The sequence below is a fragment of the Imhoffiella purpurea genome (genome assembly GCF_000585215.1).
In the GTDB taxonomy this organism is placed as follows: Bacteria; Pseudomonadota; Gammaproteobacteria; order Chromatiales; family Chromatiaceae; genus Imhoffiella; species Imhoffiella purpurea.
In genome coordinates, this window is the sequence record NZ_AONC01000004.1 from 112,842 (window position 1) to 155,276 (window position 42,435).

Below are 42,435 nucleotides of genomic sequence, written 5' to 3' on the forward strand. Positions count from 1 at the left end.
ACCGGGAGCTGGCGATCAATCCGGGCCAGGTCTACGGCTCGGTGCCCGGGACGCCGACCAAGGATCCCACCTTCAATCTGGATGCGCTCTGGATCGATCCGTCGGATCGCGAATCGGCCCAGGCCGCCGGCTACACGGTGGTGGATACGGCCACCGTGATCGCGACCCATCTGTCCCAGGTCTTCCGCGAGAACGCGCACCGCCTGATCGGTCACGAGGAGGTCCAGCATCTGCTCGATCAGCTGGCGCGGCGCTCGCCCAAGCTGGTCGAGAATCTGCTTTCCTCCAAGGCGCTCTCCCTGGGCGTGGTGCTCAAGGTCCTGCAGAACCTCCTGGCCGAGCAGGTGGCGATTCGGGATCTGCGTACGATCGCCGAGATTTTGGCGGAGCGCGCGCTGAAGAGCCAGGATCCCGCCACTTTGACCGCCGCCGTGCGGGTCGCCCTGTCGCGCTCGATCGTTCAGGATCTCGTCGGCCCCGAGGACGAGCTGCCCTTGATCGCGCTCGACCCCGCGTTGGAGCAATTGTTGCATAAATCTCTGCAAGGCAGCCAAGGCGAGACCATCGGCATCGAGCCCGGTCTCGCCGAGCGGGTTCAGCGACTGGTGATGGATGCGGCTCGGCGCCAGGAGGCGGAGGGGGCGCCGGCCGTGCTGGTCGTGGCCCCGGAGATCCGATCCTGGATCGCCAGCTGGCTACGGGGGGCGGTGCGGAATCTGGTCGTGCTGGCATTCACCGAGATTCCCGACAACCGGCGGATACGGGTCGTGGCCACCGTCGGCAAGAGCGAGCCGGCACAGGCGCGGGCATGACCCAACGAACAGGAGCAGAGAGATGAGTGTACGGCGATACAGGGCGCGCGACATGCGCGATGCGATGCGTCAGGTGCGCGAGCATCAGGGGCCGGATGCGGTCATTCTGTCGAGCCGTCGCGGCGATGACGGGATGCTCGAGGTGGTGGTCTCGCTCGACGCCGCGCCCGCTGCCGGTGTCTCGTCATTCGCCCAGGACGCGGTCGACATCGGCCCCGTGGATCCTCAGCTGGCGGCCATGCGGCGTGAGATCTGCGATCTGCGCACCCTGTTGATGCAGCAAAGTGCCTTGTCTGAGCGCGATCAATGGGCTGCGCGTCATCCATTGGCGGCTCAGTGCATCGAGCGTCTGACGCAGGGCGGCTTCTCGGAGAAGCTCGCCCGCAGTCTCGCCGGGGGCGTCCAGGAGGACGGTTCTCTGGACATGGCCTGGTCGAGGCTGCGCTCGCGTCTATCGGCCTCGATCGCCACAAGCCATCCCACCGTTCTCGAGCAGGGTGGTATGCTCGCTCTCGTGGGTTCGACGGGGGTCGGCAAGACGACGACTCTCAATCGGCTTGCGCTGCGCCAGATTCGCCGGATGGGCCCCGACTCGGTGACCCTGGTGACGCTCGACAGACAGCGTATCGGCGCCTATAAGCAATTGCAGGCATTCGGACAGATGGCCGGCATTCCGGTGATGCTGCTCGAAAGCGAGCGGGATCTGACCGCCTTGACCGATCGGGCGGGCGAGGGGAAGCTGGTCCTGATCGACACCCAGGGTCAGGCGGCGCGCGATGCGGCGGAGCGGCGACTCTTCGCCCAGGTGCGCAACGAGGTCGATCTGGAGACCTGGCTGGTCGTGGCCGCCACCCATCAGTCGGCCGTCCTGAGACAGGTTCTGGAGTCCTTCCAGGTCTGCGATCCGGCCGCCCTGGTCTTGACGAAGGTGGACGAAGCGGAACAATTGGGCGAAACCCTGTCGGTGCTCCTGGAGCAGCATATCGGTCTGGTCTTCTATTCGGACGGCCAGCGGCTCGACGAAGATTTTCACAAAGCGGACACCATGTATCTCACGCGCCTCGCATTGCAGGAGCCCGCCCATTCGGCTCCGCCCCAGCAGCCCCGGCAACCCCAGGAGGCCATGCTGCTCAATCCCATTTCGGTCGACAGAGTGCCGGCTGCCTCACAGACTCGGAACGTGCGAGAGGATATGGTGCTCGAGTCGGTCCTGCCTTTCGGGAAGGCCCTTCATGCAGCCTACTAGAGCTCGGCAGCTCAAGAGCATCGCGATCGCCAGCGGCAAGGGGGGGGTCGGGAAGACCAATGTCGCCGTCAATCTCGCCGTCGGTCTGGCCCAGATGGGGCGACACGTCATGCTTTTCGATGCCGATCTTGGTTTAGCCAATGCGGATCTTATCTTAGGGCTGCGGCCGACGAAGACGCTGCACGATCTGGTCGCGGGCCGGGCCGATTCCCTCGAGGAGATTCTGGTCGAGGGGCCGCACGGCCTGATGCTGGTGCCCTCGGCCTCCGGTATCGGCTCCATGGCCAATCTGACGCCGGCCGAGCACACCGGCTTGATTCGTGCGTTCAGCAGCTATCAGAGGCCGCTCGACGTGCTGATCGTGGATACGGCCGCCGGGGTGCAGGAGTCGGTGACCACATTCTGCCGTGCCGTTCAGCATGTCTTCGTGGTCGTGTGCGACGAGCCTGCCTCCTTGACCGATGCCTATGCGCTGATCAAGGTGCTGCATCAGGAGCACGGTTTGAGACGCTTCCGGGTGATCTGCAACATGCTCCAGTCGCCGGAGTCCGGACGCAGGCTGATGCACAAGCTGACGGCGGTCTGTCATCAGTACCTGCCCGATGTGATGCTGGAGGCCGCCATCAGTATTCCGATGGACGACAATTTGCGGCGGGCGGTGTCGAGGCGGGAGCCCGTCGTGAGTCTGTTTCCCGGCAGTCCGTCGGGACGCGCCTTCGTGGAGCTGGCGCGCCAGATGGATCGTTGGACGGTTGCCGAGACCGATATGGGTGGGATCGGCTTTTTCGTTGAACGGATGTTGCAAAGTGCCTGATGGCCCTCAATCGCTTGCGATCAGTATATCCAGATGTCGTCAATCAGTCGGAACAGCTGGTTGCGGCCAATATCGACCTGGTGCGGCGCATCGCCCATCACCTGGCGGCGCGTCTGCCGCCCTCGGTTCAGGTCGAGGATCTGGTCCAGTCCGGCATGGTAGGCTTGATCGAGGCGGCGAGACAGTTTCAGCCCGGACAGGGCGCGACCTTCGCGACCTATGCGGGGATTCGCATTCGCGGCGCCATGATCGACGAATTGCGGCGCGCCGACTGGACACCACGCTCCGTGCACCGCAATACTCGGCGTATCTCGGAGGCGATCCAGCGGATCGAAGGTCGGGAGGGACGCGCGGCGAGCGACCGTGAAATCGCCCAGACATTGGAGGTTTCGCTCGACGAATATCATATGATGCTGCAGGATTCGGCCAGTTCTCAGATTCTGGGGCTGGAGGATCTGTTCGGACAGGATGCCGATCCGGACCGGATGCTGCCCGGAGGGGGCGCGGCGCCGCTGGAGCATTTGGAGCAGGACCAGTTCCGCGATGCCTTGGCCAAGGCCTTGTCGGGATTGCCCGACAAGGAACGCCTGGTCCTCGCGCTCTATTATGATGAAGAATTGAATTTGCGAGAGATCGGTGGCGTCATGGGCATCACCGAATCGCGTGTGAGCCAGATTCGCAGCCAGGCTCTGCACCGGCTGCGCGTCCGTTTGCAGGAATGGATACAGGAGGCTGGCTCGTGAACATCAACCCGACCAATGCCATTGGGAGCTTTGTGTGGACAAAGGCATGAAAATCCTCATCGTGGACGACTTCTCCACGATGAGACGTATCATCAAGAATCTGCTGCGCGAACTGGGATTCAATAACACCACCGAGGCGGATGACGGGAGTACCGCGCTTCCGATGCTGAAGGGTGGCAACTTCGATTTCCTCGTGACCGACTGGAACATGCCGAACATGGAAGGTATCGAGCTGTTGCGCCAGGTGCGGGCGGATCCCGCGCTCAAGTCCCTTCCCGTGCTCATGGTCACGGCCGAGGCCAAGCGCGATCAGATCGTCGAGGCCGCCCAGGCCGGCGTCAACGGCTATATCGTCAAGCCCTTCACGGCCGAGACGCTCAAGGAGAAGATCGACAAGATCTTCGAGCGTCTCGAGGCGGGGTGATCCAGCGGGTGTCCGCGCGGTTTCTTCCGTGGCGCCCGCTCGGTTCGTGGACTGCGGATGTTCACGATCGGTGCGACCTTGGGACATCCGCATTTCCGGTCAAGATTGGCCAAGGGTCACTTCAAGTTAAAGAGTTCGCCCGGGAACGATAGATGGACAATGACGACACGAGCATCAAGGCGCAGCTGGATCTCGCGCGCCAACTGGTTGCGCATCTGGAGGCGGGTGAGGGGGACCAGGCGACAGCGGTCATTCGGCAGCTGCGGATTCCCTACGAGCGCGAACTGTTCGACGAGCTGGGCAAGCTGACGCGGGATCTGCACGAGGCTCTGAACAGCTTTCGGGGAGACTCGCGTCTCGTCGAGCTGACGCGCGACGAGATACCGGATGCGAAGGAACGGCTGAACTACGTCGTTTCCATGACCGAGCAGGCGACCCACCGGACCCTGAACGCCATCGACGAGGCGATGCCGATGGCGGAGACGCTCCATGCGCGCTCGATCGAATTGACCGGGCGATGGAGCCGTTTCCGCAATCGCGAACTGTCCGTCGACGAATTCAGGGATCTGGCTCGCGATATCGACGAGCATTTCGCGCTGGCCGGTACCGAAACCGATCGTCTGCGCTCGCTCATCTCCGAGATCATGATGGCGCAGGATTTCCAGGACCTCACCGGACAGATCATTCGGCGCGTGATTCGGCTCGTGCATGAGGTCGAGGAGAACCTGGTCGGTCTGATCCGCCTCTCGAGCGCCAGGATGGAGCCTGTGCGGCAGCTGCCGATGGCTGCGGAAGGCGAGAAGGAGGCCGCCGAGACCAAGGGACACGGACCCATCGTTCCCAACACCCAAGATGCGGCGGATGATGTCGTCAGTGGCCAGGACGATGTTGACGCACTGCTTTCCAGTCTGGGCTTCTAGCCCGCCGACCTCTTTGGTGAACACGCATGGCAATCGATCCGAATGACGAGATTCTCCAAGATTTCCTGGTCGAGGCTGGAGAGTTGTTGGAGGCGCTCAACGAGCAGTTGATCGACCTCGAACAGAACCCGGAGGATCGGGATCTGCTCAACGCGGTCTTCCGCAGCTTCCATACCATCAAGGGCGGGGCGGGGTTTCTCAATCTCAATGCCCTGGTAGAGGTCTGCCATCACGCCGAGGACGTCTTCAATCTGCTGCGCAACAACGAGCGCAAGATCGATGCCTTCCTGATGGACACGGTCCTGCGGGTGTTGGATGTGCTCAACGTCATGTTCGGCGATCTCAAGATGGGCAAGGAGCCCGAGCCTGCGCCGCCACCGCTCGTCGCCGCTCTCGCGGGGCTTGCCTCCCCCGATGGGGCTTCTGGCGCTCCTGAGGCCGCTCCTCCTCCGCCGCCACCACCCAAACTCGAGCCGGCGTCCGCTCCGGCTCCAGCGCCTCGGGATGCCGCGGACGACTCCGACGAGATCACCGAGGACGAATTCGAGGCATTGCTGGATGCCTTGCCGCGCGATGGCAGCGCGTCGCCGCCTGCTGCGAAGGCCGAGACCGCGCCGCCGCAATCGGCGGGTTCCGATGCCTCCTCCGATCTCATTACGGAGGACGAGTTCGAGTCGCTTCTCGATCAGCTGCATGGCGGTGGCGCGTCCGTCGCTCCAGCCGCTGCGCCCGCGCCCAAGGCCGAGACGGCCGCGCCCGCCTCCCGAGACTCGCGGGCGGCGCCGGCACCGGCCAAGGCCCCATCCGCGGCCGATTCACCATCCACTGGGGTTTCCGCGCCGGACAAGGATAGCTCCGCAGCCGCCGCGAGGAATGCCCGTGCCCCAGTCGGAGAGACCTCGGTCCGGGTCGACACCCAGCGGCTCGACGAAATCATGAATCTGGTCGGCGAGCTGGTGCTGGTCCGCAATCGCATGAGCATGCTGCGGACCCGAACCGAGGACGATGAACTCGGCAAGGCGATCGGCGCGCTGGCCCTGGTGACCGCCGACCTGCAGGCCGCGGTGATGAAGACGCGGATGCAGCCGATCAAGAAGGTCTTCAGCCGGTTCCCGCGCGTCGTGCGCGATCTGGCCCGCAGCCTGGGCAAGGAGATCGAGCTCGAAACCTTCGGCGAAGACACGGACCTCGACAAGAATCTCGTCGAGGCGTTGGCCGATCCGCTCGTCCACCTCATTCGCAACGCCGTCGACCATGGCGTCGAGATGCCCGACGTGCGCGAGGCCAACGGCAAGCCGCGCAAGGGGACCGTGGTTCTGGGCGCGGCCCAGGAGGGCGATCACATCTCGCTGTTGATCCAGGACGACGGGCGCGGCATGGATCCGGAGAAGCTGCGCGCCAAGGCGGTGGAGAAGGGGCTGCTGGACCCCGCCCTGGTCGAGCGCATGACGGATCGCGAATCCTTCAGTCTCATCTTCATGGCCGGATTTTCCACCAAGGAAGAGATTTCGGACGTTTCCGGGCGCGGTGTCGGCATGGATGTGGTCAAGACGCGCATCGCCCAGCTCAACGGCTCGGTCGAGATCGATTCGGTGCTGGGCGAAGGCACCAAACTCCATGTCAAGCTGCCGCTGACCCTGGCCATCCTTCCCGCGCTCATGGTCATCCTCGACGGCCGGCGCTTCGCGATTCCGTTGGCCTCCGTTTCCGAGATCCTGGACCTGGACCTCACCCGGACCCATTTCGTCGACGACCAGGAGGCGATCATGGTGCGCAGCCATGCCTTGCCTCTCTACTATGTCTCGCGCTGGCTGCATCCCTACAAGCTGATCGAGCCCAGGACGGACGCCCATGTCGTGGTGGTGCACGTGGCTCAGCGCAAGGTCGGCCTGGTGGTGGACGGTCTCGTCGGTCAGGAAGAGGTGGTCATCAAGCCGCTCGGTCTCGGTCTGCAGGGGGTTCCCGGACTGGCTGGGGCGACCATCACCGGCGATGGCGGCATCGCATTGATCATCGATGTACCCGAGCTTCTGGCGCTCATGGGGCGTCCCGGCTATGGCGGACGCGCCGCGCGCGCGGAGCCCGCCATGGCGGAGGCGGAGGACTGACCGATGGCATTGCGTGTCGTCGTGGTCGATGATTCCGGTTTCTTTCGGCGGCGCATCGTCGAGATTCTCAACGCCGATATCGGTATCGAGGTGGTCGGCACCGCCTCGAACGGCCGGGAGGCCATCGAGGTCGTCAGGAAACTCGACCCGGATGTCGTGACCATGGATATCGAGATGCCGGTGATGGATGGCATCTCCGCCGTGCGTCGCATCATGGCCGAGTCGCCGCGGCCCATCCTCATGTTCTCGACCCTGACGACCGAGGGGGCCAAGGCCACCTTGGATGCGCTGGACGCCGGTGCGACGGACTTTCTGCCCAAGCGCTTCAGCGAGATGGCGAAGGACGAGGATTCCGCCAAGATCCTGCTCAGGCGCCGGGTTCGGGCCTTGGGACGCAGCCGAATGCGGGCCGGGACGCACCAGCACGCGGAACCACGCGATCGGACGGCCTTCGCTGAACCCGCTCCGGCTGCGAGACCCCTGCTCCAGCCGCGTCCCGCGGCGGGGGCCATTCCGCTGAATTCGCTGCGCGCGCTGCTCATCGGAACCTCCACGGGGGGGCCGGTGGCCTTGCAGGAGGTGCTCAAAGGACTTCCCAGCTCCTTTCCCTTGCCGATCCTGCTGGTTCAGCACATGCCCGCAAGCTTCACCCCCGCGTTCGCCGAGCGGCTCAATGGTCTGTGCCAGATCGAGGTCAGGGAGGCCGCATCCGGTGATGTGCTCAAGCCGGGCTGCGCGCTGCTCGCGCCCGGCGGGCTCCAGATGATCCTGGAGGGCGGCGGCCAGACCCGGATTCGAATCCAGGAGAGTCCGCCCGGCACCATCTACAAGCCCAGCGTGGACATCACCTTCAACTCGGCGGTCACCGCGCTCAAGTCCCAGGTGCTGGCCATCGTGCTCACCGGCATGGGGGCGGACGGCCGCGAGGGCGCACGCGCGCTGAAGGGGCAGGGGGCGCACGTCTGGGCCCAGGATGCGGCTTCCTCCGTGGTGTTCGGCATGCCCGCCGCCATCATCGAGGCCGGACTCGCCGATCAGGTTTATTCGCTCAAGGACTTCGGACCGGCTCTGGTAAAGGTTTTCTGCTGACATGGATATCCTCAGCATGGTGGGGATCCTCCTGGGTCTCGTCGCCATCCTGGGGGGGGCCGTCGCCAAGGGAAGCAGTCTCGGTGCGCTCTGGAATCTGGCCGCATTCCTCATCGTGGTCATCGGAACCCTCGGGGCCACGCTCATTCAGGCGCGCGTTCCCGTGTTCATCCATGCCCTGCGCATCTTTCCCTGGGTGTTCGTTCCGCCGAACCTGGATGCGAAGGACATGATCGACAAGATCGTGGGCTGGTCGGCACTCTCGAGGAAGGAAGGGCTGCTCGGGCTCGAGAATGCCTCGGAGGTGGAACCCGATCCCTTTCTCCGCAAGGGGCTGCAGCTGCTCGTCGATGGTGTCGAGCCCCAAGCGCTGCGCCAGATACTCGAGTCCGATCTCGACAACCGGGAGTCTTTCGATCTGCAAGGCGCCAAGGTCTACGAGAGCATGGGGATCTATTCGCCGACGCTCGGCATCATCGGGGCCGTCATGGGACTGATGGCGGTGATGCAGAATCTGGCGGATCCGAGCAAGCTCGGGCACGGGATCGCGGCGGCCTTCGTCGCGACCATCTATGGGGTCGGCATGGCCAATCTCTTCTTCTTGCCCGTGTCCAATAAGCTCAAGGGAATCGTACAGGCGCGTGTAAACTATCAGGTCATGTTGCTCGAAGGCTTGATCTCGATCGCCGAGGGCGAGAACCCGCGCAACATCGAAAACAAGCTCAGCGGTTTCATTCAGGGTTGAGGCTTGGTCTCATGGCGCGACGCCGCAAGGTCGAGGAGCATGCGAATCACGAGGCATGGGCGATTCCCTATGGCGACCTCGTCACCCTGCTCATGGCCTTTTTCGTCGTCATGTACGCGATTTCGGTCGTGGATGCGGGCAAGTACCGTGTCCTGTCGAATTCGTTGGTCGAGGCGTTCGGATCCCAGGTTCCGGTCGATCCGATCCAGATCGGAGAGCCCAGCCTGGAGTTGAATCTGTTGACGGACGATGTCCGGCGCTCGCTCGCGCCGTTCGAGATCAAGGATACCGCAGGCGAATCGCGGCAGAGCGAGAGGTCCGAGCTGGAGCCGCTATCGCCGACCGATGTGGCCATCGAGGGCGTGCTCGACGGGGTCAGCGAAGAAGGGCGCGAGGAGATGCTGCGCGAGATCGCCGAGATGTCCGAAGAGATCGAGAATGCCTTGGGCAGGCTCAACGAGGAAGGCGATATCCAGGTCAAGCGCAAGCCCTACTGGCTCGAGATCACCATCAACACGAACCTCTTGTTCGGCAGCGGATCCGCGACGCTGGAGCCCGCCGCGCGTCCGGTGCTTCAGGACGTCGCCCGGATCCTGTCGAAGCGTGACGCCCGCATCCATGTCGAGGGCCATACCGACGACCGGCCGATCAGCAATTCGATCTATCCTTCGAATTGGGAGCTCTCCTCCGGTCGGGCGGCCACTGTCGTCAATCTGTTCGCTCAGAATGGGGTGGATCCCCGGCGGATGGTGGCGATCGGCTATGCAGAATATCAGCCCCTGGCCGATAACGATACGGAAGAAGGTCGATCGCAGAATCGCCGAGTCGAGGTGATCGTGCTGCCTGGACCTTCCCCGCATCGCGATGGGACGTCCGAGCCCGAACGGCTCAGGCGCGATTACGAGGAGGGGATCGGCGAACTTCGCTGAGCGTCACTATATTGGGCCAGGAGCATGGGGTATCGTCGTCCGACGAAACCCGATCATCAAGCGCTTTCGCTTAGACCCGTGAGGAAGCAATGACTACATCAGATTCTCAGACCAAGAACCAGGGACCTTCTTCCGCCTTCGTGACCTTCAGTCTCGCCGAAGAGACCTATGCCATCGACGTGCTTCAGGTGCAGGAGGTGCTGAAGATCACCGACATCGCGCCCGTGCCCGGCGTTCCCGATTACATCCTGGGTATCATCAATCTGCGGGGCGACGTGGTGACGGTGATCGACGCCCGGCGTCGCATGGCTCTGCCGGATCGGGAGCCCGATGACGCCTCGCGTATCGTCATCATCGACGTGGACAACCAGAACGTCGGAATCCTGGTCGATTCGGTCGCCGAGGTGGTTCAGATCTCGCCCGACGCCGTGGATCCGGCCCCGGCCGTGGGCAACGACCAGACGAGCCGGTTCATCCTCGGCGTGACCAGCACGGAGGAGGGTCTCACCATTCTGATCGATCTGAACAAGCTGCTCTCCGACGACGAATGGGCGACCATTCGAAATATCTGAGATCGAGTTGATGAATCGGCCTGGATCATATCTGGAGGCGTTCGCGGCGAATCGACGATCAGGCCACAGGAGAATCCCATGAGCGAGCCCATCAAGCCGTTGCCGCCGGTCTCCGCCCAGAACCCCTCGCGTTCGTCGGCCGACGAACAGGACCGAAGCTACGCCAAATCGACCTATTGGCTGAGTTCCACGAACAGGTTCGTCGAACGACGCTCTGGAGAGAGGCGCTCGGGCGAGCGCAGAGGATCCGAAAGACGCCGAGATGAGCGTCGGTCGGACGACCGACGTACCGGTAACCGTCTGTCCGATGAGCGTCGCTCCCTGGATCGTCGCGCCTTGGATCGTCGGGGTACGGACCGTCGCTCGGGCGAGCGGCGGGGTTCCAGCATGGGTGGTCAGCCCCGGCTCGTACGAAACAACCCGCCCAAGCCGGGTGAAGGGGCGAATACGCCATGGAAGCGTCGCCGTCGTGGCATCATCGATGACTTCGCTTGAGCGTTCGGCAGGGGAATCTGTGCCTGATCGAGCGGTGGATGGGGCTGGACCGTCATGATGGAAATTCCGTTCTGGTTCCCGTTCGCGACGGCCGGCTTGGCCCTCTTGCTCGCGATCCTCGGGCTTGTGATCCTCGTGCGCATGCATCTGGCCCAGAAGCGGCTGCGGTCCGAGTTCCTCGAACTGAAGCGCGATCAGCAGCGTCAGAGTACGGCGATTCTCGCCTTGCATGGTGCCATGAAGACCATCTCGGAAGACGTGATCGCCCATGGGCAGGCGCAGTCCTCGGTCAGGCGGACGCTCGATCGGTTGGCGGATCTGCAGAGCCAGATGCAACTGCGTGAAGTGGATGAGGGGCTGTATCCGCAGGCGATCCGGCTCATTCAGAGCGGTCGTGGCCGTGAAGAGGTCCGGAGGCTGTGCTCGCTGACCGAATCCGAGGCCGATCTGCTGTTCAGTCTGCATGGGCCTGGAACGACTCTCGAGCCAGGTGCGCGGACGGTTTCGGGAAGGGGCTAGGTCTCTTGGGCGTCGGCTCAATCCTGGTGCGAGTCCTCGAGGCCGGGTCGGCGCGGATCGATGCCTTCCAGCGCGAAGATGAAGGCGAGCACCTCGGCGACGGCGACATAGAGTTCCTTGGGGATTTCGTCGCCGACCGGGATTTGGGCCAGCGCCTCGGCAAGAGCCGGGTCCGATTCGAGCGGGATGTCATGGGCCTCGGCGATCTGGAGGATCTGTTCGGCCGTGGCGCCCATCCCCGTGGCCGTGACCTGCGGGGCGCCTTGCCCGTCCCAGCGCAGTGCGACCGCCTTGGATGCCGTGAACAGGCTCGGTTTCTCGTTCATGCGTGATCGTCGAGCAGAGGCGATTCCGATTCTCGGAGCGGATCCGCGTTCCTTTCCGGGCGATAGCTGGCATTCAGGCTTCCGACATCGAGATCCCTCGCATCCAACTGTCGGCGTAACTGTTCGAGGTGTTTTTGCAGGATCTTCGATCCCTGGAGGCTCTCGCTGCTGAGGGAGGCGTTCAGCCGACCCGATCTCAGATGCAGATGGATGCCGACGGGTCCAAGTTTGCGCAGGTCGAGCCGAAGCTTCATGTCCCAACCAGGCTCCCGATCCCCGGCCTTACCCTTCTTGCGTCGGATATCCGCCTCGATCGCCATGACCCTGTCTTCCGTGCGCAAGGGGAGTTCGAGTACCCAACGCGGTTCTTGTGGGTCTCGATCCAGGGATTGCAGCTGCTGCGTGATCACCTGCTTGACCATTCCGTCCACATCGCGGGACAGGCTGCGTGTCAGATTTTCGTCGAATGCCTGTCTCGTTCTGGCGTGCTCCGTTCCCGCGTCGGCGGGCGGGCGATCCAAGGTGGTTTCCATCCTGTTAGCCGGCATGCCTTTGTGACTGCTCTCAGCCGGATTGGCTCCGAGCATGTCTGAGCGTCCCGGCGTCGCCGTGCGGATCGGGTCGCCCTCCCTGCTCGGTGATCGATCCTGGGTGCCTTTGGATTCGAGCGCGATCTGAGGCTCCGGGGTCGGTTTGCGCCCGATTTCCGGCTCGGTCGAGGCTGTCGGTTGGCCGGGTTGGGAATGTGCGGCTCCAGACGGATCCCGAACTTGGGTCTGTTGGCCGATCGCTTGCCCGATCCTTCCGCTCGGTTCGCGCAGCAGGGGGGCGAGCGGTTTGTCTTCGACAGGACGCCGGGCTTGCGCGGGTGCTTCCTTCTCGGTTTCGGGCAGGCTCCGGGCCGGGGCGTTTTCATGGCCTCTGGGAGGCGTTTGGCCGCTTCGGGTCTCCGTCAGCACCTCCAAGGCGCGTTTCGTGTCGATCGATCCCGTTACGGGCGGCATCTGGCGCTCTGGGTCGGTGTTTCGCTGGACTCGCGGATCGGGCAGGCATTCCATCTGGTTCGCAGGAGTCTTCTGGGCGCGAGGCATCGAGGTCGGCGCTCCATTCTCCTGCACGGTCGTTCCGCTGAGCCTACGCACGAGGATGGCGAGTGGCTTCTCTTCGAATGGACGCTGAGCTTTTGCGGTCGCTCCTGCCTCGGTGCTGGGTAAGTGCGGGGTCGTCGCGGTCTCTCGGCCTCGGTGGGGGGAGTCGCTTCGGTTCTCAGCCGGCATGATGCCTTTCGTGTCGATCGATCCGGGTCGGAGTGGCATCTGGCGGTCTGGCTCGGTGTCTCGCCGGTCTGGCTGATCGGGCAAGCCGCCCATCTGGTTCGAGAATGTCTGCCGAGTGGCGGGAAGCGAAGGCTGGGCGCCGTTCTGGGGCGGGACATCGCGTCCGGTATTGGCTGCAGCGTTGCGGGCCGGCCCGGGCTGAGGGAGCGGGTTCCGGGCTCCGGCCAGCTCCGGTGCCTGCTGGGTCTTTCCGGGTACCGGACGATTCGGGGTCTCTCGCGTATCGGAGGTGGTCGGGGCGAGATTCGAACGCCGTAGATGATCGGCGACCAGGAGCAGGCGCGCCTTGAGGTCCCGTCCGAGGTTTTCGCCATATCCGGGTTCCAATGCCGTTCTCGCCAGGGTGGCCTCCAGCCAGATTCCGGTACCTGTCAATGCCTTGCTCAGCCGATCGGGATCGATCAGGTCGGCAGGGCGAGCCAGGACTTCGAGAATGGGTTGGAGAAGCCGCATCGATGCGGTCGGTGGGCCGGCCGCAACCTGTTGGCCTGGCGCAAGCGTTCGAGGCTGACTCTGCGGCTGCTGGGTCAGCCAGGTCTCCAGTGTCGAGGCGAGCGGCTTCGACTGAGGCAGATGCCTTCGCAGTTGCGCGTCCCGCCATTGAGCTGTGCCGGCGGCCGGTTCGAGCATCGTTGCCCGCCCGCTGGCCGGGTTGGGCTGCAGCTTCAGCACGAGCGAGGGCGTGACACTGACCACGTCGGCCACCAGTCTGTTCGGGCCCGTTCGAGCGGCGGCATCCGGCGCCCCATGACCGGACGGATTGGGGGCGAGGATCCGTGCCCGAATCGGCTTGGACCAGTCGCCATGGGTTTCCGCCGTGCGGACCCGTATGTCCGCGATGCCTGAAGAGAGCTCTCGGGCAAGCTGGATCTCGAGTCGAGCGCCGACGCTGATGGCATCCGGCAGTTCGGAACGGCTGGTTCGAGACGCATCCGTCGTCTGGCTCGCGGTGCCGAGCGCGATCGGAAGGGCTGGCTGGATGGGCTGAGTCATGGAATGGTCTCGATATCGATCGCCGCGTGCTGCTGGCCTTCGCCTCGGTTCGAGATCTCAGCCTCCGGTTCGTTTGGCTTCCCTTTGATAATAGAGTGCGGCGCGCATCAATGAGCGTTCCGTCTGCGGATCCAGGTCTTCGATGGCGAAACCGGCCGAGACGACGCCGGATCTGGGCGATGGGCGCAGATTGACCAAGGTTCCGGTGCCGGCGAGGCTGGTGCGCAGACCGGGGAGATCCATGTCGAGATACCCGAACCGCATTCCGATCCGAACGCCGTCGAATGCCGTCTCCGGTGCCTCGACGCAGAAGCCCTTCACCGAGATGTCGATGAGACGTGCGTCGACCTCGTCGCTCGTGAGGGGACTGCGCAGCCTGAGGTGGCGTTTGTCGTAGAGGGGGAGGTGCACCCGAAAGATATCGCGTCGCTGCAGATAGACCATCTGCTCGGGGAAGCGACCGACATAGAGCCTCGATGAGTGGCTCTGCAGCACCTCTTGCACCTGCATGGTAAAGCGAATCGCGATGCCGCGCAGGCTGGCGAAGACGTCGAGAGCCTGTCCGGGATCGATCCCTTCGTCTGGCTCCATTGGTTTGAACTCATCGAGATAGAGGAGCCGCTCGGCCTGATCCAGACGGATCAGCGCGGAATCGTAAAGCGGACCGTCGGGATCCAGACGCACGTTCACGAGCACAAGATGGCGGTTGATCTCCTCGAGAACCTCTCCGATGCGCTTCGCAGAGGTCAGTATCGCGGATTCCGGCGCCGCGTCCTGAGGCAGGTCGGCTCGCCGCTGGTCAGGCACGGCTGAGTGTGCGGCTGCGGTGCTTCGAGGAGCTCGGGCGTCCGTGAGGATCGTAGGTGGTCGACTGTCCGTCGTCGCCGCTCAGCAGACGAAGCGACATGGCGACGCGCTTCCGGCCTCGCTCGATCAAAAGGCCATTGGCGTGATTCAGTCGGTCGCAACGCTCGATCGCCTCTTTGAGTGTCGACCAGTGATTCGAGAGCCGAGCGCTCGGATCCAACTCGCGAAAGAACCGAGCGATGCCCGCCGGCGTGAAGGCGTGACCCGCGCCCTCCACCCACTGCTTCTGTCTGCCCGTTTCCTGCTCGAGCCGCTCGATCAGGGCCTGCTTCTCGGTGAGAATCGGCTGCAATCGGCCGATATCCCGCGAGGCCAGAACCTCGGTCTCCAGCAGCATCAAATGCTCCAGGTCCTGCATGAACTGGAGGGAGCGGTCGATCGATTCTGAGAACTCGGTGATCTGGTCCATTCAGGTTTGCCCTTCGGGTGATGCGAACGCTGTCTCGACGGCGGCCAGACCCTGACTCCGAGCGGACCCCCGGCCGATGAGGCCGTCAGCCCGAGGGAAGAGACTCGACCTCTGATGCCGCCTCGAGCCATAGTCCCAGCCAGGGTCATCCGGTGACCAGGCTCTCCTCGAAGGCGAGCATGCCTTCGGCGACCTTCCGGTCATCGATCTCGTAGCGACCCTCGTCGATCGCGGCCTTGATGCGCTCGACCCTGTCGCTGTCATATGGCACAGTGCTGGCGTCCTCTTTGGCGGCATTCAGCATCTGTGTGGTCTGGGTGAAGGTCAGCGATTCGGAAGAGGGGTTGCCGATCGCGTCGGAATGCTTGGAATCTTTGCTGCCGACACGCGCGCCCGTTCCCGTGCTCGTCGCCTCTGGCAACCTGGCGCTGCCAGCTAGATTCTTGATGTCCATAGATCGATCCGCGTCTAGATAAGGTGCTTGGCTAAGGTATCGGCCGCAATTGGAAAAACTGTAGAGCAAATCCCTTCGCCGGTCGATAGAAAACAAGACGGGGATCACATTCCGATATGCACCTCGCCCCTGGCATCGACGATGCCCTCGACGATGCGTTTCGACGAACGGTTACGAACCCGGATGCGTTCTCCTTCCCGGCCGTCTTCCAGCGCGATACCCTTCATGTGCACGGACAGACCGGGACGGGTCGCGTAGAGCGTGACCAGCTGTCCGCGCTCGACCAAACGGGGTTGCGTCAGGTGTCCGGGAAGCACGACCTGTCCTGGCGTCAAGGAGCGACGCGTCTGCAGTCCGACGACCGATTCCAGGTCGGAGAAATATCCTCCAGCGAGCATGGTCATCTCCGTGCGCTCGATGCGCAGATCGTCCCGCTGGATCGTCTGTCTGCTGGAAATGGGTCGAGCGACGACGACGGCATCGGCATAGCGCTCGATGGTCACGGGAACGAAGATCGACCAGGAGACGGGCGAACTGCAGCGGACGTTGACGGTCGTGCTTCCGCTGGTGCGTCCGCCCGGCGCCATCTGCGCCGTCGGCGTATGGGCACAGCGATGAAGCCGCAGACGGCTGTCCAGACGCCCGATCTCGATGCGCGTGTCGGCATCGCGATCCGTGGCCAGGGTTTGGGTCAGGAAGGCGTGCGCGGCTTCGATGATGCGCTCCAGCGGCTCGATCTGGTTCTCGGCGACGACGCTCAGCGGAAGTGCCGTCATCACGATGAACAGGAGGCGAGCGATCCGGTGGATGAGAGTGCGTTGGGGCTGATGTGTGTCGATCCTCATCGGCTGATATTCGGCTGGTGACACCTGAGGAAGGGGATGGTGCACGAATTACGCCGACCACTGCGCAAATCCGCGTCTCGTCCGTCTGTTGAAGTCGCAGGGGTAGGCTATCATGCTGCTAGACTAGTCGGATCCTCCCGATTTCCGATCTTGAATCCAACCTGAGCAAATTCAACCATGGCCGATTTCGAGCAGGAGGCGGCGAGATGAGTCAGTTTATTGACGATGTCGATCAGCGAACCCGTTTGGTGGGGCAGAACCGCATGGAATTGCTCCTGTTCCACCTGGGGGGCAAGCAGACCTTCGGCATCAACGTCTTCAAGGTCCGCGAGGTCATCGCCAAGCCCAAGCTGATGCATCTCCCCGGCTCCAGCCCGATCGTCAGCGGCGTGGCCAACATTCGCGGTCGAACGGTCTCCGTGATCGATCTCGCGCACGCGATCGGTTTCAACCCTCAGCCCGTCGACGAGGATCAGGATGCCAAGGTCATCGTGACCGAATTCAACCGCTCCGTTCAAGGGTTCTGGGTGTCGGCGGTCGATCGGATCGTCAACGTGAGCTGGGAGACCGTCAAGCCTCCGCCGCATGGTACGGAGCACGAGAGTTATCTGGTGGCCGTCACCGAGGTGGATCAGAAACTGGTCGAGATCATCGACGTCGAACGGGTCTTCGCCCAGGTCAATCAGCTCAAGGCCGATGTCTCCGAGGAGGTGCAGAAGCAGGCCGAGGTGGTCTCGCACGAGCGCCGTATCCTCATCGTCGACGATTCGCTCGTGGCGCGCAAGCAGATCGAGCGCGCCATCGTGGAGCTGGGCTTCAAGACCGAGACCCGCTCGGACGGTCGGGCCGCCCTGGAATATCTCGAGGAGTTGGCGGCCGAGGATGCGGTGGATGCCTCGGTCGAGATGGTGATCACCGATATCGAAATGCCGCGCATGGACGGCTATACCTTGACCCGTAAGATCCGGGAGAATGGCAAGCTCAAGGATCTTCGCGTCATTCTGCATTCCTCTTTGAGCGGCCAGTTCAATGTCGATATGGTCAAGCGGGCCGGGGCCGACGATTTTCTCGCCAAGTTCGATCCGGACGAGTTGGGGGCGACGGTGCTTCGGTATGTCAATGGCGCTTGATCGACGGTGCACTGGATTCACTTTGGATTTAGAACACGTCGGGATGACGGGCGAGCCTGCGGGGGGCCTCGGCATCCTCTGGATTGCGTGGGTCGTGAATGGGGGAGGGCGTCGCCAGCGCGCACTCGGAGGTCGAGGATATGGGTCCAAGAGCTATCGCAAGGTTAAGCCGTGATTGATGCGCAGGATTATGCCGAGTTCGCCCGGTTTCTGTCGGAGTGTTGCGGTTTGGTGCTCGGAGAGAACCGACAGTATCTCGTCTCGAGCCGACTGTCGCGTCTTCTGGACGAATTCGGATTCGAGAATGTCGGGATCCTCCTGAAATCCTTGCGTCAGTCCAAGAATCCCGCGCTCAAATCTCGAGTCATCGATGCGATGACGACCAACGAGACCTCCTGGTTTCGCGACACCTATCCCTTCGAGATCCTGCGCCAGGTCGTGCTTCCCGAACTGGCGGCCAAGCAGAAGCCGATCAAGGTTTGGTCGGCGGCCTGCTCCAGCGGGCAGGAGCCCTACAGCATCGCCATGGTGGTCGCCGAATGGGAGGGCACCTTCCCCCCCAAGAACACCTCCGTCAGCATTCTGGCGACCGATCTGTCCGAGAGCGTTCTGAGCGAGGCCCGTTCCGGCGTCTATGACGGCTTGAGCATCGTGCGCGGTTTGAGTACGGAGCGCCGTCAGCGTTTCTTTGAAACGGTCGAGAACGGCCATCGCATCAAGTCGGAGATCCAGCGCCGGGTCCGTTTCCAGAAGCTCAACCTCATGGATTCCTATGCGATGCTGGGTAAATTCGACATTGTTTTCTGTCGCAACGTGCTGATCTATTTCTCCGCCGAGACGAAGCGCCGGATTTTTGACGGCATTGCCCGTCAGATGGATCCCGGCGGTTATCTCTTCGTTGGCGCATCCGAGGCCGTCGGATCCTATACGGACGCCTTCGAGATCGTCCGCTCTCCCCAGGGAACCATGCTGCGCCGCCGTTGAAGGCGCCGACGCCCATCCCCTCTTGATCCAGGGAGAGGAACTCCGGGGCGATTGATCTTCACTCATGGCATGTTGGTTGCAGATAGCCAGATAACGCTATCAGCCGGACCTCCATGCCCATGAGCCTCTCCATCGACAAAGCCTTCGGCATTCTCCCCGCGGCGGTCAAGCTCCAGGCCCGACGCACCGAGTTGCTCGCCTCCAATCTGGCCAACGTCGATACCCCCGAGTACAAATCTCGGGATTTCGATTTCAGGGCCACCTTGGCGGCGATCAAGGGCCGGGACGACGTCTTGCCGCTGCAGCGGACGCAGTCCTCTCATATCGCTCTGAGCTTTCCCGACGAGGACACTCATCCCGATCTGCTGTACCGCATTCCGGCCCAGCCGGCGCTCGACGGCAATACCGTGGACCCGCAATTGGAAAGGGCCGCCTTCGCCGAGAACACCATGCTGTATCAAAGTTCACTCGAATTCCTGGATCGTCGTGTATCCGGCATTCGTGCTGCCTTGAGGAAGGAGTGATGTCATGAGCGATCTATTCAGCGTCTTCAACACATCCGCCTCGGCCTTGACCGCTCAGTCGGTGCGGCTCAATACCGTGGCCTCGAACCTGGCCAATGCCAATACCGTCGCATCGACTCCGGAGGATGCCTACATCTCGAAGCAGGTGCTGTTCCAGACGATCATGGATCAAGAAGATCCGGATGACGTGACCATGCCCGTTCGTGTCTCCGACATACTGGATTCTGGAGCCCAGCCATTCCCTTCCTACGAGCCGAATCATCCTCAGGCGAACGAGGAGGGCTACGTGTTTCACGCGGCCGTGAATGTGGTCGAGGAGATGGCGAACATGATGTCGGCATCCAGGAGCTACGAGGCGAATGTCGAGGTCATGACCACCACGCGCGAACTCCTCCAGCGTACGCTTCAGACCGGTAAGAGCTAGTCGAGTGCTCACCGATGAATTGTGGGTACGATCGATGCATTTTTTTGGTGTGCGCGCCTGCTTGAGAAGAGCGTATTCGCGTTTTCTAGGAGATTTTTCTCATGACTGAGGTAACCAACGACTACCTGTCCAGCTTGGGCCTGAGGCCGTATGACCCGACCCCGGCGAAACCGAAAACGGGCGATCGAGAGCTCGGTCAGGAGGAGTTCCTCAACCTGATGATCACGCAAATGACGAATCAGGATCCGATGAGCCCGATGGAGAACACGGACTTCATCGCCCAGATGGCACAGTTTTCGAGTCTGACCGGCATACAAGAGCTGACCACTGCGTTCGAAACGCTTTCGCAAAGCCTTCTTCAAGGTCAGGCACTGCAGGCGGCGAGCTTGGTGGGACGAGATGTCTTGATTCCTTCCGAGACGGCTGATCTGGAGGAGGGCGAGGGCATCAATGGCGCGATCATGCTCGACTCCAGCGCCTTGGATGTCACTGTGAGTATCAAGGACTCCGCCGGTCAGCTGGTTCGCACGCTCGATCTCGGTACCTTGAGTGCAGGGGTGCAGGATTTCGCTTGGGATGGGTATACGGAGGATGGAGAGCTGGCTCCGGAAGGCACTTACAGCTTCGAGATAGTGGGGCAGGTCGACGGGGCATCCAATGCATATGTCCCGCTTTTGCAGGGCGAGGTTCAGAGTGTGTTCACCGATAGCGTCGATGGGAGCCTGATTCTGAATCTGAAAGAGCTGGGGAATGTCAAGTTCAGCGACGTTTTTCGTATCGGTTGAACGAGTCTCTTGCGTTTCTGTCGCCTCAATGAGAGGTGAGAGTGTGTTCGGTCTGGTGTTTCGATGACGGGTGGCAAGACCTGATGGCGTGAAATCATAACACCATTTGATTCGGGGTGTCGCCCGGATCGGTCGAGCCCGGAGAGCCGCATGGCGGACCGGCGCTCATTGAATATTGACAACCAAGGCTTCACGAAGGAGTGATCTCATGGCTTTCAACATCGGGTTGAGTGGATTGACCGCGGCAGCGGCCGATCTCAAGGTGACTGGCAACAATATCGCGAATGTGGCGACCAATGGGTTCAAGCAGTCCCGCGCTGAATTTGGCGATATATTCACGCGTTCCTATGGAACCATCAGCCGCACCAATACGGGTGCCGGTGTGCGCACCATCGCGACGACTCAGCAATTCACCCAGGGAACGCTCGAGTTTTCTGGTAACAGTCTCGATCTGTCCATTACCGGGCGCGGTTTTTTCGTTCTGAACAGCGCAGGTAACGACGATAATGTCTATACCCGCGCCGGGGCCTTTCAGGTCGATAGCGAGGGATATATCGTGAACAACGGGTCTCCTCCGTTACGCCTGCAGGGATTTCCTCCAGTCGATCCCAGCGATCCGAACAGCACCTTCCGAACCGGATTGAGAACCGATATGCAGGTCAATTTGGGCGATTCGCCACCGAATGCGACATCCGAGATCGCGGCGCAGATCAACCTGCGCTCTGATGCCACGACGCCGGTCGATGGAAACGGGGATCCCATAGATCCAACTGCTACTGGTGCGGGTGGATTCGAAATCGACAATCCGGACACCTACAATTTTTCGACCTCGACTACGATCTTCGACTCATTGGGAACCCCGCGCCCGGTGACGCTGTATTTCATCAAGGACGATGCCACTGGCCCTGGTGCCTGGCAAGCTCATGTGCAAATGGATGGCGCCATCGATCCGGATACATTTCCAGGCGGATCGCCGATCGCAATGGAGTTTGACACCAATGGCGTTCTAACGACCCCGAATCCCGCGTTGACGAATCTCGAGTTCGAGATGGACAACTATGAGCCCTTGAATGGCGCGACACTCGGGACGGACGATCCGACTCAGCCAATCCCCCCCCCAACGACTCCGGGTACCAATATCGTCCAATTGGATCTCACGGGCACCACTCAGTACGGCCAGAAATACGCGGTGAGCAGCCTGGAGCAGGATGGCTACACGACCGGCCGCATCACAGGTGTCGACGCCGACGAGGAGGGTGTGATCTTCGTCCGTTATTCCAACGGCCGGGCGCTGCCGCTCGGTCAGGTGGCCCTGGCCGACTTCGACAATACGCAGGGTCTCCAGCAGATCGGCGACACTTCATGGGCCGAGACCACGGACTCTGGCAATCCGGTGATCTTTTCGCCTGGGACAGGCAGCTTGGGCCTCATCCAAGGGGGGGCGCTGGAGACCTCGAACGTCGACCTGGCGACCGAGCTGGTCAATCTGATCACCGCTCAGCGCAACTATCAGGCGAATTCGAAGACTATCAGCGCGGCCGACACCATCACCCAGTCGATATTGAATATCCAGTAACCCCAATCGTTCTGGCAGTGTCGTTGAACTGAGCGCGTCGTCGGAGGGTCCGGTTCGCCGGATCGTCCCGCGACGGCCAGCCTTGCAGGAGTCGATACCATGGATCGCTTTCTCTATCTCGCCATGTCGGGTGCCAAGGAGACGGCCTATGCGCAGGCCATCAACAACCACAATCTGGCGAATGCGACGACCCATGGGTTTCGTCAGGCGCTCGGCGATGCCTATACGGTTCCTGACCGTGGTCCGGTCTACGATTCGAGGGACTACGTTCAGATCAGGGACGAGGTGATCGATTTCAGCTATGGGACGTTTCAGAGCACCGGGCGCGATCTCGACATCGCGATCGAGGGCGAGGGTTTCATCGCCGTCCAGACACCGGACGGTGGCGAGGCCTATACCCGGGCAGGCAATCTGCACATCGATCCGACGGGCATTCTACGGACCGACCGCGGGCTTCCCGTGCTTGGCGATGGTGGAGGCCCCATCGCCATTCCACCCAACGAAAGTCTGCTGATCGGCACGGACGGCACCATCACCATTCGGCCCCTTGGTTCCAACCCCAATGCCCTGGCGGCCGTCGATCGGATTCGTCTGGTCAACCCCGATCTCGCGACCTTGAAGCGCTCGGAGGATGGCCTGATTCGTGCTCAAGATGGTCAGGAGCCGGTGGCGGATGCCAATGTCCGGGTCATCACGGGCATGCTGGAGACGAGCAACGTCAATACCGTGGCGGCCTTGACCGAGATGATCGAGTTGTCTCGTCATTTCGAGACCCAGATCAAGATGATGGAAGCCGCCGATAATGTTGAGAAAACGCACAATCGTTTGCTGGCGAACAGTTGATGCCGGACGCCGCGCGAGCATGGCCTGAATGAAATGCACGGAGATCGATCATGAACGAAGCCCTTTGGATCGCCAAGACAGGCCTGGACGCGCAGCAGACCCGCATGTCCGTGGTCTCGAACAATCTCGCGAACGTCAATACCAATGGCTACAAGAAGGGGCGCGCCGTTTTCGAGGATCTCATCTATCAGACCATTCGCCAGCCCGGCGCCCAGGCGACCCAGGAGGCCCAGCTGCCTTCGGGCTTGATGCTGGGAACCGGTGTGCGCACGGTCGCGACCGAGAAGCTGTTCACGCAGGGTGGCTTCGCTCAGACCGAGAATTCGCTCGACATCGCGATCGAGGGCCGTGGTTTCTTCCAGATTCTCATGCCCAACGGCGAATTGGGATACACCCGTGACGGTTCCTTTCAGCTGAACGCCAACGGCGAGGTCGTAATGTCCAATGGCTATGCCGTACAGCCGGGGCTGGTGGTTCCCGAGAACGCGCTGACCGTCACGGTCGGCAAGGACGGTACGGTGACGGCACAGCTCCCGGATCAGGTCGATCCCGTTCAGCTGGGCAATATCCAGCTGGCGGATTTCGTCAATCCGGCCGGTCTGCAGCCGGTGGGCGAGAATATCTATCTGGAAACGGCCGCATCGGGCGCGGCTCAGCAGGCCAATCCCGGGCAGAACGGTGTCGGCAGCGTCATCCAGGGTGCCTTGGAGACCAGTAACGTCAATATGGCGGAGGAGTTGGTCAACATGATCGAGACGCAGCGCGCCTACGAGGTCAATTCCAAGGCCATCGCCGCGGCGGATGGCATGCTGCAGTTCGTCAACAACAACCTGGCCCGCTAGCCGAGCGGGGGATGGCGGCAATGATGCGCTTCACGACTCTTCTGCTGGGTGTGGCCGCGAGCCTGTCGCTGGCGGCCTGCAGCACCATCAATCCGCCCCGCCCCGGGGATTCCGCCGAATATCGCCCCGTGGCCCCCATCGCGCCCGTTCCGGCCGACTTCAACAAGGGGGCCATCTATCAGGCATCCCAGTCGCAAGGGCTGTTCGAGGACTACAAGGCGCGCCACGTCGGTGATCTGGTCACGGTGGAGCTGGTCGAGAAGACGGATGCCAAGAAGTCGTCGGCGACCAGCACCTCGAAGGATTCGGGGGTCGACTTCAGCCTCGGCGATATCTCGGTGGCCGGGCGCACGCTCGCCGGCGCCGATCTGCTGGTGGGCTCAGGAGATGGATCGCGGACCTTCGATGGCTCGGGCGACTCCAGCCAAAGCAACTCGCTGACCGGCGATATCACGGTCACGGTCGCCGAGGTCCTGCCCAACGGCAATCTCGTCATTCAGGGCGAGAAATGGCTGAGCATCAATCAGGGATCCGAATACGTGCGCCTGCGCGGCATCATTCGACCGGTCGATATCTCCACCACCAATACGGTCCAGTCGACCCAGATCGCCAACGCCGAGGTCTCCTACGGAGGCACCGGAACCCTGCGCGACAGCAATGCGCCCGGTTGGCTGACCCGTTTCTTCAACAGCCCACTCTGGCCGATCTGACGACTCGGTCCGAATCCTGAGCGGAGAATGTCCATGAAGAGAATCCGATCGCTCGCATTCGTCGCCTGCATCGCCTGCCTGGGATGGTCCGGCGTGGCGACCGTGCACGCGGGCAATAACGATCCGCTCGACGAATACGGCTTGAGAACCGGATCCGGCGGCAACGAGGACCTGGGGCTGGAACGCATCAAGGATCTCGCCAATATCGCCGGTGTGCGCACAAACCAGCTGGTGGGATATGGCCTGGTCGTGGGGCTCAACGGTACCGGAGATCAGACGACCCAGTCGCCCTTCACGGTCCAGAGCCTGAAGAACATGCTGGGGCAGTTGGGGGTCACCGTGCCTTCGGGCTCCAACCCCCAGACCAAGAACGTCGCCGCCGTCATGATCACGGCGGATCTGCCGGCCTTCGCCAAGCCGGGACAGCAACTGGACGTCACCGTCTCGTCGCTCGGAAACGCCAAGAGTCTTCGCGGTGGAACCTTGCTGATGACCCCCCTCAAGGGCGCCGACGGTCAGGTCTATGCGATGGCTCAGGGGAATCTCACGGTCGGGGGCTTCGGCGCGGATGGGGCCGACGGCAGCCGCATCACGGTCAATATCCCGAGTGTCGGGCGCATCATGGATGGCGCGACGGTCGAGCGCGAGGTGCCGAGCGGGTTCTCCAGCGGCGGCTCGCTGGTCCTGAACCTCAAGGAGCCGGACTTCACGACCGCCAGCCGCATGGCCGATATCATCAATCAGTATTATGCCGACGACATCGCCCAGCCGCTCGACGCCACTTCCGTAGAGGTGCGCGCGCCGAGCGATCCTGGTCAGCGGGTTTCCTTCGCCTCGCAGATCGAGAATCTGGAGGTGGCGGTCGCCGAGCCCCCCGCGCGCGTCGTCATCAACGCGCGAACGGGAACCGTCGTGATCGGTTCCGGGGTCAAGGTGCTGCCGGCGGCCGTGTCGCACGGCAATCTGACGGTCACCATCGCCGAGAATGCCGGTGTTTCTCAGCCTCAGCCGTTCGGTCAGGGGCGGACCGCCGTGGTTCCTCAGAGCGATATCAACATCGAGCAGGACGACAATCGCATGTTCCTCTTCGCCCCCGGAACATCCTTGGGCGATATCGTCGAGGCGGTCAACGAGGTCGGCGCGGCCCCGGGCGATCTGGTCGCCATTCTGGAGGCGCTGCGCGAGGTCGGTGCGCTACGGGCCGACCTGGTCGTCATCTGATCCGCCATGATCTCGTCCTCCAGCCTATCCGGCGCGGCAGTCAAGGCAGGCGTTCAGACCGGCCTCGTCAGCGATCCGGCCAGCTATCATTCCTTGCAGCGAACCGCCAAGCAGGGAGGTGAGGCCGGATTGGAGGCGGCCGCGAGGGCGTTCGAATCATTGATGGTCGGACAGATGCTGAAACAGATGCGTGCCGCCTCGTTCGGCGAAGGCATGCTCGACTCGGCTCAGAGCAAGCTCTATCAGGATCTCTACGACCAGCAGATCGCCAGCGTCATCAGTCAGGGCGATGGTTTGGGCATCCGCAAGGCCCTGGTGCGTCAGCTGGCCCCTCAATTTTCCGAGGATCCTGACGAGCGCGATCCCTCTTCCTTGGAATTGCCCGAGCGGAATATGGCGCTCAGACCGCTCGTCCGTCATCAAGTTGACGCCTCTACGTCTGAGAGTGCGAGCGATGTCGAAAAGACGGCATCGGCCAACTCGGTTTCGGTTCGTCCATCGGCGGGTCAGTGGCCACCGGCCAGTCCGGAGGACTTCGTCGGCTATCTCAAGCCGTATGCCGATCGGGCGGCCGAGGCGCTTGGTATGGATACCAGCATCCTGCTCGCTCAAAGCGCCTTGGAGACGGGCTGGGGCAAGCACGTGCCGCGACATTCCGATGGCAGCAGCAGCTACAACCTCTTCGGCATCAAGGCGGACCGCAGCTGGGAGGGCGATCGGGTCAGCGTCGGCACCCTGGAGTATCGCAACGGTGTGGCACGGCGCGAGCAAGCCAAATTTCGCGCCTATGCCGATCCGGCCGAGTCTTTCGTCGACTATGTCGCCTTTCTAAGGCGCAATCCGCGCTATCGTGATGCATTGCGAAGCACCGATGCCGAGGACTTCATCCGTGGGCTGCAGTCGGCCGGCTATGCGACCGATCCACGCTATGCGTCCAAGGTACTGGGCATTCGCGATCGCGTCATGGCGCTCGGGGCCGAGCTCGAGACTCAAGTCTCCAGGTTTGCGGCCGATAGTCCGAACGAAGTGTAAGCAGGATGTCAGGGGCAGTCGTATGCGGTTGTTCGCGCTGATTTCGCCTGATTACTTCATCCGCAAGGTGGTCTTATGAGCCTACTCCAAGTCGCACTCACTGGCCTCAGGGCCCATCAGACAGCCTTGTCGACCACGGGGCATAACATCTCCAATGCCTCGACCGAAGGCTACAGTCGACAACGAGCCGATTTGTACGCCAATAAACCCGAGTATTTCGGCGGGAACTATCTCGGGACAGGGGTTCAGGTCTCCACCATTCAGCGGCTGCAGAGCGATTTGATCGATACTGCGCTGCGGTCGAGCTTGACGGACCACTCCTATGCAGCGGCCTTGGCCTCGCAGGCCGAGCAACTGGATACCCTGTTCGCGGACGAGAGCACCGGGCTCGAACCGGTTCTCGAGCGTTTTTTGAATTCGGCCCAGGATGTCGCCAGCGACCCGACCTCCATGTCGTCGCGAACCGTCATGTTGGAAGAGTCCGTGTCCCTGGCGGAGCGGTTCAATTCAATCGCCAGGCAGCTTGAAGAGCAGCGGACCCTGATCAACGGCCAGATCGAAACCTCGGTAGCCGAAATCAACGATTACGCCACCGCGTTGGCCAAACTCAACGGACAGATCGTCTCCGGGGGTTCGGTGGGTGAGATGCCGAACGATCTGCTCGACCAGCGTGACAATCTGTTGCGAAAACTGGCCGAGAAGGTCGATGTCAGCGTGACGTCTCAAGATAACGGAGCGCTCAACGTCTTTATAGGGACGGGGCAGGCGCTGGTCGTCAATTCGACGGCGAACGAGCTGGTCGTGGACAACCTGTCGGGCGATCCGGTGAATCCGGATATTGGTGTCAGATCATCAGTTACCGGTGCCGTATCCAAAATTACCCGATTCATTTCCGGAGGGGAGATCGGGGGGTTGGTCGATGCTCGCAACGATCTTCTCGATCGTTCCCAGAACGAGCTCGGTTTGATTGCACTGAACATCGCGGAGTCCTACAACGCGCAAAATCGGCTTGGGCTGGATATGGACGGTCAACTCGGCACAGATATATTCAATATGCCCGAGGTGACTGTCAATTCCAATTTTTTGAACGATGCGACTGGAAATCCGGCGGTTGTCATCGAAGAAGCCTCTGCGATGACGGCAAGCGATTATCGATTGATCTATGACGGGACGGATTATCAACTCAAGCGGCTTTCCGACGATACCAATGTGACGCTGATTCCGGAAGCGGCAGCGGCGCATAATGTCGCCAATAACGAAACCAACGATCCGGAAGTCGAAGTGACGGATCCTGCGAGTTTCGATTCGGGGGGGTATACGCTGAATTATAATGGTACGAATTATAGCCTGACACGCTTGTCCGACAGCACGGTCATTGCGCTTGCTCCCGACCCGAATGATGCGAATGTATTGATCGGCGAGGGTATGAGAATAGATACCACTGAGCTCACTTCTGCGATTAACAACGACTCTTGGGATATCAGTCCGACTGGTGCGGTTACGGCAGATGGACTCAGAATCGACACATCCTCGATCACTGGGGCTGAGCGCGGCGACAATTGGCTGATTCAGCCGACCCGAAATGCGGCCTCGCAGCTGTCGGTTTCGATGACGGATCCAGCCGACCTCGCGGCTGCCGCAGCGGTGAAGGTCGAGCCTAGCGAGCTCAATACCGGATCTGCGGTGATCGATAGCGTCCGTGCGATCGATACGACGGACTCTGCAACCCTGTTCAAGGAGGCGCTCGTCACCTATGACGAGGCGACGACAAGTTATTCGGTGATGACGCTGGAGGATGTTGCGGGTGTCGATACCTGGGTTGCCGTCTCTCCGACTCCATCGGTGAGTACAAAGGACGGGATTACGACCATCAGTGCCAATGGGTGGGAATTGACGCTTTCGGGCACTCCAGATGATCAGGATCGTTTTATCGTCAGTCGCAACGACACCTTTGAAGGTGATAATCGGAACATGCTTGCGATGTCGGATATAGAAGATAAGCAATTGATCGAGGGTAAGACCACGATTCAAGGCGGTTATACGGACATCATCGCGAGCGTGGGAACTCAAACGGAACGCGCCCAAATTCTGCGCGATTCGAGCGCGACCTTGCTCGAATCGGCTCAGGCCAAGCGAGAGGCCTTGTCTGGAGTGAATCTGGACGAAGAGGCGGCCGATCTGATTCGCTATCAACAAGCCTATCAGGCATCGGCCCAAGTGATTAATGTTGCCAGAACACTCTTCGATACGATTCTGAACGCTGTCGGCTGACAACGTCTGGAGAAAGGATATGCGCCTGTCGAGCAATCAGATATTCCAATCGGGCCTTTCGGCGATGCAGAGGGCCCAGTCCAACCTGAACCATACCAATCTGCAGATGGCGACTGGGAGGAGGATCTTGACGCCATCCGATGATCCGAGCGGAGCGACAGTGTCTATACAGCTCTTGGCGGCGATCAACGCGACGAAGCAGCATCAGCGCAACGTGGATTTGGCGCAGCCGCGATTGGAGCAGGAAGAGGCGCACTTGAACTCCTATGAACACTATCTGAATCGTGCCCGAGAACTCATTGTCCTCGGCAATAACGATACCTACAATGACGAGAATAGAAAAAGCATCGCCAGTGAGATTCGTGATTTGCGAGAAGGCATATTGGGTCTTGCAAATACGAAGGATTCGAATGGGGAATATCTGTTCTCAGGGACGGAGTCCTTCGTTCAACCGTTCGTTGCGGACGGCGATGATGTCGTTTCTTATGTGGGGGCCGATGGAGAGGGCGCTGTCAGAGATGTCGCTATCAGCGCGACACGCTCGATTCAGGTTGGCGATACCGGTCGATCCGTTTTCATGGATATCCCGGAGAAGAGTGGCAAGATCATCGAGGCCCTTGTGGCCGATCACAACACCGGGACACTAGTCGTTGATGAGACGAAGGTCGTGGATTCGGAGGAGTATGATCTTCATTCTGGTGAACGTTTCAGTATTGAGTTTACATACGATGCGATGACGACCAAGATGAATTATGCCGTCTACGATTCCTCAGCCCCCCCTGCGCCCGTCACGGATAAGGATGGAAACCCTATTCAAGGAGAGTTCGACGAAGATTCTCCAATAGAATTCGCTGGGCGCAGCGTAAGTCTTACCGGAGTTCCTGCCGCGGGTGATACGGTGGTCTCTCAGCCCGCTCGATACGTCGATATTTTCGATACGCTCGATGCTGTTGCATCTGCACTGGAATCACCCTTGACTCAAGATGCAGATAAAGATTCCCTGGCCGATAAAATCGCCATCGCGCTCAAGAATGTTGATTCCGGCCTGGACAGAATGAATGAAATTAGGACCTCTGTCGGCTTACGGCTCAGTGCGATAGACATTCAGACCGACTTGAATGCTGAGCGTCAGCTCGACTTGGAGTCCACTCTGTCCGACGTTCGGGATCTCGACTATGCAGAAGCGATTAGCAGATTCGAAATGGAAGATATCGTTCTGCAGGCTGCTCAGAAAACTTTCGCACAAGTCGGCAGGATGAGTTTGTTCAATTTTATGTGAATATATTGTCGTTTTACTTGTGAAAGGTTGTCAGGGGGCGATACATGGCGAATCTTGCGCGCTTGGTTTCCGATCTGAATGGCGCTACGCTTCAGATGAGGGATGCTGCAGTTGCTGGAGACTGGGCGATGGTAAAAAGAATTCAACGACATCGCGCATTGATTGTCCGAAAAATATCAACCGATAAGTCCTTTTCTGATAAAGTCGCTTCCAGCTTTTCTGATCAATTGGATTCTATTCGCTTGGCAGAGGCTTTCGTTATTGCTAAAGGAAGACTCGAAAAAGAAATGATAGCCAATTCGTTAGAGCGACTCAAATCCAGCGGGAAAAATAAAAAAGTGGCGAGGAGAGGCTCGCTGGAAGATCTCTATGGCGTAGTTTGCTCGAGAAAATGATGATTCTTGGGTTGTGCGGTAACTTGGTTTTGCAATAATTGATATTCATCGGAAGCAATCTTCGTCTCGTGCTGCTTCCAACCCGATATTATTCGTTATGGTGAGCGGTCGCCATTTCACTCGGACGCGGAGTTAAATACTGTGAGCGATACCGAACGCCTTCTCGAACAGGCATTGGAACATCACCGTGCTGGTCGAGGCGAGGCGGCTGGCTGGTTATATCGTGCAGTACTTGCGATGGATGCCGAACAACCCGAGTCCAATTTCAATCTCGGGGTTTTGGAGTTGGAATCGGGTCATATAGACTCTGGTCTGGTGCATTTGAAAAAGGCGGTAGAGAATGCGCCGGATGTTCTGGATTATTGGGTGAAATTGGCAGAGGCGCTGCTATTGTCTCAACGTTCGGCAGAGGCGCGTGACGTCATCGAACGAGCTGAAAACAATGGTCTTCGATCACCATTGATGGACGATTTGTTGCTGAGAATCGGGGGTAGTGTCGGCAGCCAGAATTCGAGTCGAGCGACTGTCGAGAAAACAAGCACTAGTGGTCCGCATGACCTCCTCCTGTCGGAAGCCCTGACTTCTTCTCTCTCGGGGCAAAGGGAAGACCAAATCGAGCCTTTCATCGTCAATATTCAAGGTGATGTGAAAGTTTGCGTTCCGGCAGATATTCATTGTGTCACTACTTATGTTCTGCTGGAGCAGGAAGACTGGTATGAGCCGGAGCTGGGTTGGCTAAGGCGTTATATTCAGCCTGGTATGTCCGTGCTGGATGTCGGCGCCGGCTACGGAGTCTATGCATTAACGATGGGTAAAATAATTCAAGGCAAGGGACATGTCCTAGCTTTGGAGCCGGATCGGATATCCTCTGGCTTGCTTGCCAGAAGCATCGTCGAGAATGGATTGGATGGCCATGTGTCAGTGATTTGCGAGGTGATTTCCGATAAATCTGGTGAGGTCGAGATGCCGGTGTGCTCGGCCCTCAGATCCACTGATCTGGGTGGCGATCAGTCTACCCAACTGGTGAAGTCATTGACTCTAGATGAACTTGCGAAAGAAGTGAGCTGGCCGCATGATTCGGACCTGTCTTTTATACGAATCAATGCCAAGGGTTTCGAAGCCAAAATCATGCAGGGTGGGCTTATCTTTTTTTCTAAGCATAGTCCTCTTGTCATGTTTGGAGTCGAGGGTAATAAGATATCGGAAAATTTAATAGGGATGTTCACCGAACTGAGAATGCATATATATCGTTTGATTCCTGGTTTGAATGCATTGGTTCTATCCGATTCGACAGGGTCTGCTGATGTTTCTAAATGCAATCTGTTTGCTTGCGGAGAGGAGAGGGCAGAGATGTTGCGAATGCGTGGGTTGATGATCTAAAAACCATGGTGATGGTGTGGGGCAAGTGCGGAGGTGTCAATGCATTACAATCTCTGGTTGAAGGCTTTGTCTTCTTTGCCTTTTGCTCAGCCATTGCTGATTAGCTGGCAGATTGCAGATCGATCGAAAGATGCCTTTTGGTTTGAGTACGAGGCTTCGCTAAATCTGTATTTGATGTCGATGAACGGGGATATGAATTTGGCTGAGCGGTATAACAGCTTGCTGGAATCCCGTGATCGGCTCGATAATCTTTTAATGGTAGGCGACGGGCATATCGCTACTTGGCTCTTACGGATTCGTTGTTTGTTCGATTTGGGTGAGCGGCGATTGGGGGTCGATGCAATCCGCGATCTTATTGGTGAAATGCCATGGATTGCCGAGCCGCTCGATGAAAATTTATGCATTCATATCAATCGCCCCTTTCTGCCGTCTATACCAGAATTCGATGAGCGTATCCCCCGCCAAGGTTTGGGGCAATGGGTTCAGGCATCCGTTCTAGAAGCATTTGAGAAAAAGCGAGATTATTCATCTTTTTTTCATAATGATCTGGGCCTGTTGCAGAAGCTCATGCCTAATCCGAACCATGATCTGGAATCGGATCGCCGCGTCAAGCTGCTAAAACTGAAGTCAGGGCAGCCGATAATGGTCTCGGAAACAGGTGTCATGGATGCTTGCTCGAATAATGAGCAAAATATATCGGTTTGGAAGATGATCGGATAAGTGAGGGAGGCTGATAGTGAAAGCTGTCATCCTGGCTGGTGGCTTTGGAACGCGTATCTCGGAAGAATCACATTTGCGCCCTAAGCCCATGATAGAAATAGGTGGCATGCCTATTATTTGGCATATCATGAAAATTTACTCTAGTCACGACGTCAATGACTTTATTATTTGCTGTGGATACAAAGGTTATATTATCAAGGAGTATTTTGCGAATTACTTTTTGCACATGTCTGATGTTACCTTCGATCTCGCGAACAACCGTATGGAGGTTCATCAACGTAAGGTTGAGCCGTGGAGGGTTACATTGGTAGACACGGGACCTCATAGCATGACGGGCGGCAGGCTAAAGCGCGTAGCTGATTATATCAAGGATGATGAGTCGTTTTGCTTTACCTATGGAGACGGTCTCAGTAATGTCAATATCCGCTCTCTCATCGATTTTCATGTCAGTCATGGACGTTGGGCCACGATAACAGCTGTTCAGGCTCCTGGCCGTTATGGAGCTGTTGAAAAAAAGGGAATCGAAGTAACGGGGTTTGTAGAAAAGCCACGTGGAGAGGGAGGTTTGATCAATGGTGGTTTTTTCGTGCTCTCTCCCAAATGTCTAGATTTAATAGAGGGCGACAATACCAGCTGGGAGGAGGATCCACTCTCCAGGCTCACAGGCATGCGACAGCTAATGGCTTTCGAACATTATGGCTTCTGGCAGCCAATGGATACCTTGCGCGACAAGAATCAGCTCGAGGATCTTTGGAAGACTAATCGTGCCCCATGGAAATGCTGGAATTGAGCAAATCCTTTTGGAACGGTAAGCGGGTATTCGTGACTGGACATACAGGCTTCAAGGGAGGCTGGCTTGCGCTCTGGCTGTCAAAAATGGGCGCGCGTGTGTTCGGCTATGCCCTCGATCCGGATTCTTGTCCTTCTTTATTCGACGTATCGAGACTCTCCGAGCATTTGTCGGGTCATTTCATCCAGGATATTCGCGACACGGAAGCCTTAGACAGGGCAATCAGAATCGCAGCCCCTGAAATCGTTTTCCATTTGGCCGCTCAGCCTTTGGTGCGTGTTTCCTATGTTTCTCCGGTCGACACATATGCCGTCAATGTCATGGGGACGGTCAACCTTCTCGATGCAGTGAGACGCAATGGAGACGTTGGCGCAGTTGTCGTCGTGACAACAGATAAATGCTATGACAACCAAGAGTGGATATGGCCGTATCGCGAAACGGATCGTCTTGGTGGACATGATCCATACGCCAGCAGTAAAAGTTGCTCTGAACTGGTCGTCAATGCCTATCGTGATAGCTTTCTCGGTCATGCTGGCATACATATCGCCAGCGCTCGAGCCGGAAACGTAATTGGTGGTGGTGATTGGGCGAAAGATCGCTTGGTGCCCGATATCTTAAGGGCGCACGAGGCCGGTGAGATAGTGTCCATTCGCTTTCCGCGAGCGCTTCGTCCTTGGCAGCATGTTCTCGAACCTCTGGCAGGATATCTTCTGCTTGCTCGATCGCTGATCGATCAGGGGCCTGCAAATTCTGAGGCATGGAATTTCGGGCCTCATGATGTCGATACTCGATCGGTGGAATGGGTCGTGGACTATCTTTGCTCCAAGCTATCTGGTCTGTCTTGGCAAATGGACGCGTATCAGCAGCCCCATGAGTCTTCGATTCTCAAACTCGATAGCGCGAAGGCACATGACCGACTTGGCTGGAGTCCACATTGGGACTTGGCTAAGGCATTGGATAAGACGCTCGAATGGCATCAGGCTTGGCGTCTGGGTGAGGATATGGCTCTAGTCACGCTCGATCAGATCGAATGCTATCTCGCTGACGGGCCAGGAATATGAACAGTCGTTTCCTTTGTCGGAACACTGGAATTTCAGGTGCTGCCATCGTCGACCGCCGGCCGATCGGAGATGAACGAGGCTATCTAGAACGCTTGTTCTGTGCGCAAGATCTTCAGATATTGACACAAGGAAAGGAGATCGTGCAGATCAACCATAGTTATACGCGACACAGAGGAACTGTTCGTGGACTACATTATCAATATGCTCCATTTCTCGAGGCAAAGTTCGTTTCCTGTATCTATGGAGAGGTTTATGACATTGCCGTTGATGTTCGGGCCGATTCGCCAACCTTTTTACAATGGCACGCAGAGCGTCTGAGTTCGGATAATCATCGAACATTTTTCATTCCAGAGGGATGCGCGCACGGTTTTCAAACTCTGACCGGCGATTGTCAGTTGATTTATATGCATACAGCATACTATTCGCCCGACTTCGAAGGAGGGCTTCATCCTCAAGATCCTGTATTGGCCATACCCTGGCCGCTACCCTTGACCGATATATCCGTTCGAGATGCCTCGCATCCATTCATAGAAGATGGGTTCAAGGGTCTTTAGATTAGAATCGTACAATCATATTCGAGCCATCCGTGAACTGTCGCCACTGCAAGGCACCCCTTCGTCTTACCTTTATCGATTTGGGGACATGTCCACCTTCTAACGCTTATCTCAAGGCTTGCGATCTCAATGCTCCAGAGATCAGGTATCCGCTTCGGGTTCTGGTATGCGAGCAATGTTGGCTTGTTCAGACACAGGACTACACTCGATCAGAGGAGCTTTTTACACAGGATTATGCCTACTTCTCCAGCACATCGCCCAGTTGGGTCGCGCATGCTGCGAGATATACCGAAAATATGATTCAGCGTTTTCAATACGGCCCAGGCAGCTTGGTGATCGAGTTGGGATCTAATGATGGTTATCTGCTTAAACATTTTCTTGACAGAGGAATAGAGTGTCTTGGTGTCGAGCCTACGGCAAGCACGGCTGATGCGGCCGAACGATTGGGAATATCTGTGTTGAGGGATTTCTTCAGCGAGTCTCTTGCGCTCAAGCTCGCCGTATCGGGGCGCCAAGCCGACCTCATCATCGGGAATAATGTTTACGCGCATGTGCCCGACATCAACGACTTCACAAAAGGCCTGAAACAGGCGCTGAAACCGAAAGGTATCATTACTCTCGAATTCCCACATCTCTTGCGACTGATACAGGGGGCGCAATTCGATACCATCTATCATGAGCACTATTCATATCTCTCTCTCACTAGTGTGATTCAGATATTCCAAGCAGCTGGTTTGCGCGTTTGGGATGTCTCTGAGCTGTCTACTCACGGCGGGAGCCTCAGGATTTATGGGTGCCATGCCGAGGACGACCGCCCTGAATCGCCGACTGTGAACGAGGTGCTGTCAGAGGAGTGTCGTTTTGGTTTGCGGAGATCAGAGACATATCAAGGTTTTCAGGCGCATGCTGACCGTATCAAAGATGACCTCTTGGTGTTTTTGATCGAGCAAAAACGTGCCGGTAAGCAAGTGGTAGGGTATGGCGCGGCAGCCAAAGGAAATACCTTGATCAATTATGCCGGCGTTCGAGCTGACCTGCTCCCTTGCGTATGCGATGCCGCCGTGTCCAAGCAGGGAAAATATCTCCCAGGGAGTCGAATACCTATCGTCACCGAAGCGATAATCAGGAAAAAAAAACCGAGTTTTATCCTGATTCTTCCCTGGAATTTGCGTAATGAAATCATGGATCAGTTGGAGTATATCAAAGCCTGGGACGGGCAATTCGTAACCGCTATACCTCAACTTGATGTTGTTTGATTGGAATATTGTTAAATCATGCACTGAAATTTCGATATGAAAATTCTTCTGACAGGAGCGACAGGGTTTCTCGGTGCCTATGTTCTAGAATGCTTGGTCCGTCGCGGAATAGAAACGCTTTGCATCGGGCGTAATCGGCCTGAATTGGATGCGGCTGTGGATTACGTGGCGGTCGACCTGCTCGAAAAACCGAATATTCTGCAACTCTGTCAGAAAACAGGGGTTACTCATCTATTGCATCTGGCCTGGTATACCGAGCATGGCAGATACTGGTCTTCACCACTCAACCTTCGCTGGTCCGAAGCTAGCGTTCATTTGGTTGAAGAATTTTGTCTAGCTGGTGGCCGTCGGGTCGTCGTTGCAGGTACCTGTGCGGAATACGATTGGGCTTATGGCTACTGTAAAGAGGACCTGACCCCGCTCAAACCGGCGACGAGTTATGGGATTGCCAAAGACGCGACACGCAGGCTTATTGGTTCCGTATGTGAGGGGCATGGGGCAACATGCTCTTGGGGTAGGGTGTTTCAACCATACGGGAAAGGAGAATCAGACGAGCGCTTGATTCCATCATTGATACGTGTGTTCCGAGGCTGCCAAGAGCCATTCGGCGTGAATGCTGATGCCTATAGAGATTTTATTCATGCCTCGGATGTGGCCGAGGGATTCGTTACCTTGTTGCTATCGGATGTTCAAGGGGCTTATAACATCAGTTCCGGAGAGCCGATTAAGATAGGAGATGTGGTCGTTATGCTCGGGCTGGGATGTGATGCCGATCCATCTGTGGTACTCGACTTGGCATCAAATCGTAATGATGCGCCAAAATTGCTTCTGGGCGACAGTTCCAAGCTCCGTGAATTGGGGTGGGTACCCCGAACGCCTTTTCGAGAAGGTCTTGTCGATCTATTGAATCATTGAATCGATCGTGCGGATGAACGCAGAGTTGCTTGAAAATCGCAATGATTTCTTACCACATGATCGAGTGAAGGGGGATGTAATCATGACTGAATTCGAGCAGGAAGTCGTATCACGCGTCAAGGCAAATAAAGAGAATAGACCGCTGTTAGATGCAGGCAGAGATTTTCTTCGCGCCTCTACTGTACCGAAATATTGCTATAATTATTTTTGGTTGGGCCGCCCAATCATTCAATACCCACAGGATATGGTTGCAGTTCAGGAGTTGATATGGTCTGTCAAACCAGATCTTATCATAGAGACAGGGATCGCTCATGGGGGGTCGCTCATTTTGAGCGCTTCACTATTGGCTTTGTTGGATTATGCTGAAGCTGTCGAGACGGGGGGCGTGTTGGATCCGGCCTTTCCTAAGCGGAAAGTATTAGGTATCGATATCGACATTCGTGAGCACAATCGTAATGCCATAGAAGCTCATCCTATGTCATCGCGTATTATGATGATTCAGGGGTCGAGCATCGAAAAGGACATTATCGATCAGGTGAGAGAGATTGCGTCTGAGTATTCCCGCATCCTGGTCTGTCTGGATTCAATGCATACTCACGATCACGTTCTTGCGGAACTCGATGCCTATGCTCCTCTGACAAGCGTTGGTAGTTATTGTATCGTATTCGATACGATTATCGAGGATTTTTCGAGTGATATGTATCCTGATCGGCCATGGGGACCTGGCAATAGCCCTAAGTCTGCTGTTCGAGAATATTTAGCTCGCAATTCTGAGTTCGTGATCGATGACGCGATAGAAAATAAGCTCGTTATAACTGTGGCATCAGGCGGATATTTGAAACGAGTCGGCGCTGAGTGAAGCGTGTTAAATCGTCGACAATAAGGTAGTAATCGATGCGTTGTCAAATGAGCCAGAGACTGTTTCAGGTTGTCTGCATATGAGTAAAGGCGACAATCATTTCGATAAAGATTCAGCTAACGCAGCTATTTTTGTCTGTGACGAGGCGTTAAAACATCATCGAGCTGGACGCTTAAGCGTTGCCGAGAATCTTTATCGGGCATCTTTGGCTTTGGATGACCTGCATGCGGAATCGTATCACAATCTAGGATTGTTGCATCTCAAGAGTAACCGCCTGGATGAAGGTCTGCGCAATTTGAAGCGTGCTTTGGAACTGGCGCCAGAAATGGGTGGCTATTGGATTTCGCTGGCTGAAGGGCTACTGATCGCTGGACGGTTCGATGAGGCCGATTCCATTATAAATAGAGCGATTGCTCTGGGGGTGGATGTGTCGTCTCTCTCCGCTCTTAGGTTGTCTGTATCCAAGCGCGCTGAATATATTGCCCCGCAGCTATCCAAGCCGAAAGAGAAGGGAATACCCTTGGCGAGGCAGGAAAAGGTTGTGAGCCTCATGACCATGGGGAGGCTGGAAGAGGCGGAAAATGCAGCTCGGCGTTTGACGAATGATTATCCTCAATCTGCTTTTTCTTGGAAGGCTATTGGTACGATCCTTTTTAAGCGCCAAGAATATAGGAACGCCTTGTCAATGCTTCAGCAGTCGCTGGTAATAGAGCCTGCTGACTCGGAGTGTCTCAATACCATTGGCAATGTTTTGCTTAAATTGGGGCGGGTTCAGGAGGCGCTGGATTGCTTCGATAGAGCCTTGGCAATAAATCCCGGATATGCTGCTGCACACAACAGCCGTGGTGTTGCCTTAAAAGATAGTGCCCAGCTAGAGAAGGCGATCGAGAGTTTGCAGAATGCCTTAGCCTTGGAACCCAATCTTTTAGAGGCTCATAATAACCTTGGAGCGGTCTTCAAATTGCTCGGCCGACTGAGCGAGGCGGAAGCATCTCATCGTCGTGCTTTGGAAATCAATCCAACATATGCTGAAGCATTCAGTAATTTAGGTGGCGCTCTTCAGGAGCTTGGCCGTTTGGATGAAGCTATCGAGGCTTACGACGAGTCTCTGCGACTGAACCCGAACCCGGAACACGCATTGGTTTCTAATCGTCTATTTGCGCTCAATTATCATCCCGATAAATCAGCTGAAGAAATATTTTCCGCATATCAGGAATTCGATCGACTTTTCGTCGATCCTCAACGTTCGAGTTGGCCGAGACATGCCAACGATCCAGATCCAGCGAGAATACTCAGAATAGGATATGTATCTCCAGACTTCAGAAATCATTCTGCGCGGAATTTTCTTGAACCTGTGCTAGCGAGGCATGACCGGTCTAATTTTCAGATTACCGCATACGCAGAACAGACATATGAGGACGAGGTCACTCTACGCTATCGCCGTTATGTAGATAGCTGGGTGCCGACTTCTGGTCTAACGGATTCTGAAGTCGGCGATCGGATTCGTGCTGACGGGATCGATATCCTCGTCGATCTGGCAGGACATACAGCCAACAACCGGCTGGGCGTCTTCGCGCTCCGACCCGCTCCTGTGTCCGTTTCCTGGATGGGATACGGATATACGACGGGGCTGAGCGCCATCGATTATTTCCTGACAGATGAGGTGATGCTACCTTCATCCGGGGAACACTTGTTTGCCGAGGAACCGTGGCGAATCGATGTCCCTTCCATGGTTTACAGACCAACGGAAGGAATGGGTGAGGTGGGTCCATTGCCTGCTCTGCGACGTGGCCATGTCACATTCGGAACATTGACTCGTGGAATTCGTATCAATCATCGAACCATCCGCGTCTGGGCGCTTATATTGAAACGATTGCCTAACGCCAAGATCCTGATCGATAGCAGAGATTTCGTTACCTCCGAGGCGCAATCGGCAATGGCCGAGCGTTTTGCAGCGCATGATATCGGGGTAGATCGCCTTGAGATCGGTTATCACAGTCCGCCTTGGGATGTCCTGCGTCGCATCGATATCGGTTTGGATTGTTTTCCGCACAATTCCGGTACGACTTTGATCGAGTCGCTTTTCATGGGGGTGCCTTTTATCACTTTGGCTGAGCGGCCAAGTGTGGGGCGTATTGGAAGTATGATGTTGTTTGGTGCCAATCATTCAGAGTGGATAGCCAAGGACGAAAACGATTATGTCGATAAAGCTGTTGCGCTTGCGACAGACATGACTCGCTTGGTCGGTATTCGGGCACGTTTGCGCTCAGAACTGGAGGAAGGGCCATGGCGCGACGAAATCGGCTTTACGCGCCGAATCGAGGATGCCTATCGTGGAATGTGGCGACGTTGGTGCGAGGGTGAGCAGGGCTCTCTACGTCAATCGATGACTACGGGGAATAAGCAACTTGACCCACGAAAGGCTACTCTGTAGCCAAGCTATCGAGCATCAGCGTGCGGGACGCGCGGAGGTCGCTGAGAACCTCTATCGCGCATCCTTGGCGATCGACGGAAATCAGGCCCAGGCACATCATAATCTAGGAAAGATCGAAATCGAGGGGGGGCGTGTAGAATCAGGTTTGGGACACCTGCGGCGAGCCTTCGAACTGGAACCAGAACGTGTGGAATTTCGGCGTTCCTTGGTCGATATTTTAATAAAGACCGCTCGATATGAAGAAGCTCGGACACTCATGGATCAAGCTGGCCTGGACGCAATCGATGAACCAGGCGAAAAGCTCACCTTGTTTGCCTCTGCGGCTGAACAACAAGCCTTGATACGAATATACAATCAAGGCCGCTTGTCGGAATCTCAGGATGTGGCCCGACAACTGACCATGGCATATCCAGACCATGCATTCGGATGGAAGGTCTTGGGAATCGTGCTATTGGAAATAGGGCGTACAGATGATGCATTGTCCGCTTTGGAGCGTGCTCTCTTGCTCGACCCGAACGATCCTGCCTGTCTCAATAGTTTAGGCAATACATACAAGCTCTCCGGTCGTCTGGGCGAGGCTCTGGAGGTATACACCAAGTCATTGAGTATCAACCCAAATTTTGCCGAGGCTCACAATAATCGAGGGACCACGCTTCTAACCCTCGGTCGTTTGAATGAGGCGCTGGAAAGTCTGCGCCGGGCGGTTGAACTCAGGGTCGATTTCGCGGAGGCTTATCATAACCTTGGTCATGTTTATGAGCGGTATGGGCGGCATGACGAGGCGATGGACGTCTATCGTCTGGCCAATCGATACAACCCGAATCTGCTCGGTCTTCATGAGTCGATGGCGCGAGCTTTGCGCAGTCTAGGCCGTCTGGAGGAATCGATCCACTATTTGATGAGGGCGTCCGAACTCGAGTCCGAGAATACGACGATCCTCAATAGTCTCGGCAATACGAATCTTGAGCTCGGTCGTAACGAGGAGGCTTGCCGCTGTTACCTTCGAGGTTTGGAAATAGATTCCGCCGATCCTGTATTGCACAATAACCTAGGTAACGCCTTGAGGCAGATGGGGCGTTTCGAGGAAGCGCTCGAGCAGTATTCGCTTTCATTGCGCGCCAAGCCGGATTATGTCGAGGGATACAACAATGCCGGACTGGTTCTCCAAGATCTCGGACGATTGGACGAGGCTCAGGCGCATTACCTTCACGCCTTGTTTTTAGATCCGAATCTTGCGGAAGCTCATGGTAATCTCGGTAACATCTGGCAGGAGCGACGCCGATATGATGATGCCTTGGCATGCTATGATCGGGCCTTGACCATCAAGCCCAAATTCGCCGAAGCCCATAATAATGCTGGACTGGTATTGATGGAGCAGGGTCGTTACCAGGAGGCAAGAATTCGTCTGGAGACCGCGCTTTCGATCAATTCGGGGTATTTCGATGCCCATGTCAATTTGGGCAATGTGTTCGGACGGTTGGGTTTACTGGATAAGGCTGTCGCCTGTCTTGAGCATGCCTTGACGATCAAGTCGGATATGCTCATTGCCCACAGTGGCCTGCTGTTCAATCTCAATTACCATCCGGACAAATCGGGAGCAGAGATCTATGCGGCCTACCGGGAATTCGATCGGCGCTTTGGGCAAGCACATCGGGCGAACTGGCGGGCCCATGCGAACCTTTCCGATCCCCGGCGGCGATTGCGCGTGGGGTATGTCTCGCCGGATTTTCGCTGTCATTCCTCGCGGCATTTTCTCGAGCCCCTGCTGGAGCATCATGACCGCGAGGCGGTCGAGGTCACGGC

The 42,435-nt window shown here is 58.1% G+C and carries 42 protein-coding genes (1 of these 42 cut by a window edge); 36 read left to right on the top strand and 6 right to left on the bottom strand.

Features of this window, described 5'->3' with window-relative positions:
- The 12 genes from flhA to D779_RS02240 form a co-directional block, all read left to right on the top strand.
- A protein-coding gene (gene flhA, locus D779_RS02185) for a flagellar biosynthesis protein FlhA (RefSeq protein ID WP_043748722.1) crosses the window boundary here: on the top strand, positions 1-812 show its final stretch. Its footprint begins 1,297 nt before the window's first position; only the last 812 of its 2,109 coding nucleotides appear in the window; the start codon falls outside the window, past its left edge; its stop codon occupies positions 810-812.
- A 22-nt stretch (positions 813-834) separates the two neighbouring features.
- The gene (gene flhF / locus D779_RS02190; RefSeq protein WP_081763276.1) at positions 835-2,058 is read left to right on the top strand and encodes a flagellar biosynthesis protein FlhF; all 1,224 of its coding nucleotides are present in this window, start codon (positions 835-837) and stop codon (positions 2,056-2,058) included.
- Positions 2,045-2,872 (top strand): MinD/ParA family protein, encoded by an 828-nt coding sequence (locus D779_RS02195; protein WP_043748728.1) that lies wholly within the window; start codon positions 2,045-2,047, stop codon positions 2,870-2,872. Before flhF ends, D779_RS02195 begins: the two co-directional genes overlap by 14 nt.
- The gene (locus tag D779_RS02200) at positions 2,872-3,615 is read left to right on the top strand and encodes an RNA polymerase sigma factor FliA (RefSeq protein ID WP_052347711.1); all 744 of its coding nucleotides are present in this window, start codon (positions 2,872-2,874) and stop codon (positions 3,613-3,615) included. The genes D779_RS02195 and D779_RS02200 overlap by 1 nt, the downstream gene beginning before the upstream one ends.
- A gap of 46 nt (positions 3,616-3,661) precedes the next feature.
- Positions 3,662-4,039, top strand: coding sequence for a chemotaxis response regulator CheY (gene cheY / locus D779_RS02205; protein ID WP_043748730.1), 378 nt, complete (start codon positions 3,662-3,664; stop codon positions 4,037-4,039).
- Positions 4,040-4,191: 152 nt separating this feature from the next.
- The gene (locus D779_RS02210; RefSeq protein ID WP_043748733.1) at positions 4,192-4,959 is read left to right on the top strand and encodes a protein phosphatase CheZ; all 768 of its coding nucleotides are present in this window, start codon (positions 4,192-4,194) and stop codon (positions 4,957-4,959) included.
- A 26-nt stretch (positions 4,960-4,985) separates the two neighbouring features.
- A complete protein-coding gene (locus D779_RS02215) occupies positions 4,986-7,067 on the top strand; it encodes a chemotaxis protein CheA (protein ID WP_043748736.1) in 2,082 nt (693 codons plus the stop codon).
- 3 nt (positions 7,068-7,070) lie between these two features.
- Positions 7,071-8,156: a protein-glutamate methylesterase/protein-glutamine glutaminase gene (locus D779_RS02220; protein ID WP_043748740.1), complete on the top strand. Its 1,086-nt coding sequence runs from the start codon at positions 7,071-7,073 to the stop codon at positions 8,154-8,156.
- A 1-nt stretch (position 8,157) separates the two neighbouring features.
- Positions 8,158-8,901: a flagellar motor protein gene (locus D779_RS02225; protein WP_043748741.1), complete on the top strand. Its 744-nt coding sequence runs from the start codon at positions 8,158-8,160 to the stop codon at positions 8,899-8,901.
- Between the two features lie 11 nt (positions 8,902-8,912).
- The gene (motD, locus tag D779_RS02230; RefSeq protein WP_043748743.1) at positions 8,913-9,830 is read left to right on the top strand and encodes a flagellar motor protein MotD; all 918 of its coding nucleotides are present in this window, start codon (positions 8,913-8,915) and stop codon (positions 9,828-9,830) included.
- An 89-nt stretch (positions 9,831-9,919) separates the two neighbouring features.
- Positions 9,920-10,402 carry a chemotaxis protein CheW gene (locus D779_RS02235; protein ID WP_043748744.1) on the top strand — a complete coding sequence of 161 codons (483 nt, stop codon included), beginning with the start codon at positions 9,920-9,922 and terminating at the stop codon, positions 10,400-10,402.
- Positions 10,403-10,951: 549 nt separating this feature from the next.
- A complete protein-coding gene (locus tag D779_RS02240) occupies positions 10,952-11,416 on the top strand; it encodes a DUF2802 domain-containing protein (protein ID WP_052347713.1) in 465 nt (154 codons plus the stop codon).
- A 17-nt stretch (positions 11,417-11,433) separates the two neighbouring features.
- Here D779_RS02240 and D779_RS02245 read toward each other — a convergent pair whose 3' ends face one another.
- The 6 genes from D779_RS02245 to flgA form a co-directional block, all read right to left on the bottom strand.
- Complete coding sequence (locus D779_RS02245; protein ID WP_043748746.1) at positions 11,434-11,742, bottom strand: EscU/YscU/HrcU family type III secretion system export apparatus switch protein; 309 nt, start codon at positions 11,740-11,742, stop codon at positions 11,434-11,436.
- Positions 11,739-14,072: a flagellar hook-length control protein FliK gene (locus tag D779_RS02250; RefSeq protein ID WP_043748749.1), complete on the bottom strand. Its 2,334-nt coding sequence runs from the start codon at positions 14,070-14,072 to the stop codon at positions 11,739-11,741. The genes D779_RS02245 and D779_RS02250 overlap by 4 nt, the downstream gene beginning before the upstream one ends.
- A gap of 57 nt (positions 14,073-14,129) precedes the next feature.
- Positions 14,130-14,768 (bottom strand): flagellar brake protein, encoded by a 639-nt coding sequence (locus tag D779_RS02255; RefSeq protein WP_232424040.1) that lies wholly within the window; start codon positions 14,766-14,768, stop codon positions 14,130-14,132.
- 103 nt (positions 14,769-14,871) lie between these two features.
- Positions 14,872-15,348: a flagella synthesis protein FlgN gene (locus D779_RS02260; protein ID WP_043748751.1), complete on the bottom strand. Its 477-nt coding sequence runs from the start codon at positions 15,346-15,348 to the stop codon at positions 14,872-14,874.
- Between the two features lie 145 nt (positions 15,349-15,493).
- Positions 15,494-15,802, bottom strand: a complete 309-nt coding sequence (gene flgM, locus D779_RS02265; protein WP_043748752.1) for a flagellar biosynthesis anti-sigma factor FlgM — start codon at positions 15,800-15,802, stop codon at positions 15,494-15,496.
- A gap of 104 nt (positions 15,803-15,906) precedes the next feature.
- Positions 15,907-16,647: a flagellar basal body P-ring formation chaperone FlgA gene (flgA, locus tag D779_RS02270; RefSeq protein WP_052347716.1), complete on the bottom strand. Its 741-nt coding sequence runs from the start codon at positions 16,645-16,647 to the stop codon at positions 15,907-15,909.
- Between the two features lie 206 nt (positions 16,648-16,853).
- On the opposite strand from flgA, the gene D779_RS02275 reads away from it, so the two are divergent.
- From D779_RS02275 to D779_RS22055, 24 genes are all read left to right on the top strand, one after another.
- On the top strand, positions 16,854-17,777 hold the full coding sequence (locus tag D779_RS02275; RefSeq protein ID WP_043748754.1) for a chemotaxis protein: 924 nt from the start codon (positions 16,854-16,856) through the stop codon (positions 17,775-17,777).
- 171 nt (positions 17,778-17,948) lie between these two features.
- Positions 17,949-18,761 carry a CheR family methyltransferase gene (locus tag D779_RS02280; protein ID WP_043748755.1) on the top strand — a complete coding sequence of 271 codons (813 nt, stop codon included), beginning with the start codon at positions 17,949-17,951 and terminating at the stop codon, positions 18,759-18,761.
- Positions 18,762-18,880: 119 nt separating this feature from the next.
- The gene (gene flgB, locus D779_RS02285; protein ID WP_043748756.1) at positions 18,881-19,285 is read left to right on the top strand and encodes a flagellar basal body rod protein FlgB; all 405 of its coding nucleotides are present in this window, start codon (positions 18,881-18,883) and stop codon (positions 19,283-19,285) included.
- 4 nt (positions 19,286-19,289) lie between these two features.
- A complete protein-coding gene (gene flgC / locus D779_RS02290; RefSeq protein WP_043748758.1) occupies positions 19,290-19,709 on the top strand; it encodes a flagellar basal body rod protein FlgC in 420 nt (139 codons plus the stop codon).
- 101 nt (positions 19,710-19,810) lie between these two features.
- Positions 19,811-20,494 carry a flagellar hook assembly protein FlgD gene (locus D779_RS02295; RefSeq protein ID WP_043748760.1) on the top strand — a complete coding sequence of 228 codons (684 nt, stop codon included), beginning with the start codon at positions 19,811-19,813 and terminating at the stop codon, positions 20,492-20,494.
- Between the two features lie 208 nt (positions 20,495-20,702).
- Entirely contained in the window at positions 20,703-22,070 is a 1,368-nt protein-coding gene (gene flgE, locus D779_RS02300) for a flagellar hook protein FlgE (RefSeq protein ID WP_043748762.1), read from the top strand.
- 99 nt (positions 22,071-22,169) lie between these two features.
- Positions 22,170-22,913, top strand: a complete 744-nt coding sequence (locus D779_RS02305; protein WP_043748765.1) for a flagellar basal body rod protein FlgF — start codon at positions 22,170-22,172, stop codon at positions 22,911-22,913.
- A 50-nt stretch (positions 22,914-22,963) separates the two neighbouring features.
- A complete protein-coding gene (gene flgG, locus D779_RS02310; RefSeq protein ID WP_043748766.1) occupies positions 22,964-23,755 on the top strand; it encodes a flagellar basal-body rod protein FlgG in 792 nt (263 codons plus the stop codon).
- A 20-nt stretch (positions 23,756-23,775) separates the two neighbouring features.
- Positions 23,776-24,465: a flagellar basal body L-ring protein FlgH gene (flgH, locus tag D779_RS02315; RefSeq protein ID WP_081763285.1), complete on the top strand. Its 690-nt coding sequence runs from the start codon at positions 23,776-23,778 to the stop codon at positions 24,463-24,465.
- 33 nt (positions 24,466-24,498) lie between these two features.
- The gene (locus D779_RS02320; protein ID WP_043748858.1) at positions 24,499-25,686 is read left to right on the top strand and encodes a flagellar basal body P-ring protein FlgI; all 1,188 of its coding nucleotides are present in this window, start codon (positions 24,499-24,501) and stop codon (positions 25,684-25,686) included.
- Between the two features lie 6 nt (positions 25,687-25,692).
- Entirely contained in the window at positions 25,693-26,718 is a 1,026-nt protein-coding gene (flgJ, locus tag D779_RS02325; RefSeq protein ID WP_043748773.1) for a flagellar assembly peptidoglycan hydrolase FlgJ, read from the top strand.
- A 75-nt stretch (positions 26,719-26,793) separates the two neighbouring features.
- The gene (gene flgK / locus D779_RS02330; RefSeq protein ID WP_043748775.1) at positions 26,794-28,989 is read left to right on the top strand and encodes a flagellar hook-associated protein FlgK; all 2,196 of its coding nucleotides are present in this window, start codon (positions 26,794-26,796) and stop codon (positions 28,987-28,989) included.
- Positions 28,990-29,008: 19 nt separating this feature from the next.
- A complete protein-coding gene (gene flgL / locus D779_RS02335; RefSeq protein WP_043748776.1) occupies positions 29,009-30,268 on the top strand; it encodes a flagellar hook-associated protein FlgL in 1,260 nt (419 codons plus the stop codon).
- A 44-nt stretch (positions 30,269-30,312) separates the two neighbouring features.
- A complete protein-coding gene (locus tag D779_RS22050) occupies positions 30,313-30,663 on the top strand; it encodes a hypothetical protein (RefSeq protein ID WP_157726297.1) in 351 nt (116 codons plus the stop codon).
- Positions 30,664-30,804: 141 nt separating this feature from the next.
- Complete coding sequence (locus D779_RS02340; protein WP_157726298.1) at positions 30,805-32,043, top strand: FkbM family methyltransferase; 1,239 nt, start codon at positions 30,805-30,807, stop codon at positions 32,041-32,043.
- Positions 32,044-32,082: 39 nt separating this feature from the next.
- Positions 32,083-32,763: a hypothetical protein gene (locus tag D779_RS02345; RefSeq protein WP_052347717.1), complete on the top strand. Its 681-nt coding sequence runs from the start codon at positions 32,083-32,085 to the stop codon at positions 32,761-32,763.
- A gap of 16 nt (positions 32,764-32,779) precedes the next feature.
- Positions 32,780-33,553, top strand: coding sequence for a glucose-1-phosphate cytidylyltransferase (gene rfbF, locus D779_RS21470; RefSeq protein WP_081763278.1), 774 nt, complete (start codon positions 32,780-32,782; stop codon positions 33,551-33,553).
- Entirely contained in the window at positions 33,535-34,614 is a 1,080-nt protein-coding gene (rfbG, locus tag D779_RS02350) for a CDP-glucose 4,6-dehydratase (protein WP_043748780.1), read from the top strand. The genes rfbF and rfbG overlap by 19 nt, the downstream gene beginning before the upstream one ends.
- Positions 34,611-35,168 (top strand): dTDP-4-dehydrorhamnose 3,5-epimerase family protein, encoded by a 558-nt coding sequence (locus D779_RS21475; RefSeq protein WP_081763279.1) that lies wholly within the window; start codon positions 34,611-34,613, stop codon positions 35,166-35,168. The genes rfbG and D779_RS21475 overlap by 4 nt, the downstream gene beginning before the upstream one ends.
- Positions 35,169-35,200: 32 nt before the next feature.
- The gene (locus tag D779_RS21480; RefSeq protein ID WP_081763280.1) at positions 35,201-36,424 is read left to right on the top strand and encodes a class I SAM-dependent methyltransferase; all 1,224 of its coding nucleotides are present in this window, start codon (positions 35,201-35,203) and stop codon (positions 36,422-36,424) included.
- Positions 36,425-36,460: 36 nt separating this feature from the next.
- Positions 36,461-37,339, top strand: coding sequence for an NAD-dependent epimerase/dehydratase family protein (locus D779_RS21485; protein WP_081763281.1), 879 nt, complete (start codon positions 36,461-36,463; stop codon positions 37,337-37,339).
- A 13-nt stretch (positions 37,340-37,352) separates the two neighbouring features.
- Positions 37,353-38,198: a cephalosporin hydroxylase family protein gene (locus D779_RS02365; protein WP_332307736.1), complete on the top strand. Its 846-nt coding sequence runs from the start codon at positions 37,353-37,355 to the stop codon at positions 38,196-38,198.
- A gap of 79 nt (positions 38,199-38,277) precedes the next feature.
- Entirely contained in the window at positions 38,278-40,632 is a 2,355-nt protein-coding gene (locus D779_RS02370) for a tetratricopeptide repeat protein (RefSeq protein ID WP_081763282.1), read from the top strand.
- Positions 40,607-42,435 (top strand): tetratricopeptide repeat protein (locus tag D779_RS22055; RefSeq protein WP_157726299.1); only part of this gene is annotated, 1,829 nt, incomplete at its 3' end. The genes D779_RS02370 and D779_RS22055, both read left to right, overlap by 26 nt.

Coding starts and splice junctions, on each gene's coding strand:
- flgJ (WP_043748773.1), top strand. CDS start 25,693: ATGATCTCGTCCTCCAGCCTATCCGGCGCGGCAGTCAAGGCAGGCGTT.
- D779_RS21475 (WP_081763279.1), top strand. CDS start 34,611: ATGAACAGTCGTTTCCTTTGTCGGAACACTGGAATTTCAGGTGCTGCC.
- D779_RS02195 (WP_043748728.1), top strand. CDS start 2,045: ATGCAGCCTACTAGAGCTCGGCAGCTCAAGAGCATCGCGATCGCCAGC.
- D779_RS02365 (WP_332307736.1), top strand. CDS start 37,353: ATGAACGCAGAGTTGCTTGAAAATCGCAATGATTTCTTACCACATGAT.
- D779_RS02235 (WP_043748744.1), top strand. CDS start 9,920: ATGACTACATCAGATTCTCAGACCAAGAACCAGGGACCTTCTTCCGCC.
- flgH (WP_081763285.1), top strand. CDS start 23,776: ATGATGCGCTTCACGACTCTTCTGCTGGGTGTGGCCGCGAGCCTGTCG.
- D779_RS02220 (WP_043748740.1), top strand. CDS start 7,071: ATGGCATTGCGTGTCGTCGTGGTCGATGATTCCGGTTTCTTTCGGCGG.
- flhF (WP_081763276.1), top strand. CDS start 835: ATGAGTGTACGGCGATACAGGGCGCGCGACATGCGCGATGCGATGCGT.
- D779_RS22050 (WP_157726297.1), top strand. CDS start 30,313: ATGGCGAATCTTGCGCGCTTGGTTTCCGATCTGAATGGCGCTACGCTT.
- D779_RS02215 (WP_043748736.1), top strand. CDS start 4,986: ATGGCAATCGATCCGAATGACGAGATTCTCCAAGATTTCCTGGTCGAG.
- flgE (WP_043748762.1), top strand. CDS start 20,703: ATGGCTTTCAACATCGGGTTGAGTGGATTGACCGCGGCAGCGGCCGAT.
- D779_RS02275 (WP_043748754.1), top strand. CDS start 16,854: ATGAGTCAGTTTATTGACGATGTCGATCAGCGAACCCGTTTGGTGGGG.
- D779_RS21485 (WP_081763281.1), top strand. CDS start 36,461: ATGAAAATTCTTCTGACAGGAGCGACAGGGTTTCTCGGTGCCTATGTT.
- D779_RS02260 (WP_043748751.1), bottom strand. CDS start 15,348: ATGGACCAGATCACCGAGTTCTCAGAATCGATCGACCGCTCCCTCCAG.
- D779_RS02305 (WP_043748765.1), top strand. CDS start 22,170: ATGGATCGCTTTCTCTATCTCGCCATGTCGGGTGCCAAGGAGACGGCC.
- rfbG (WP_043748780.1), top strand. CDS start 33,535: ATGGAAATGCTGGAATTGAGCAAATCCTTTTGGAACGGTAAGCGGGTA.
- D779_RS02320 (WP_043748858.1), top strand. CDS start 24,499: ATGAAGAGAATCCGATCGCTCGCATTCGTCGCCTGCATCGCCTGCCTG.
- D779_RS02240 (WP_052347713.1), top strand. CDS start 10,952: ATGATGGAAATTCCGTTCTGGTTCCCGTTCGCGACGGCCGGCTTGGCC.
- cheY (WP_043748730.1), top strand. CDS start 3,662: ATGAAAATCCTCATCGTGGACGACTTCTCCACGATGAGACGTATCATC.
- D779_RS02210 (WP_043748733.1), top strand. CDS start 4,192: ATGGACAATGACGACACGAGCATCAAGGCGCAGCTGGATCTCGCGCGC.
- D779_RS02370 (WP_081763282.1), top strand. CDS start 38,278: ATGAGTAAAGGCGACAATCATTTCGATAAAGATTCAGCTAACGCAGCT.
- D779_RS02295 (WP_043748760.1), top strand. CDS start 19,811: ATGACTGAGGTAACCAACGACTACCTGTCCAGCTTGGGCCTGAGGCCG.
- flgG (WP_043748766.1), top strand. CDS start 22,964: ATGAACGAAGCCCTTTGGATCGCCAAGACAGGCCTGGACGCGCAGCAG.
- D779_RS02200 (WP_052347711.1), top strand. CDS start 2,872: ATGGCCCTCAATCGCTTGCGATCAGTATATCCAGATGTCGTCAATCAG.
- D779_RS02225 (WP_043748741.1), top strand. CDS start 8,158: ATGGATATCCTCAGCATGGTGGGGATCCTCCTGGGTCTCGTCGCCATC.
- flgL (WP_043748776.1), top strand. CDS start 29,009: ATGCGCCTGTCGAGCAATCAGATATTCCAATCGGGCCTTTCGGCGATG.
- D779_RS02345 (WP_052347717.1), top strand. CDS start 32,083: ATGCATTACAATCTCTGGTTGAAGGCTTTGTCTTCTTTGCCTTTTGCT.
- flgA (WP_052347716.1), bottom strand. CDS start 16,647: ATGAGGATCGACACACATCAGCCCCAACGCACTCTCATCCACCGGATC.
- flgM (WP_043748752.1), bottom strand. CDS start 15,802: ATGGACATCAAGAATCTAGCTGGCAGCGCCAGGTTGCCAGAGGCGACG.
- flgC (WP_043748758.1), top strand. CDS start 19,290: ATGAGCGATCTATTCAGCGTCTTCAACACATCCGCCTCGGCCTTGACC.
- flgK (WP_043748775.1), top strand. CDS start 26,794: ATGAGCCTACTCCAAGTCGCACTCACTGGCCTCAGGGCCCATCAGACA.
- D779_RS02245 (WP_043748746.1), bottom strand. CDS start 11,742: ATGAACGAGAAACCGAGCCTGTTCACGGCATCCAAGGCGGTCGCACTG.
- flgB (WP_043748756.1), top strand. CDS start 18,881: ATGAGCCTCTCCATCGACAAAGCCTTCGGCATTCTCCCCGCGGCGGTC.
- D779_RS02250 (WP_043748749.1), bottom strand. CDS start 14,072: ATGACTCAGCCCATCCAGCCAGCCCTTCCGATCGCGCTCGGCACCGCG.
- motD (WP_043748743.1), top strand. CDS start 8,913: ATGGCGCGACGCCGCAAGGTCGAGGAGCATGCGAATCACGAGGCATGG.